39 protein-coding genes are annotated in these 48,528 nt (G+C 39.6%); 15 read left to right on the top strand and 24 right to left on the bottom strand.

Annotated elements, in window-relative coordinates; translation table 11 throughout:
- Positions 1-404 precede the first annotated feature (404 nt).
- The 3 genes from VRK28_RS08535 to VRK28_RS08525 form a co-directional block, all read right to left on the bottom strand.
- Entirely contained in the window at positions 405-2,948 is a 2,544-nt protein-coding gene (locus tag VRK28_RS08535; RefSeq protein ID WP_332393748.1) for a TonB-dependent receptor plug domain-containing protein, read from the bottom strand.
- 315 nt (positions 2,949-3,263) lie between these two features.
- Positions 3,264-3,914, bottom strand: a complete 651-nt coding sequence (locus tag VRK28_RS08530; protein WP_054563239.1) for a UPF0149 family protein — start codon at positions 3,912-3,914, stop codon at positions 3,264-3,266.
- Between the two features lie 82 nt (positions 3,915-3,996).
- Positions 3,997-4,956, bottom strand: coding sequence for a sensor histidine kinase (locus VRK28_RS08525; protein WP_332393747.1), 960 nt, complete (start codon positions 4,954-4,956; stop codon positions 3,997-3,999).
- 95 nt (positions 4,957-5,051) lie between these two features.
- On the opposite strand from VRK28_RS08525, the gene VRK28_RS08520 reads away from it, so the two are divergent.
- Both VRK28_RS08520 and hemH read left to right on the top strand, forming a co-directional pair.
- Entirely contained in the window at positions 5,052-6,359 is a 1,308-nt protein-coding gene (locus tag VRK28_RS08520) for an HD domain-containing phosphohydrolase (protein ID WP_332393746.1), read from the top strand.
- A 78-nt stretch (positions 6,360-6,437) separates the two neighbouring features.
- Positions 6,438-7,460: a ferrochelatase gene (gene hemH, locus VRK28_RS08515; RefSeq protein ID WP_054553442.1), complete on the top strand. Its 1,023-nt coding sequence runs from the start codon at positions 6,438-6,440 to the stop codon at positions 7,458-7,460.
- 60 nt (positions 7,461-7,520) lie between these two features.
- Here the strand turns inward: hemH and VRK28_RS08510 are convergent, their stop codons facing one another.
- Both VRK28_RS08510 and VRK28_RS08505 read right to left on the bottom strand, forming a co-directional pair.
- Entirely contained in the window at positions 7,521-8,669 is a 1,149-nt protein-coding gene (locus VRK28_RS08510; protein ID WP_175083103.1) for a benzoate/H(+) symporter BenE family transporter, read from the bottom strand.
- Between the two features lie 140 nt (positions 8,670-8,809).
- Positions 8,810-9,757: an ATP-grasp domain-containing protein gene (locus tag VRK28_RS08505; protein ID WP_062564751.1), complete on the bottom strand. Its 948-nt coding sequence runs from the start codon at positions 9,755-9,757 to the stop codon at positions 8,810-8,812.
- Positions 9,758-9,952: 195 nt separating this feature from the next.
- Between VRK28_RS08505 and VRK28_RS08500 the strand changes: the two genes are divergently transcribed.
- A complete protein-coding gene (locus VRK28_RS08500; RefSeq protein ID WP_058584454.1) occupies positions 9,953-10,489 on the top strand; it encodes a hypothetical protein in 537 nt (178 codons plus the stop codon).
- A gap of 1,002 nt (positions 10,490-11,491) precedes the next feature.
- Here VRK28_RS08500 and VRK28_RS08495 read toward each other — a convergent pair.
- Genes VRK28_RS08495 through VRK28_RS08480 form a run of 4 tightly spaced genes read right to left on the bottom strand, consistent with a single transcriptional unit; the run spans position 11,492 to position 18,208 of the window.
- On the bottom strand, positions 11,492-12,685 hold the full coding sequence (locus tag VRK28_RS08495; protein ID WP_332393745.1) for an alkaline phosphatase family protein: 1,194 nt from the start codon (positions 12,683-12,685) through the stop codon (positions 11,492-11,494).
- Between the two features lie 12 nt (positions 12,686-12,697).
- Entirely contained in the window at positions 12,698-14,455 is a 1,758-nt protein-coding gene (locus tag VRK28_RS08490; protein WP_332393744.1) for a hypothetical protein, read from the bottom strand.
- A 17-nt stretch (positions 14,456-14,472) separates the two neighbouring features.
- Positions 14,473-16,788, bottom strand: a complete 2,316-nt coding sequence (locus tag VRK28_RS08485; RefSeq protein WP_332393743.1) for a PEGA domain-containing protein — start codon at positions 16,786-16,788, stop codon at positions 14,473-14,475.
- 10 nt (positions 16,789-16,798) lie between these two features.
- The gene (locus VRK28_RS08480; protein ID WP_156426487.1) at positions 16,799-18,208 is read right to left on the bottom strand and encodes a glycerophosphodiester phosphodiesterase family protein; all 1,410 of its coding nucleotides are present in this window, start codon (positions 18,206-18,208) and stop codon (positions 16,799-16,801) included.
- A 221-nt stretch (positions 18,209-18,429) separates the two neighbouring features.
- On the opposite strand from VRK28_RS08480, the gene dgt reads away from it, so the two are divergent.
- Together dgt and VRK28_RS08470 are read left to right on the top strand one after the other, a co-directional pair.
- A complete protein-coding gene (gene dgt / locus VRK28_RS08475; RefSeq protein ID WP_054563229.1) occupies positions 18,430-19,887 on the top strand; it encodes a dGTPase in 1,458 nt (485 codons plus the stop codon).
- 109 nt (positions 19,888-19,996) lie between these two features.
- Positions 19,997-22,114, top strand: coding sequence for a hypothetical protein (locus tag VRK28_RS08470; RefSeq protein ID WP_332393741.1), 2,118 nt, complete (start codon positions 19,997-19,999; stop codon positions 22,112-22,114).
- Between the two features lie 402 nt (positions 22,115-22,516).
- On the opposite strand, the gene VRK28_RS08465 is transcribed toward VRK28_RS08470, so the two are convergent.
- The 3 genes from VRK28_RS08465 to VRK28_RS08455 all read right to left on the bottom strand — a co-directional run bounded on the left by VRK28_RS08465 (position 22,517) and on the right by VRK28_RS08455 (position 25,582).
- Positions 22,517-23,191, bottom strand: coding sequence for a hypothetical protein (locus tag VRK28_RS08465; RefSeq protein WP_332393740.1), 675 nt, complete (start codon positions 23,189-23,191; stop codon positions 22,517-22,519).
- Between the two features lie 96 nt (positions 23,192-23,287).
- Positions 23,288-24,598 (bottom strand): BamA/TamA family outer membrane protein, encoded by a 1,311-nt coding sequence (locus VRK28_RS08460; RefSeq protein WP_332393739.1) that lies wholly within the window; start codon positions 24,596-24,598, stop codon positions 23,288-23,290.
- Positions 24,599-24,673: 75 nt separating this feature from the next.
- The gene (locus tag VRK28_RS08455) at positions 24,674-25,582 is read right to left on the bottom strand and encodes a LysR substrate-binding domain-containing protein (protein ID WP_062565916.1); all 909 of its coding nucleotides are present in this window, start codon (positions 25,580-25,582) and stop codon (positions 24,674-24,676) included.
- 113 nt (positions 25,583-25,695) lie between these two features.
- On the opposite strand from VRK28_RS08455, the gene VRK28_RS08450 reads away from it, so the two are divergent.
- Complete coding sequence (locus VRK28_RS08450) at positions 25,696-26,001, top strand: hypothetical protein (RefSeq protein ID WP_062565386.1); 306 nt, start codon at positions 25,696-25,698, stop codon at positions 25,999-26,001.
- 261 nt (positions 26,002-26,262) lie between these two features.
- Here the strand turns inward: VRK28_RS08450 and VRK28_RS08445 are convergent, their stop codons facing one another.
- Both VRK28_RS08445 and VRK28_RS08440 read right to left on the bottom strand, forming a co-directional pair.
- The gene (locus tag VRK28_RS08445) at positions 26,263-26,544 is read right to left on the bottom strand and encodes a putative quinol monooxygenase (protein ID WP_062565387.1); all 282 of its coding nucleotides are present in this window, start codon (positions 26,542-26,544) and stop codon (positions 26,263-26,265) included.
- Positions 26,541-26,762, bottom strand: coding sequence for a DUF2798 domain-containing protein (locus tag VRK28_RS08440; RefSeq protein WP_054563225.1), 222 nt, complete (start codon positions 26,760-26,762; stop codon positions 26,541-26,543). Before VRK28_RS08440 ends, VRK28_RS08445 begins: the two co-directional genes overlap by 4 nt.
- Positions 26,763-26,843: 81 nt before the next feature.
- On the opposite strand from VRK28_RS08440, the gene VRK28_RS08435 reads away from it, so the two are divergent.
- Entirely contained in the window at positions 26,844-27,698 is an 855-nt protein-coding gene (locus VRK28_RS08435) for a LysR family transcriptional regulator (protein ID WP_332393738.1), read from the top strand.
- Positions 27,699-27,767: 69 nt separating this feature from the next.
- On the opposite strand, the gene VRK28_RS08430 is transcribed toward VRK28_RS08435, so the two are convergent.
- Together VRK28_RS08430 and VRK28_RS08425 are read right to left on the bottom strand one after the other, a co-directional pair.
- Positions 27,768-28,493, bottom strand: coding sequence for a hypothetical protein (locus tag VRK28_RS08430; RefSeq protein WP_332393737.1), 726 nt, complete (start codon positions 28,491-28,493; stop codon positions 27,768-27,770).
- Positions 28,494-28,552: 59 nt separating this feature from the next.
- Positions 28,553-28,909, bottom strand: a complete 357-nt coding sequence (locus VRK28_RS08425) for a hypothetical protein (protein WP_063528881.1) — start codon at positions 28,907-28,909, stop codon at positions 28,553-28,555.
- A gap of 89 nt (positions 28,910-28,998) precedes the next feature.
- On the opposite strand from VRK28_RS08425, the gene VRK28_RS08420 reads away from it, so the two are divergent.
- Complete coding sequence (locus VRK28_RS08420; protein ID WP_248526160.1) at positions 28,999-29,214, top strand: hypothetical protein; 216 nt, start codon at positions 28,999-29,001, stop codon at positions 29,212-29,214.
- Positions 29,215-29,243: 29 nt separating this feature from the next.
- Here the strand turns inward: VRK28_RS08420 and VRK28_RS08415 are convergent, their stop codons facing one another.
- Complete coding sequence (locus VRK28_RS08415; protein WP_332393736.1) at positions 29,244-29,696, bottom strand: hypothetical protein; 453 nt, start codon at positions 29,694-29,696, stop codon at positions 29,244-29,246.
- A 248-nt stretch (positions 29,697-29,944) separates the two neighbouring features.
- Here VRK28_RS08415 and VRK28_RS08410 point away from each other — a divergent pair, with 248 nt between their 5' ends.
- The 3 genes from VRK28_RS08410 to VRK28_RS08400 are packed head-to-tail and all read left to right on the top strand — an operon-like array spanning position 29,945 to position 32,989.
- Complete coding sequence (locus VRK28_RS08410) at positions 29,945-30,112, top strand: hypothetical protein (RefSeq protein WP_332393735.1); 168 nt, start codon at positions 29,945-29,947, stop codon at positions 30,110-30,112.
- Positions 30,113-30,949: a DUF6997 domain-containing protein gene (locus VRK28_RS08405; RefSeq protein WP_332393734.1), complete on the top strand. Its 837-nt coding sequence runs from the start codon at positions 30,113-30,115 to the stop codon at positions 30,947-30,949.
- Positions 30,950-30,952: 3 nt separating this feature from the next.
- Positions 30,953-32,989, top strand: coding sequence for a DNA phosphorothioation-associated putative methyltransferase (locus tag VRK28_RS08400; protein WP_332393733.1), 2,037 nt, complete (start codon positions 30,953-30,955; stop codon positions 32,987-32,989).
- A gap of 7 nt (positions 32,990-32,996) precedes the next feature.
- Here the strand turns inward: VRK28_RS08400 and VRK28_RS08395 are convergent, their stop codons facing one another.
- From VRK28_RS08395 to VRK28_RS08375, 5 genes are read right to left on the bottom strand one after another with little or no spacing between them, the layout of a single operon-like run.
- Complete coding sequence (locus tag VRK28_RS08395) at positions 32,997-33,476, bottom strand: hypothetical protein (RefSeq protein WP_332393732.1); 480 nt, start codon at positions 33,474-33,476, stop codon at positions 32,997-32,999.
- Positions 33,473-35,590 carry an AAA family ATPase gene (locus VRK28_RS08390; protein WP_332393731.1) on the bottom strand — a complete coding sequence of 706 codons (2,118 nt, stop codon included), beginning with the start codon at positions 35,588-35,590 and terminating at the stop codon, positions 33,473-33,475. The genes VRK28_RS08395 and VRK28_RS08390 overlap by 4 nt, the downstream gene beginning before the upstream one ends.
- Before the next feature lie 15 nt (positions 35,591-35,605).
- Positions 35,606-35,833: a hypothetical protein gene (locus VRK28_RS08385; RefSeq protein ID WP_332393730.1), complete on the bottom strand. Its 228-nt coding sequence runs from the start codon at positions 35,831-35,833 to the stop codon at positions 35,606-35,608.
- Positions 35,830-38,028 carry a DEAD/DEAH box helicase family protein gene (locus tag VRK28_RS08380; protein WP_332393729.1) on the bottom strand — a complete coding sequence of 733 codons (2,199 nt, stop codon included), beginning with the start codon at positions 38,026-38,028 and terminating at the stop codon, positions 35,830-35,832. The genes VRK28_RS08385 and VRK28_RS08380 overlap by 4 nt, the downstream gene beginning before the upstream one ends.
- Before the next feature lie 53 nt (positions 38,029-38,081).
- On the bottom strand, positions 38,082-40,370 hold the full coding sequence (locus tag VRK28_RS08375; RefSeq protein ID WP_332393728.1) for a DUF262 domain-containing protein: 2,289 nt from the start codon (positions 40,368-40,370) through the stop codon (positions 38,082-38,084).
- A gap of 296 nt (positions 40,371-40,666) precedes the next feature.
- Here VRK28_RS08375 and VRK28_RS08370 point away from each other — a divergent pair, with 296 nt between their 5' ends.
- The 3 genes from VRK28_RS08370 to VRK28_RS08360 are packed head-to-tail and all read left to right on the top strand — an operon-like array spanning position 40,667 to position 45,873.
- Entirely contained in the window at positions 40,667-41,602 is a 936-nt protein-coding gene (locus VRK28_RS08370; RefSeq protein ID WP_332393727.1) for a DUF4007 family protein, read from the top strand.
- Positions 41,595-44,984: a hypothetical protein gene (locus VRK28_RS08365; protein WP_332393726.1), complete on the top strand. Its 3,390-nt coding sequence runs from the start codon at positions 41,595-41,597 to the stop codon at positions 44,982-44,984. Before VRK28_RS08370 ends, VRK28_RS08365 begins: the two co-directional genes overlap by 8 nt.
- The gene (locus VRK28_RS08360) at positions 44,977-45,873 is read left to right on the top strand and encodes a phosphoadenosine phosphosulfate reductase family protein (protein WP_175078180.1); all 897 of its coding nucleotides are present in this window, start codon (positions 44,977-44,979) and stop codon (positions 45,871-45,873) included. The genes VRK28_RS08365 and VRK28_RS08360 overlap by 8 nt, the downstream gene beginning before the upstream one ends.
- Before the next feature lie 11 nt (positions 45,874-45,884).
- Here the strand turns inward: VRK28_RS08360 and VRK28_RS08355 are convergent, their stop codons facing one another.
- On the bottom strand, positions 45,885-47,006 hold the full coding sequence (locus tag VRK28_RS08355; protein WP_332393725.1) for a cysteine desulfurase family protein: 1,122 nt from the start codon (positions 47,004-47,006) through the stop codon (positions 45,885-45,887).
- A gap of 411 nt (positions 47,007-47,417) precedes the next feature.
- On the opposite strand from VRK28_RS08355, the gene VRK28_RS08350 reads away from it, so the two are divergent.
- Positions 47,418-47,678, top strand: coding sequence for a hypothetical protein (locus VRK28_RS08350; protein WP_332393724.1), 261 nt, complete (start codon positions 47,418-47,420; stop codon positions 47,676-47,678).
- 61 nt (positions 47,679-47,739) lie between these two features.
- Here VRK28_RS08350 and VRK28_RS08345 read toward each other — a convergent pair whose 3' ends face one another.
- Entirely contained in the window at positions 47,740-48,336 is a 597-nt protein-coding gene (locus tag VRK28_RS08345) for a class I SAM-dependent methyltransferase (protein ID WP_332393723.1), read from the bottom strand.
- Positions 48,337-48,528 lie beyond the last annotated feature (192 nt).

Here is a 48,528-nt window from a genome sequence, read left to right as displayed (position 1 = left end):
CTCTGTTTGAGTGGTAATAATACCACCTAAATTAGTGTCCGGTTTCATTGAAGCACAACACTCAAACACCACACAAATATAAGACTACTCGACGTAGGCGTGAAATTTATTTCGCGCGCCACGCAAGCATAACGCCTACATGGCTAGGTTCGAGAGAAACGCGATATAAAATCGCTGCTACAGACTCGTGTCTCGCATCTCATTTCTCGTATCTCGCACCTCGAAACTCGCTAACTTTCCCCTTTACTCTCGCTAACTTTCCCCTTTACTCTCGCTAACTTTCCCCTTGCAACTCTCTAATTAAAGACAGCTGTCATTAATTAGAGCGACAAATGTCGAATAATACAATTAAGCAAAAAAATAGCGCCGTTAGGCGCTATTTAAGTTTCATATCAACTTAGGAATTAAAAACTAAAACTTAATTTTGCATAGTAGGTCATACCATCAAAACCATAAGGTAGTGCTCGAACAGGGTATTTGAATGCTTTATTCGTAATAAAATCAAGCGCTTCATCTTCGCCTAGCTCGTCTGGCGTTACATCAAAGATATTATCAATACCCGCCGATAGCATGAGTTCGTCAGTTAGCTGATAGCCCACGTTAACATCCACTAATACCGCTGATTCTACCGTGCTTGTGTCTTTAAACTCACCGGTAGGTGATAACTCATCAGGTAAACCAATGTGGTCATTACCAAAGTATTTAACGTCTGTTTCACCATAGTAGTTAAAGCGTAGCATGCTGTTGAAATCACCACGATCGTATTCAAACGTTAGCGTTGCACGCTCACCAGGTTGACCGTCTGTTAAGAAACTACGTTGTAAATCATCAAGGGCGATTGACTCAGGAATCCCCTCAGGTGCATTTACATCATCAATTTCAGTTTCGTTAATGTTACCCGCAAAGGTTGCTGAGAAATTACCGTCATACAAATCGGTGCGGTACGAAGCAATAATATCAACCCCTTTGGTGGTTGAATCAACTGAGTTTGAGAAGTAGTTAGCTTGCTGTGCTCCTGTTGCATTAAGCGCGGCCACGGCCTCGGCACTAAATGAAACATCGTCCGCCGACATTAAGCTGCCAAGGGTAATTCTGTCTTTAATAGCAACATGGTAAAAATCAACGGTTAGCGATAAATCGCTAGTTACGTTGTAAACAAAACCTGCACTTAAGTTTTCTGAGCTTTCAAGGCCAAGGCTATCAACGCCAAGTGCTGACGGAAAATCAGAGCCCGCTGTTGCTGTGAATGATTGCAATAACACGCCACCAGCACCTAAATTGGTGGTGTAGGCTGTATAGGCACTTTGTTGCAGTGATGGTGCTCTAAAGCCAGAAGAAATCGCACCACGCACGGCAAAGTCATCGGTAATTTCATAGCGCGTTGCTAGCTTACCAATGATGTCATCACCTGCATCAGAGAAGTCTTCATAACGAAGCGCTGTGCTTACTTGCCATGCGTCCGTGATCAGCGTTTCGGCATTTACATAAAATGCATAGCTGTGACGGCTCTCTTTGTTTGACGCTTCAGGGCGTAAACCGTTATAAGCTTGGAAACCACACTCAGCGAATACGCTGCTGTCGTTTACCGCAGGGTATGAGGTATCTGAATTAGCTAAACCACATGCATAAGAGGCTTCTTCGCCCGGCACGATTTCATAATTTTCTTTACGGTACTCAGCACCCACAGATACATATAAAGGCTCGCTGCGACCAATATCTACAATACCATTAAGGTCTGCATTAACGGTTGTTTGATCAAATCTAAAGCCACCTGAGTATCCGCCTGAAGGGCCCGCATTAGCAGCAATATCAGCATCGCTTGCATCAGGGTTATTCGCTACATATTCAGCAGCATAAGAGGCGTTTAGGGTGTTTTTTGACGTAAAGTCATAGCTATTTTCACCATATACGGCAGATACGTCATAGCTCCAATCTGGATTTAACTCTCCGCGCAAACCAAGTGAAAACGAAATATCTTCGGCTTCGTTATCGATACGAGGTAAAAAGCCATCGCCATATACTTGCACAACGTTCTTCGCTGCTTGGTCAAAGTTACGGTAAAAACCATTACCTAGCGCAGTTCGGTTTGAGTATCCGCCAAATGAGTAAAGCTCGGTCTCACCAAATGGTAATGCCATGTTATAAAACACAGTGGTAAATTCGCTATCAGCATTACCCTGTCCCCAACGAACTTCGTCAGACAGCGTACCGGCTGGTACATCAACTGAGCCTCCAGTATCACGTTCAGCTCGGTTGGTGCCATCAGCATCACGGTATTCTAAAGAAAGGTTAATGAAGCCGCCTTCATCACCTAAATCAAAGCCACGGTTTAAACCCATTGAAATAGTGTCACCATCGCCTTCACCCGTGCTACCCGCTTGCACATAGCCCGTTGTTACACCCGTTGAATCGTTTAACGATAAGTTGATAACACCGGCTATCGCATCAGAACCATATTGCGCAGCAGCACCATCACGAAGTACTTCAACGCCTTTTAACGCAGTAAGCGGAATCGCATTCATATCGGTACCCGCAGCACCGGCACCTACAGTACCATTTAAACCAAAAATAGATTGGTTATGGCGGCGTTTACCATTTATAAGCACTAACGTTTGGTCTGGCTGTAAACCACGAAGAGTCGCAGGTCTAAATAAGTCAGAGCCATCTGACACTTGCGTACGAGAAAAGTTAAATGAAGGAGCCGTCGCTTGCAGACTTTGGCCCAGTTCAGTGAAACCACCTTTGTTTAAGTCGTCAGCATCAATCAAATCAACCGGCGATGTTGATTCGGTAGCCGTACGATTGGCAACCCGCGAGCCTAATACAGAGATTTGTTCGATGTTTTTATCTGCTTTTACAGCAGATGCTTGCTCTGCTGCCTGCACTGAAGTCGCAGAAACAGCCACACTAACCGCAACGGCCAGCATACTTAAAGAATGTGTTGTCATGTGTATCCTGTTGATATTCCGGCTTTCCTTAAAACAAAAAGACGCCCCTTTTGGAGAAATTAAGAAAAGCACTAAGCACGTGTTGTTGATTTTAGAAATCACGATTTTGAAAGCTAACTCAAGCCTGCGAATTAACTCTTGCAAAACATCCTATCAACAAATCCACAAAATGAAAGAAAAATCAGGTACGACTTAGGTATAAATATTTCCATTTGTAGTATTAATGGAGTTTTTAAGGTTGGGATTATTCATTTTTCAGTAGAAATAAGCAAAATAATGCAACTATCAGCTTATCTCCACTGAGGAGGGAAATGTTTACTGATCTTGCTCAAGCATCGCCAGTTTTTCATCTTCAAGCATTAACGCCATAGTGGCAATCTCAGATAAGCTCTCGTCTAGCGCATTAAAGAAGGTGACAAACCCTTCGCCTAGTTTTTCTGGTTCAGGATGATTTGCCAGCGCCTGATCCCACATTGCAAAAGTAGTAAGTAAATCGAGTGTTGCTTCAAAATTATCAATAAACAACTGGCCATCTTCGCTTTCGTTTTCTTGCTGCGAATCAGCCTTGAGTAAAAATTGTAAATCGCTGTGCCAAATATCTTGGTTCACAATGTACGCTGCAATATACCCGCTACAAAAGTCTTGTAGTGCTTGGCTTGGTTCATTGCTGTTAACTTCATTTGGGTATAATTCGGCTAAGATTTTCTTTTGTTCAACTTGTGCTTCGGTAACGTTGTCGAGCAGCTCAATCATTGCATCGCGCGGCTCTGAATCTGTCATTAAGGTGTTGAATACCGCTTCATCATTATCGGCAATATAATTTGCTAACTCTGACTCACCAAAAAACTCTGAGCAGGCTAACAAACCAGACATATAGCCAATCACTTGATCCAAGCTGACTTGATTAGTTTCGCTTTGACTAGCGAGGTAATTTTTAAATACATCCGAACTTTGTTGGTTAAGCATATTGAGCCTTTACATGTTGTTTTGGTAAGGGTGTATTCCTACCCTAGCGAATTCACAAATTTTTGCAACAACTGAAATACTGTCAGCTAGTTACAGTCTTCCTAACCTGACTTTGTACCGGGAACACGCAGCTAATTCGTGTGCCCATTCCTTCTGTACTTTGAATATCAATACATCCTTGATGTTCATGCACTATGGCATATACCATGGTCATCCCCATGCCGGTACCCTCTCCAACAGGTTTGGTGGAGTAAAAGGGATCGTATATTTTCGCAATGGTTTCTTCTGACATACCGGCGCCATTGTCTTCAACATCGATATAAATATGCTGATCAAGTTCATACACAGCAACGGATATTTCAGCTTTTGCGCTTAAATTATCACAAGCTTGTTTGGCATTAATTAAGATATTAACAATCACTTGGCTTATTGCGGGTAAGTTACACCAACTTTGCGATATAGGACTGTATTGGGTTTGTAAATTACAATCACGGAGTTGGTTTGCTAGTAGTTTAACGGCACTTTTTACCGCCTCGGTCATATCGGCAAATTGCTTGTCGTGACCTTTTGGCCGAGAAAAATCCAGTAAATTGGCAACAATTTTACTGATCCTTTGCAAGCCTTGTGAGGTGTCGCTTATTAGTTCAGGTAAGTCATCAGCCATAAAGCGAAACGAGTGCACTTTATTAAGCTCTGTTAACTGCTTACAAAACGTGGCTTTATCAGTATCGTTGCAGGCAAATTCATCACATACAGCAAGTAACTCGCTAAAGTAATTACAGTAATTTTTTAAACAATCGACATTACTAATGCTATAGGCAAGAGGGTTATTTATTTCATGGGCAACCCCAGCACAAAGAGTGCCTAAAGTGGCCATTTTTTCGGCTTGAATGAACATAGCTTGATGATGCTCTAAGTCAGCAATTTTTTGCTCAAGCTCACTGTTTAATGCCACTAGAATACGGCTTTTGTCTGCGAGCAATTGTTCAGCTTCTTCTCTGGCCGCTTTTTCTAACAAATAGGCTTGCTTAAAGTCATCCATATTCGTCTCAAACTCTGTTTGTCTCTTTTAAAACCTAGCACAAGGCTTGATTTAAGGCTATGTTATTGATTAACGATGACTCATAGTAAAACGGTATGGCAGAACAAGTTAGCAAGCAACATATTCAGGTTTTATGCATTGATGACGACGAAATCGTCTTGAGGACTCTTTTGCGCCTGTTATCAGCGAATAACATCACTGCAAAAGCCTGCTCAGATCCACTTGAAGGGCTAAAGGTTTTGGCTACTTATAGCTTTGATGTGATCATTTGCGACATGCGTATGCCAAACATGGATGGCGCCGACTTCTTTGCGCAAGCACTTAATATAGACCCAGAACCACACCGAATTTTGCTAACCGGTTACTCAGATATCGACAACACCATTGCTGCGGTCAATAAAGGTAAAATTCATGCTTATATTCAAAAGCCTTGGCAGAACGAGTTGCTGCTACGCAATATTAGTGATGGCATAGAAAAAACCTCATTAAAGCGCCAGAACAAGCAGTTAGAGAAAAAAATCAAAGCGCAAAACAGCCAGTTAAAAGAGCTCAACAACAACCTTGAGCAAATGGTAGAAAAGCGCACTCTACAAATTCGAAAAGTGCTCAAACAACTCGAAGAAGTCAACGAACGTGAAAAACACGAGCATCGCAGTACTTTTGAGATTTTATATAACTTTATAAACGCCAATCCGTACCTTGATGGTATGCAAGCGCAAAACATCGCCGCTACCAGCAAGCAAATTGCAGAGCAACTTGGTTTAGATAAACAACATATCGAAAGAGCTGAAATGGCAGGTTATCTTGCACAAATAGGCTTGCTCGCCATGGAGCCTGAGCTTTATAAAAAGCCAACAAGAGAACTAACCGAAAACCAAAAAAAAATCTTTTACACCCACCCAAGTACCGCTCAACTGATGCTCATGCCAGCGACCCATTTACATGATGTCTCTGAGGCTATTTATTACCAATTTGAACACTACAATGGCTCGGGCACACCGAAGGGCTTAAAGGGCAAAGAAATACCAATTACGGCAATGATTTTAGCGGTAGCCCGCGATTTCTGGCAGGCAATTGCGCACATCACTGTACAAGATAACAGCCGTTACGAAAGCGCACTTGATCAGCTACGGCTATACAGCGGCACTCACTATCACCCAAAAATTTTAGAAGTATTAGATAGCATTAAAATAACCTGTGCGAGCGATCAAAAAGTCGGCACCATGAACATTATCTCGGCTCAAGATCTTAAAAACGGCATGGTACTTGGGCACGCACTAAGAAGCTACGACGGTATTTTGTTATTACCTAAAGGGCATGTGTTTGGCGCAAAATCAATTGCAAAGCTGCAGCAGCTTGAAGCAAGAAAACCGAATCCTTTCAGGATCATGATCAAAAATTAGCGAATAAAGTGATCACATAATCAGCTTACTTCGTTACAATGTGATTTATATTACGATTACTTCATATAGGAGCACTCAGTGTCGCGATTTTCCGCCATTACCGATAAGCCTCATGACGGCCGATTCAACAAAAAAACGGGCATTTTACTGACCAACTTAGGGAGCCCAGACGCCCCTACTACCGCGGCACTTAGAACTTATTTACGCGAGTTTTTATCGGACCCTCGAATTGTCGAGATCCCACGTTTTATTTGGATGATCATCCTTTATTGCTTTGTACTTACGTTACGCCCAAAACGCTCAGCGGCACTTTATAAAAGCATCTGGACTGAAAACGGCTCACCGCTCACGCATATTACCCGAGAGCAAAGCAAAAAATTGGCAGCCCTTTTAAAAGACAAAGGACACCACGACACTGAAGTGGTCATGGCCATGCGCTACGGAAACCCTTCAATTGAAGCGGGCCTTGAAGAGCTGCGCGAAAAAGGCATCACTCGCGTGATTGTACTGCCAATGTACCCGCAATATTCAAGCACTACTATTGGCTCAACGTTTGATGCTGTATCGAATGTTCTTCGTAAGTGGCGCTGGGTGCCTGAGCTACACTTTATTAATGGCTATCACGACAACCCAACATACATTGATGCCCTAGCCGCTAGCATTAGCGAAGATCTAAATGCCCATGGCACGCCGCAAAAATTGGTGTTTTCGTACCACGGTACACCTAAACTGTTTTTAGAAAACGGCGACCCTTACTATTGCTTTTGTATGCAAACCACCCGTTTAGTAGCAGAGAAACTTGGCTTTGAGAAAGACTTTGCTGTAACAACTTTCCAAAGCCGTTTTGGTAAAGCTGAATGGTTGAAGCCATACACAGACGCAACCCTTGAAAGCTATCCTGCTGAAGGTATTAAAGACGTTGCAATTCTAAGCCCTGCATTTAGTGCTGACTGTTTAGAAACGTTAGAAGAACTCGAAGGCGAAAACCGCGAAAACTTTGAACACGCAGGCGGTGAAAAGTACCGCTACATTCCTGCATTGAATACCCGCGATGACCATATCAATGCGATGTTTGAAGTAATAAAACCATTACTTAAATAACAAAAGGCCCTAGCTATTATATACAGTAACTAGGGCCTTTTTTAATATTGAAGCGTGTCATTAATCTTTACGTGTCATAACCAAAGTCACCGTACCTGCAACAATCCCCCAAAATGCAGAACCAACAGAGAACAAAGTTAGGTTTGAAGCTGTAACTAAAAAGGTCACGATAGCAGCTTCGGTATAATAAGCCTCTGTTAAGGCTTGCTGTAAGCTGCTCGCAATGGTGGCAAATAGCGCAATACCTGCCAACGCCAAAATTAATGCCTGTGGCAAACTTGCTACCAAACCGACCAAGGTTGCCGCAAGGAGCGCCATAATAATGTAAAAAACACCACCAGCAATGCTTGCCCAATAACGTTTGCTTGGGTCTTTATCGGCCTCAGGGCTCATACAAATGGCAGCCGTTATAGCCGCCAGGTTAATGGCATAACCACCAAATGGTGCAATAAATACATTTAATAGTCCGGTTACATTTAGCGCTGCCGATACAGGGGCTTTGTATTGGTGCGCTTTTAAAACAGCAATACCCGGTAAGTTTTGCGACGTCATGGTCACAATAAACAGCGGCAAACCAACACTTATCATAGCGTTTAAGTCAAACTCAGGCGCAATGTAAGCAAACTCGCTCATTTTCCACTGCCAGCTAGAGGTATCAATTTGCCCTGTTACACCTGCCATTAAAAAGCCCGCCACAACCACAGCAAGCATAGCAAAGCGTGGGAAATAGCGCTTGCCACATAAATAAACAGCCACCATTAAACCAATGACTAAAGGTAGCTCATTCATAAAGTTGAACACATCAATACCAAAATTCACCAGCACGCCTGCAAGCATGGCACAGGCCAATTGGCTTGGAATTTTGTTCATCATTTTTTCGAACACGCCGGTAATTCCAGACAAAAACACCAGCGCAGCAGAGAACATAAACGCACCAACAGCTTGGTTTAAGCTATACCCTTGGGCACTTGAAATAAGGAGTGCCGCCCCAGTTGTTGACCACGCGATAAGAATGGGCACTTTGTAGTAATAAGACAACGCAATCGAGCTGACGCCCATCGCAAGACCAAGCATTAACACCCAGCTGGCAACTAAATCAGGTGTGCCACCTAACACCATAACAACCTGATAAATAAGCGCGATTGAACTGGTAAAGCCAATAATAACGGCCACTAACCCCGCGGTTGCTCGACTGATGAGCTGACTCATGTACACACTCCTTGGCAATTAAAAATCTACCATATCCTATGATTTGCCTGATGGCACTGTACACTTTTGTAGTATTTTAAGATTTATTTACTATACAGATGACACAAAAAAGGCGTGTTATAAACACGCCTTTTGAAAGTTTAAACGGCCTCTAAACAAGGCTCTTCGACAACTTTTGGCTTATCAAAAATACCTAAACGAATGCGAATGAAGTGCAAAATCTCTTTGGCTACATCAATACCCAACGCACCTTCTAAGCCTTCAAAGCCAGGGCTTGAGTTTGCTTCACAAATTTTAAAGTGCTGCTCATCAAACAATAAATCAATGCCAGCCACATCAAGGTTAAGTACGTTCGCAGTTTGGGTTGCAAGCCATTCGATTTCTGGCGTAATAGGAAATGACTTACCTGTACCACCAGCACTGACATTAGCTTTAAAGTTTTTACCCTGCGAGTTACGTTCCATACACGCAACAGCACGGCCACCAATAGTAAGTACTCGCAAATCACGACCATGACTCGACTTAACAAACTGCTGTAAAATGATGTTTGCTTGTGGGTTTGCCGCTTCAATCAGCTGCATTAAGTCATCAAACTCTTCTTTTGATTTTGATAAGAACACGCCACTGCCCTGCGAGCCCGATAACGTTTTAATAACCACAGGAAAGCCAATTTGCTTTTCAACCAAATCAATATTCACCGGAAACTTAACCAACATGGTATTCGGCGTAGGTAAATTACATTCAGCAAGAATTTGCTGTGCAAACAGTTTGTCTTTCACTGTTTCGATTGATTGCGAGCTATTGACACAATAAACGCCTAAACGCTCAAGGTGGCGAATAATCGCCAGCGCAAAATAGGTTGTACTTGCACCCATGCGAGGAATAACAAAGTCTGGTAATTCAACAGATTGACCATCAATTAAGATACTTTTACCGTCTTCACGGGTAATAGTTAGATCAAATTGATCTGGCGAGTAAACTTGTAAATCTATACCCTCTTCTTTGGCTGCAGCAAGTAAACGTTCTACTTCATAGGTTTCTTGCTTTAACAAGCCTTGGCTATCTTTATAAATGATCCACCCGCGCATGGTCGGTACCTCTAGTCTTGGAGTTTCGGTGACAAAAAAACGCGGATTATGCTCAGCATTCAGAGCCGAGTAAAACAAATTAATTTTATCGACACGATAATAAAAACCACTACTTAGTGATTAACTATTGATCAAGTTGTTAACTTGAGGTAAAAACTAACAATGAGTTAACATAAAACCCCGTAAGAGAAACATGTGAACAGGACGCTTGCATTAATCTTCATTCTGCCACTTACAGCATTTGCACTGAATGAATGGCACATTCAAAGTGATGGTTTTAAAACAAAACCAAGCACACAGCAGTTTGTTGCCTCTTACAAAGCAGAAGCCGATCAAATAGCCCCACAGCCTATTGTGAACTTAACTGCGCCACTTAATCAGCTATCTAATCATGCGCACGATTACCTATACAAACAAGGCCGTTTGCCTGACCAATTAGCAAACACCGCATTCAGCGAATTTGATTTAGACACCCTAAAAACCCTACAACCTGGCGATCACTTTATTTTAGTGATCGACGAATACCTTAGTTACACCGTAGAAATTAGTAACATTATTGAAGCCAGCAATGGCGATAGAAGTGTATTTGGCAAGGTCAATGATCAAACTAAAACAGGTCATCAAGCCGTGATGACCCTTACAGAAAACACCCTACAAGGCCAATTTGATGCCGGTAATCAAAGCTACAAGTTTCAAAGCCATGGTGAATACGGGTGGGTAACGAAGTTGTAGGTGAGGAGGTACGAGTTGCTAGCTACGAGTTGCTAGTTTCAAGGGGAAAGGGGAAAGTTAGCGAGTTTCGAGATACGAGGAACGAGATACGAGGAACGAGATACGAGTAACGAGATACGAGGAACGAGTCTGTAGCAGTGATTTTACATCGCATCCTAGAGTCTGAATCCTAGCACCAATTGTTTCCCCGTAGGCGTGAAACTTGTTTCACGCGTCTGAAAGCTGAAGGCTGACCGCTCTGATTTATATTTGATTCGGCACTAAAGTACCTCCTACAAGGCTTAAATCGCTGAGAAGAACACTCGACCTAACCAACCCCACTGATCGACTGACATCTAATATCTGACCTCTAACGACTAAAAGCCAGCGATTTTACATCGCGTCCTAGCGCCTAGAACCTAGCGCCCAGCTCCTAGAACCGAATGTCTTAATTCGTAGGCGTGAAACTTGTTTCACGCGTCTGAAAGCTGAAGTCTGAAGGCTGACCGCTCTCATTTATGTTTGATTCGGCACTAAAGTACCTCCTACAAGAGCTCCTAAAAGGTTAAAATCGCTGAGAAAAGCACACGACCTAACCAATCCCACAGTTCGGCTGATATCTAATACCTGACCTCTAACGACTAAAAGCTAGCCATTTTACATCGCGTCCTAGCGCCTTAATCCTAGCACCCAGCTCCTAGAACCGAATGTCTTAATTCGTAGGCGTGAAACTTGTTTCGCGCGTCTGAAAGCTGAAGGCTGAAGGCTGACCGCTCTCATTTATGTTTGATTCTATTCGGCACTAAAGTACCTCCTACAAGAGCTCCTAAAAGGTTAAAATCGCTGAGAAAAGCACACGACCTAACCAACCCCACAGTTCGGCTGATATCTAATATCTGACCTCTAACGACTAAAAGCCAGCGATTTTACATCGCGCCCTAACGCCTAGAGCCCAAAACCTAGAGCCTAGCGCCTAACTCCTAGCGCCTTTCCCCTAAAGCCTTTCCCCTCACCAACTCACACCTACTCCTCAATCGCGGGCCATAAACTTTCACCGTCGCTATCGATTGGGCTTAAAATCTCAAGGGCTAGAATTTTGGCGATCAGCGGGTACACATCTAAATTACTTACTTCGTCTAAACGAAGGCCTTGTTTAAAGGCGGGGCCGGTGGCGATAAAGGTTGCGGCCATATCTTCGCTATAAGCGTAACCATGAGTGCCTAAATAGCCAGCCATTTTACTGTCGGTAAACACTCGAGGAGCGTCGGTTTGTAAAATAATATCGCCAACGCGCGGACCTTTATCGTAGTGATAATCACGCTTTTGCTGCTCACTTAGCACGATATAACGACCATCTGCAGCTTTAGCGAGCTTTTTACTGAATCCGCTGATGTCTGCTTTACTATCTGGTTTTGCATAATATAAAACCCGAGGGCCGGTGTTTTGCACGATGAAGTTGTCGTCTTGCGGCAGGCTATCAATTTTAATACTAAGGCTTGGTTCTACAGACGCCATACCGTGATCAGACACAATCACTAAGTTAATGTTTTCATCAAGCGCTTTTAAACGGCTCGATAAATCAGCCATTAAACTATCTAGCTTTTGCACTGCGTCATAAGTTTCTTTAGCATCAGGGCCAAACTCGTGCCCCATGCTATCGACCAACGAAAAATAACTTATCACTAAACGTGGGCGCTGTGCTTTTGGCAAGCTCAACCACTGAATAATTTGATCAACACGCTTTTGGTAATCACTGTGTTTTGAATAATGATAAAAGTAATCAGGCAGCATGCCGTTAAAGCGCGCATCTGATTCAGGCCAAAAATAGGTGGCGGCTTTTAAGCCTTGCATTTGTGCAAGGTTCCAAAGCGGAATGCCATTTACCCAAGTGCTATCGTCTTTCCCTTTACCCATTTTGTAGCAGTCGTTACGCTCAGTATCACAAAAGCGGTTCTCGACAATGCCATGATTAACAGGCAATAAGCCGGTTATAATCGACAAATGATTCGGGAAGGTTTTGGTCGGGTAAACAGGGCGCATTTTGTTTGCTCTCACGCCCTGTTCACTGATTGCTTTTAAGTGCTTTGCATGGTGTTTTTCAATGTAATCCCAGCGAAATCCATCTATCGAAATAAGTACCACAGATTGCTCTTGCTCCGCTTTTACAAGAGAGCTGAACGCTAATAAACCCGCTAAAACTAATTGCCAAATACGCATGCGAAACCCTTTTTAGTTCAATTTGTTAATTTGCTCAGAAACTTTACCAAACTGTTTTGAAAATTTTGTGATCATGCTTTCAAGCTTTTTCACACTACGCTTTAAACGTGAGCCGTTTATTTGGCTATAAATAAAGCCCCAAACGCCTGTAACCACACTTAACACAATAAACACAGCAACGGGTAGGCCATCTAAGTGTTCAACCACTTGCGGGTAATTATTGAGTAAATCAATGCCAGCATCTGGTACAAGTCTATTAACTAGTGGGTAAAAATCACGGGCGTCAAAGTACCACGCTAGCCCTACTGACGTAAGACCAAGCAATACCATACGGTTAAATCCATGCACCATGCCAAAATTTCTGACTGAAGAATTGTTGTACTTAATGTCTTTACTCACATTAACCGCATACTCACGGTAATACTCAGAGTAACGCTTGGTATCAACACTGCTGAAGGCGTAATACACCCAATCACCAATATCGACAGAGCCCAGTAAATCTTCACCCGCTTTAAAAATAAACGGCTCACCCGATGCGGTTTCGAGCATGATTTCACCTTTTAAAGTGGTGCTACGATTACGATAAACCTCAACGCGCTCTTTTACATCGCTACCAACATACATGCCACCTCGATAGGTGGTTGTGGTTTCTGTGGTGGTCACGGTTTGGCGGGTTTCATTGGCATGTGCGCTTTGCTCTTTTTCTAATACTTTGCCAAGCACTGCACGGTGATGAATAGTGCCTTTTTCGTTACGTGCCCAAACATTTTTATGCACATAATCGTTTTCATAAGCAAGGCTATACTCATCCATAATGGCATGCTCAAGATCAGCAATACTGGTTGGTTTTGTTATGCTTGGCTCTAACGCTTTTTGAATGCTAATGGCTTGCTCATCATCTTTGGCAAGTGACTGTTCTTTTTCAGCAATCGCTTCAACGTGTTGCTTAGCGCCACAGCAATAACAATGTGCAGCATCTTGGCTAATACGCTGCTGGCACGAAATACAAATAACATCTGACTTACTTGGCGTTCTTGCCAGCATGTTATAACCCAATTGATTTAGGGTGGTCGATAGCATCACATCTGTTGCCGCTAAAATCGCATCATACTTTGCTTCTTGTTTGGCTTTGGCTTTTTTATGGTAGTTGTGCTCTGCCATAAACACCCCAATTGCCACAGGCAATGACGCAAGTAGCGCAGGCAAAAACTCAAGCTTTGCAGCAAACAACATGATTAAGAATGTAATAACACTTAGCACCAGCCACAATATCGTTCCGCCAGTGTAGTTTCGGCTAATGGTTTTGTCCCAGCTGCGATATTGTTGATCGGCAAAATGCACAATCACAACTGGCATAAAGCGGTCATTTTTAACTACCCGCCTAGCATTACCATCAGCAATGCGATAATTAAGCGTTAACGGTGTTTCCTGAAAAGCAGTGATCACATTGCCCTTTTGTAGGTTAGCAATTACATCTTTTTCTGCATCAACACTAAACTCATGAATAATGCCGTCTTTGTCTTCTACTTCTAGCCACCAATAACCATATAGCATGTTGTCGTTATTGGTTTTATAACGGCGCTTATAGTAATACATCGACTTCACAACACCTGTGATCGTACTCGCTTGTGGCGCATAATTTTTTACATCAACCAGCAAGTCAGGGCTGAGTTCTTCAACCGTGTGCATTTGTCTTTTTTGCTCAAGAGCTTCTCCACAATCACAACAGTGAAGATCGGTGGCATACACCGTATTTTGGCAATGTTGCATTTTCATTCCTTGCTTAATTAATTGCTTAAATCAATGGTTAATGTTTGTTCGCCAGCATCTACTTGATGCCAACGTCGATACGTTTTATACCCAGGCGCCGACACTTGAATATCATAAGCGCCAGTTTTTAATGTCATGCCGGGGCGATATTTAGGGCCGATATTCATAATACGAATAGTGGCGTTCGCCGGGTTTGTAGTAATGGTAAGTTTAGTTTTTTGCTCAACCAGATATTGTCTACGCTGTTGCTGCTCAGCACTTAAACTGGCATCGCCGTGGCGCAAAATATCAACCTTGGCTAAAGCATGGCTCAGCGGGCTAAAGCTCTCGTAAATATGCAATTTTTCTTCAAACTTTAAACCAAGCGGATGCAGTAAAGGCTGGGCATGCAAAGTCCAACGAATCGCATAACTAAACACCGGATTGCTCGACTCATCGACCTTGTCTAAAAAGTAGTTAACAGGGCTTTGGTCGTCTTCGGTAAAGGTGTTATGCACAAACATTACTGGCACTATCAAAATCAGCGCAGGCATAATCAGCTTTTGCAAAACAGATACAGCAGTGGTTGGTTGCTTTTCTTGCTTAGGTTTAATCAATTGCCACAGTTTTAACGGCAGCTTGCTAAAGGTTAAGCAAATCAAAAACAGTGACAACGACATCGAGATAGGCGGAATAATCACCGAACGCAATGCTTGTTTACCGTACTCGGCATACTCGCCACCATCAGCAAATTTACCTTCTGAGCTATTGAGCATGGCAAGGTATTTGTCGGTGCGCTTTGCAATGTTTGGATCAAGCACCTTGTCTTTAAAGTTCTTTTTATTCCAATCGGCGCGAATGTTTTTTACGTATAAGTCACCCATTCTATCTGCAATTTTTGCTTGAATTTGCGGGTGTAGCTGAAACGCAACCCAGCTTAAGTTTGGCTTTAAACTCATGCCGCGTTTGCGCATTTCGCTTTGCCATTGTGCATTAGCTTCACTTGTAACCTTATTGGCTACAGCATTAGCAAATGCTTGGCGTTGATTCACATTCCAGTTACTTTCAAGCTGTAACCCTTTGCTGGCAAAATGTCCTCTAAGCTTCTTTTGTGTTGTTTCGTGAGCACGAAACGCCATTAAGTTTTCAATCGTAAATGGGTAGCCCGTTTCACTCACAAACATCTTATGAAAATTTGGATGTTGTAAAAAACGCAGCTGGTAATGATCTGGGTCATCGGTGTATTTGTAGCGCTTGTCTTTAAAGCCGCCATCGCCACCGGTTGCTAAACTAGCAGCTTGTAGTGCGGTATAAACACCACCAGTAAGCACCCCCATTAAAATCGTGCCTGCGGCATTTTCAGCAACCGAAACATCTTCTTCAATAAGCCAGTAATCAGGCTCTATGTAGCCAATACCGGCTTTTAAAATATTGCTTCGGTAGTCTGCTGCTTCGCGTTCATAACAACGATTTCGGCGGTCTTTTTCACTGCTTTTATCATAACGCTCACGGCATTTTGCAATGCTGTGGTGGTAATCATAAATCTTCGGGCCATACTTTTGTGCGCGTGCTGACGCTTTTGCTATATGGGCTTTTTGTGCTTGTTGGTATTTGCTCCAGCCGCTATTGATCTCTTGTTCAACTTGCTGCCAATAACCTTGCTCGCGCTCACCGATACTTGCCAAAGTGCTGTTGTACTTTTTACTGCCATCAGCATAGGCTTTGTATTTAACCACCAGCTCATCATATAACTGGCTGTAGTTTTTATAATGTTTATCAAAATCTTGATACGCTTTTTTCTGTACAAACGCAGCAATAATCTTACGCTTATCTTGCTCTAGGTTGTCTGAAAGGGCGGCATCGCTATACAGTAAGCCACCAAACAGCGCCAAAAAGGTCAGGTTTTCTGAGCTATGTAATTGCTCAGGGTTGTAATCAAGGTCGTTCACTTTAATCGAGTTAATCGCCAGCGCGTCTCTAAGTGCAGCACTGTAGGTAGCAAACTGGCGCTGCTCTGCGGTTGAAGGCTCAATTAAGGTTTTTTCAATGGCATATTTTTGGCCAAAAAACACCACCGGCCAAACTAAACACAATAAAGCGATAAACGAGATAATCCCACGGCCTACTTTGGCAACCATAGCTTTTGGTAAAAAGTCAGCTAACAGCAGTGCAACACCCACCCCAGAGACAGCTCGGCCATAAATTTCAAGGTGTTCAAGATCTTCTGCCGAAGGGGTACCTAAACCGACTAAAGAGACTAACTGGGCATTAAAAATTGCCTCGGGTAATAAATATAAAGTAGCTAAAACAAGTAGCAAACAGCGCCACCAAAACGGCTTTATTAAATCAGTCATAATTTTATTCTTATTGTTTTTTACGCAGTTCTAGTTCAACAGCAGGATCTGTTTCTAGGCTAAAATCTTCATCGGCTTGGCGAGTCCCAATTTCTAAATTAGGTGCTGAAGGAGTCGATGTTACTTTTGGAATATAAGTTTTTTCTTGAGTTGATTTGAGCGTGCCGCCCACCGCAGGGTAAAGCTGATTCCCTTTATAAGCATACAGCTCATCAAGGCGCTCTAAATCAAGGTCAGCAGGCATGCTGGCAATCAACTTAGCGCCTGCTTCATCGCTAAAATACGGCTGCATTTTTGGTAATTCAAACACAGAACAAAAGCCATAAACGGTATCGTCCATAATTACAGAGTCAGGGCGAAGAGAACGCGACTGCGCTAATAGGCTACGCTCATGATAGTCGTGGCCGTTAATAGAATAAGTGGCAATCATAATACCGCGCGCTTTAGCAACCGGCTTTAAGCGTGCTGCACTTTGCTTGTAATGACGAATATCAAGTACATAACCAAAGTTACGTTTTAGCTGTTTTGCTAATTTATCGAGCTTAACTGGGCTGTCGTAACGTTTTTCACGATGATAGCGATTACCAAGTGCTTGTAAGCTCTCAAGCTCTTCTTTGTTGCGCTCGTAAATTGGGTCGCTACCAGCGCCGCGTTTTAGGTCACTTGCTAACTTATTCATTGAGGCTTTTGCCGGCGACTGAATAAATGCCAAGTAAATATCTGGGTTAATATCGCGCATACGAGTCAGGTTGCGCATTTCTAAACTGCTAAAAAAGTAGTTACCACCGCCAACAAACTCATACGCTAAATAATCAAGCATTTTTAAATCGTTAACTGAGGCATTTGATTTTATCTCAATATTCAATTTTTGATGAGGCTTACGATAGCGCGCAAATGTGGCAGCAAGCTCTCTAAATGAAGGTGGCATATCATCAGTAAGTAACCCGGTATCTTGGTTACGATGACGTAAATAGCCCCACTCTTTTTTATAGCTCATCGACTCAATTTTGCGGCGCTTATTGTCAACTGTGCCTGTTTCGCGACCTGTACGGGCATCATGATGCACAACCCACACATCGTCACGGGTAATTCGCACATCAATCTCAACAACGTCAAAATTGTTGTCGATGGCATCAATTACCGCGTTAAGCGAGTTTTCTGCATAACGAATTGAGCCACGGTGGCTCTGCAAATTAAAGTTACTGCATTGCCTAGCAGAGGCGTAGTTGATATTACCAAGTTGGCTTTCATAAAACCCTCGTGCATATAGTGCACCCTGCTTGGCCTTGATGGCATTTTTTTCGGCCACCGTTAAGGTGCTTTCAGCGCTTGGCTCTGGGGTGCTCTTACAAGCCGTTAAACCAATACAACACAGAAGAATACTGGCTAGTAGCCATGGTTTTTGAGACAAAGTTTGCATCATTGCTATACAGCCAAAAGGCTTTCCTTTCTAATACAAGATAATGAAGAAGTGCGTAAAACTGAATAATATATGAATAAAGGCCACGATTTAAAGTAATAACTTTAATAAAAATGAATATTTTAATTTAAGATACAAGCTGTTAGATTTAATTTAATAAATGGCAAAATGTTGCTAACAAAACGCAAAAGCCCGATTTTACCGCTTTGTGGGAATATAAAATGATCGATTTTGGTAAAAAAATAACGCCTGCGCGCGAAATGCGCTCTACCAATAATTTACACACTGCGCTTGAAAGTGATCGGGGCCGCATTATTAACAGTGCTGCAATTCGCCGTTTGCAACAAAAAACCCAAGTTTTTCCACTCGAACGTAATGCTGCAGTGCGCTCAAGGCTTACCCACTCGCTTGAAGTACAACAAGTGGGCCGGTTTATTGTGCAAACCATTTTTAATAAGCTTAGTGATGCAAAACAAAAAGAATATGGCCTTGCTGGGCTTGAGCGCCCGCTAGAAAGCCTAGTAGAAATGGCGTGCCTAATGCACGACATAGGCAACCCACCGTTTGGTCACTTTGGCGAAGCAGCCATCAACCAATGGTTTGATAAACACTTAGACGCACTGACTCCTGAGCGCTGTAAAGGCATTGGTATTAGTGTGATCTTTAAACACCTAGCCCAAGACATAAAAAGTTTTGAAGGTAATGCCCAAGGTATTCGCATAATTCATTCATTACTTTCTCTAAACTTAACCTACAGCCAAAGTGCCGGAATTTTAAAATATACACGCCCGGCCAGCATGGCGAAAATAGACAGCCCGCAAGATAAAAACTACTTGATGAAAAAAGTGGGTTATTACTTCAGCGAAAAGCCGTTTATTGAAGCGCTGCAAACTGAACTCGAAATTGAGCAATACTGCCGTCATCCTGCTAGCTACATTATGGAGGCCGCTGACGATATATCGTATTGTTTGGCCGATATTGAAGATGCGGTAGAAAAAGGCATTATTAGTGTTGAGTCGCTTTGCGAAAAGCTAAAAGAGCAATACACCCGCACACTCACAAACCTAACCATAGACGATACCAAACACAGCGACTTTGCCGAAAAAGCCATTGATTATGCGTTAAGTAAAGCGCAAGAGCAGCCGTACAATTTTAACAGCGAATTTTTTATCTACCTGCGCGTGACCTTGCTACACCCATTAGTAAGCTACGCAGCAGAGCGGTTTATTAATAATATTGAAGCCATTTACCACGGTGATTTTAATCAGGCTTTATTAGAAGATCGCAGTCACTTGCACGCCGTCACGCTCACCTTAAAACAAGTGGCATTAAAGCATGTATTTTGCCACAAAGAAGTAGAGCGATTAGAGCTACAGGGTTATCGAATAATTAGCGGTTTACTTGACTGCTATAAACCTTTACTAGCCCTTGATGCTGATGCTTTTAAACGCGTGTTAAAAGGCGATCAAAACTATTTAATTGAAACTCGTCTGGTTAAAAAACTATCTAATAAACATTTAAATAGCTACCAAAAAGCCATTGATGCCCTAAAAGCCGAACCGGATCATTTTGCCGCTTACGAGTTCTATTATCGCTGCCGCTTAATTCAAGATTACATAAGCGGAATGACTGACCAATTTGCTTACGACGAATACCGTGCGCTCATGGTAATTGATTAACCACTACGAATACGCTTAATTTGTTAACCAAATGTGGATAAATTACTCGTCTCAGCTTAGAATTAATTAACTGTTAGGTCATCGACTAAACCTTACTGGTCCGGAACTTATGCCAATTATAAAAACAACTTTTCTCTTATTACTCCTAAGCTTAAGCTTTACGAGTAAAGCGCAGTACAACGAAGCCATGTGTATTTTGTTAAAACAGCAAATGCATGAATACCGCTTTAACACCAGCAATAAAAACTATCGCTCAGCTGCCAGAAACTATGAGAAAAACTGCAAAAATCCAACGCCAGTAAACAATGCAGCTGCTTTCGAAAAACTAGAACAACAAACGAAAGAAACAGCCCCAGTTAATTCAACTGCAGCGGCTAACCCTAGGGTGCACTCAGGCGCTATTCAAGCAGAACCTGAAGAAACTACGGCACCAATTGCAGAGCAAACCGTTGAGCCTATCGAACAGCAAATGCCAGCAATTGAGCCAGAAGTTCAAGAACCAGAGCTTGCCGAACAAACAAGTGCCTCTGCAGAACAAACCGAAATACCAGCAAAAGTTGACCGTATTACGATTTCTGATGCTCCTGAAGAACCTGTAGTAGAATCAACTACTAGCTCTGCTATTCAAGATCAAGCCACTGAAATTAAAACCCAAAGTGCTGAGACTGCAACTGCTGAAAATCCAGCTGAACCTGAAGTAAAAGCAGAACCCGCACCAAAACCTGCGCCAACACCCGCACCTATGCCAGAACCTATTCCTGCAAGCAGCGATAGCTCTTCAAGCTCATTATTAATGCCAAGCTTAATTGTGTTGTTGGTATTACTTGTTGCAGGTTTAGTGATTGTGCGTATTCGTCAAAGCAAAAAAGCAGACGCCGATTCAGAACTTGAACAAAGCCTAATGCAAGCTAAAGCCCTTAAAGCAGCTGCAGAAGCACAAGCTGCCGCAGAAAAAGAAGCTGAGGAACTCAAAGAAGCAACAGCCGCAGTGCTGGCTGAAGAACAAGAGCACCCTCATGAAGACAGCTACCCGCTTGCCAACGATACATTTACTGCAACCGAAACAGATAATAATGACGAGCTTTCTGAGCTTATGCACTTTAGTGCTCAGCGTGATAAAGAAGAACAAGAGTCTGAAACTTCACCTGAACAACCACCAGCAGAAGACTTTGCTGATGCCCATCAATTTGAAGATCTTGAACTTGGTTACGACGAGAAAAATACAAACGACGCTGATGACGACTTTTTGGATGAGCAGCGCGGCCTAGAACAAGAGCTAAAATTAGCAAACCTTGATTCAACGTATAGCATCAACGAGGAAGCTGAGCCGCAAGCTGATGACGTTCAGCAAGACGAGCCTGAAACACAGCCGGAATCAGAAGAACCGAGTTATACTGCTTCGTCATCATTTGGCTTTGACGAGTACACAACCAAAGAGCCTATTGAAGACGAGCCTCTTACAACTGAGCCATTTGCAGATACTGATAACAATGAACCAGAGAAGCCAGAATTAGAAGAGCCAAGCTTTACGAGTTCGTCATCGTTTGGCTTTGATGAATACTCAACTAAAGAACCGATTGCCGACGATGAGCCAGTATTAGCTGAGATAGAAGAACTCGAAAAGCCGGAAATCGATGAGTTTGAGAAACCAGAATTTGAAGAGCCAAGCTTTACGAGTTCGTCATCGTTTGGTTTTGATGAATACTCAACTAAAGAGCCGATTACCGACGAAGAACCGTCTAAAGATGAAGTGCCTGAATATGACTTATCGTCACTGATGGGTGATGATTTATCGTTTGCAGATCATTTTAATGAAGATGAGCACACAGTCACTGCGCCAAACCCAGCAGAAGAACACGACGACATTAACGATGATGATTTAGCTAAAGCCTTACAAGCGTTAGAACAAGAACTACAAGATGAACCAGCTTCCGTTAACGTAGAAGAGCCGTCACAGCCAGCGGTAGAAACTGTTGATTTGTCTGACGAACTGAGTAACGACGATAAGCTTGAAGAAACGCCTGAAGAAAAAAGTGAAGAAGCCGACAAAGAGCCAGAGCAACAAGATGATAAGCCGTATAATCCATTTGCGAACTTATCGCTTGATCCAACCTGGGACCCAAATTCAGACGAAAAGCCTGTGATAGAAAGCAAAACCAAACAGCCAAAATCACAAGCCTTAATTGACGCAGAAGAGCGCGCCAAACAGTTTAAAACGGGTGAGTGATTAAGTTACAAGAAACGAGTTTCGAGGTGAAAGGTGCGAGATTCGAGATGCGAGGTTCGAGATGCGAGGTTCGAGGTGCGAGATTCGAGGTGCGAGTGTGTAGCAGCGATTCTACATCGCGTCCTAACGCCTAAATCCCAGCGCCTATGTTTCACCGTAGGCGTGAAACTTGTTTCGCGCGTCTGAGAGCTGAAGGCTGAAGGCTGAAGGCTGAAAGCTGACAGCTCTGATTTATGTTTGATTCGGCACTAAAGTACCTCCTACAATACCTCCTACAAGTGAAATCAAACTCGTAGCAGCGATTTTACATCGCGACCTAGCGCCTAGAGCCTAGAGCCTAGAGCCTAATACCTAGCGCCTAATACCCAGCTCCTAGCTCCTTTCCCCTCGCTAACTAAACACTCACTTAACCACTGACCGTGGGCGCATTAACCAATGGAAAATAAATATCAAACCAAAAAACACCGACACGGCTAAAACACACAATACAATAATATTGGTTGGTAAAAATGAATCGGTGCTGTAGCTATAGCGTTTTAGCTCTTGCTCAGCGCTTAACTTAGCTCGTTCGGCTTTGCTAGGTAAAACAAACTCATGAAACGAATCTGTTGGTTTTGCTTCTGTACGGGCAAGTTGCGCACTTTTTTGCTGCCATAACATATCAAATTGCTGAAACTGAATTTGCTTATTTTCAAGACACGATTCAAGGTTTTGCAGCTGTAATGAACGAGCTGTACAACGTGGCGGCATCACATAAAAGCGGTCCCATGCAGCTTGTTTGCTTATGTAGGCTTGCTCAGTTAATGGCTTTGCCAAGCTGTTTTCGAGCTCGGTAATATCAGGGTTATACAACGACGATTTAAGCTCAGCAATTTGCTCTTCACTAAAACAGGTTTCGGATATACGCGCCGATAAGCTTTGAATGCGCTGTTTATAGGCTTCAATTTTGTCGAGAAGATTGGTTTTACGCAGGGCTATTTGTAGCTCGATACGTTCGGCTTGCATGCTTTGACATGCTTCTGAAGGAGCACTTTGCTGCGCCCAAGCAAAAGCGGGCAACAACAAGACTGTTGTCATTAAAATCCGTTTAATCATTAATTTACGTCACTGTAAAAGTTAGAGGTACAGATTATCAGTTTCTAGTAAAACTGCAACAAATCTGAGCCAAATTCACTAAAAAGGCTGATCTATCATTACCCAAAAATTGGCCCCTTCTTTTGAATTAGCAAGCTCTGTTCGAACGACTAATCCCGACATCATAGCTCTTAACGAAACACCATAGTCATAATGGTAGTCTTGCCATAATGTATCCAAGGTTAAATGAGGTGCCACTCGACCCGCTTCTACAAAGCCAACTAACTGAAACCAATCCAACTTCAAAAACTTTAACCAATTTATATCTGCTATTGGGTTGTATTTAAGGGTATAGCGATATTCGAATGCCCCATAAATAGCGGCTTTGTCATGAAATCGATAAAAATCATAACCCCGTAAACGCTTAAATCCTCCTAATGTAGCGCCTTCGTTGTACGGTGCTGCATCAGAGATAAACTTAGTGCCATCAAGAGTGTGATTAACTTGCCAGCTAGGTGAATAAGCAGCCCAAAAATTAAATGCTAAAATACGCTGATGAGCAAATTCACTTGCCCCTAAAGAAATAAACTTACAGCCATTAAACTGCCACAAATCCCAATCATAAATATCGTCACTCCCTGGCATTGATTGGCTATAGGCAAGATACTGCCTGCTTCCGTAACTTGGGTTAGTTGCAAAATCGGTGTTGTCATAGAGCAGGCCAAATTCCATTGCTGAAATACTGCCATCTTGTGTACCCTCATTAAATTCAAAGCTTTGCGAGCGCCTAAAATAGCGTGCAGTTGCAACCATTACTCCCGATTCCAACGGGTTCCACTGTGCCCCGCCCGATGGGTCAGAAACCAACAAGCCGTTTTTAAGCTGGTAACGCACCATACCTGTTTGCGATGTTGCGCCAAACGGTAAAGCGTATTCGATGCGAGCATCAAACCAATTAGAGCTACCATCGGCTTCTAAATAAACCTCGTTTGAAGAGTCATTACTACCGGGGAACACGGCGTTGTCAGCAATGGGCACTTTATGGCCTCCGGTATAAGCTCGCTGATCAGGAAAATATGCAGCCATACCACTGGCACTAAAATACCAGCGTTCTGAATCTAACACCATATAGTTAAACAGGCCAGCCCACACCCCTTCGCTCACATCACCTTTAAATGCAGTAGCGCCAACGGTCATTTGTGGTTGATGATAACCTTTGATCATGCCACCCACACCAAAGTTAAGCCCCATGGTATCGGTGCTAAATAAGTAGGGAAGCACTAAAGACTCGTGCTTTTTATTCGCGCTCTCAACACGCTCAATACTTGCTTTTACACGGGAAATATCAGCATTGGCCGTTAGGCTTGCAGCCACACAAACGACACAAAAAATAACTTTAAAGTTAAGCATTACTAGCTCCTTTAGTAAGCGACTTAAATAAGCATAGCTGGTGCTTAAAAACTTTAAAATGATTTAACGCAAATGTTACTGATGAAGTTGATAAAATTGCTGATCATCTAAAGCAAACTGGGCAAGCAACCAATCTTTAAACAGCTGCACTTTTTGCCATTTAAAATGTTCGGGCGGCGCAGCAAGGTAGTACTTATATTGGCAGTGATACTCATAGTTTGGATAAATCTCAAGCTGACCAAGTTGCAGTTGAGTTTCGATTAAGCGCCGCCTTACCATTGCAATTCCTTGCCCTGCTAACGTGGCTTGAATAACCAGTGCAGCGTTATCAATTTCAAGTGCGGGGAGCGCATCTGGGCTTACAGCTAATTGCTGAGCCAAAGTTAACCAACCGCGCTCTGCGTCTGGGCACACATCTTTAATTAGTTTTTGTGCCAGAATCTGCGGTTTAAGGGGTTTATTAACATCAATGGCACCGGGTTTATAAGCCAAAAATAGGCTGTCGTCGCTGATAAGCTCACTGTGCAAACCTGGGTAATTTCCTTGACCAAATCGAATGCCTAAATCAACTTGCCCCGCTGAAAAGTCGGCAAGTTGATCGCTTGGCTCAATACGCACTTTGATATTGGGGTATTTGTTTTGAAAATCACTAATACGGCCCAGTAACCAACCACTGGCGAACGAAGGCAGCACAGTTAAGTTTAACGTATTCGGGTGGCTATCTTGGCTAACAGCCTGCACACCTGCCTGTAAATGACTAAAGCCCTTAAGTACATGGGGTAATAGCTGTTCGCCTTGGCGAGTCAGCTCAACATAACGGGTATGACGAGTAAACAAGCTGCAATCAAGCTGTTGTTCTAACAAGCGAATTTGTTGGCTAACCGCAGCTTGGCTAACAAACAACTGCTCTGCCGCAAGCTTAAAACTACCTAACTCTGCCGCGTGTTTAAAATACCAAAGGCTTTTTAATGGAGGTAACTGCATACGCATTTATAGTTAATAAAAACTTAAGCATAGGTAATTTTTAATCGTTTGTCAGTAGTAGCAACACGAGTAATACTCATATTGCCAACCGCGTTAAGACAAGGACAACCACCATGAAATACTTACTTATTTTATTACTTATATTTGCCTCAAGTTTTAGTTATGCCAACCAACCCGTAATTACTCAGCTTGATACCGATGAAGGCTACCCTTATAAAAACTTAATTAAAAAAGTAGAGCGAGTAGAAATTCGCTATGTAGAAAACAGCCATTCGGTGACCTGCAAAGTCAATGTACAAACACTGCATAACCAATACATGGGCAAAGAGCAAACAGTCTCAGCCAAGCTATTTGCAAAACGCCCAATGGCCGCATGTTTAACCCGCGAAAAAGCTAAGCAAATCCTGCATATGCTGTAACCATTTCAACCTTGTGAAACTAGGCTACGAATAGCTGTACTTCCCCAGTAGCCTAGTTTTTTTTAGCTGACGGCGTGACCTGTTTTGTCTGACGGCTGAACGCTCTTTTATGTTTGATTCGGCACTAAAGTACCTCCTACAATACCTCCTACAAGATTGTTATTGCAGAGAAGAACACACGACCTAACAACCCCACAGTTCGACTTTCCCCTCGCACCTCGTATCTCGCAACTTCCCCCTCGCATCTCGCAAACTTTTCTCTCAACACACCTCCACCTTCTCTACCTCAACTGGCTCCGCCAACGCATTTTCATAAAACGCGAACACCGCTTTGGTATAAGGCTGAGCATAATGTTCATCAAGGGCAGCTTGCGATTCAAACTGCTCAACTAAAAATAAACAACGCTGCTCTTTACTTGCAAACAGCTCAAAACGATTACAACCAGGCTCTGCGCGAGTGGCTGCTAAAATGCCCTGTAAACGCCCTTTACAGTCGTCAAATAATGCCGCCTTTGGGGTAATTTTTGCCACGATATTAATCATACTGACTCCTTACTATATAACTTTAAAACCAATGCCCTAATTGGCGGGGCAACCGTAAAAGCCACCACAAACGCAGCAGGCCATGCATTGGCAAATGCCTTCATCCAACTTAGAAAAAATGTATCGCTCAGCCCTAAGTTGACATAAGTGACCCATGCCGAAAGTAAAAACGACATTAAAAACGAAAATGCCGCAGTAAAAGTAAAATGAATTTTCATATGTCCTCCTTGGCGTTACTATATTTGCATTGGTCTAGTGGCAACAGTCACGAAAATGCAAACTAAGATTGAGGGAGTCGTATGCTGGATGATCTGCATTTATTTATTGAAATAGCGCGCCGAAAAAGCATGAGCCAAACAGCAAAAGATTTAGGACTGAATCTATCAACCTTATCAAGGCGCATTCAGGCGTTAGAAGAAAAACTCGCTGAGCCATTACTGCAACGTACAGCCCGAGGCATTGTGTTAACCGCCAAAGGCGAATCACTGTATAACGAGTTAGGCGAGCAAGTGCTTGCTCTTAACAGCCAGCTTGAGCAGTTAAATGACTCACCCGCCGCAAAAGAGTTTTACCTGTTGTGCCCACAAAACATCATTGCGGGCCCACTGATGGGGGCCGTTAATCAGTTTGCGATGGCAAACCCTACGCTAAACCTCCACATTTACCCAAGTAATGCCAATAGCCAGCTAAGCCAAAAACGTTTTGACTTAGCCATTCGCATTGGCGAACAACAAGACTCAAGCTACTTTCAAAAGCGCCTAGGCATGATCGCAATAAAGCTGATTAAAAAGAAAGATGCACCAACATCAAGGCTTATATTGCCCTATTCAGAGTCACAACTTCCCAGCGGCTTACTTAACAAATTAAAAACCGAGTATGAACACATAAGCTTTTGTTTTGATATTACAATCGCCAGAAAAATGGTTGAAGCAGGCTATGGCATTGGCTTACTACCCATGAGCGAAATTTGCTGTATAGACGACACCAGCGACTTTAGCTATATCGAATCAGCCCACAGTATTCCCGCAAGGCCAATTTACGCCCTATGGCCACATTCACGCACACCATCAGCGAATGCCCAGTTGTTGATAGAACAACTCCAAACCAGTATTGCAGACTCACCAAGCTTGCAAGGAGAGGTGTTGGTGCTTTAGTTGCGAGTTGCGAGTTGCGAGTTGCGAGTTGCGAGGCATTGTAAGTCGGGCTTTAGCCCGTCAAATAACTCAATCTTTAAACCAACGATAAAGGCCAAACACAAACAACATGGCCGCTATGCCAGCCAAGGCTAATTGCCAAATTTTAAGGTCATTCAACTTTGTTAATTGCGGACCAACACTCTCATTTAAAGGAGTTGAAGCTTGTTTAATGGGTGCTTCGATTATCGGGCTATTTATTGCAACTTGGCTTGTGACTTTGTTTGTATTTATTTCTGTAATGGTTGGCTTTACTGTAATAACAATATCTTTATAGTCTGCTTTAGCTTTACCACTCCAAGCAGATTCAAATAGCGCCTTTTGCTCAGCTTTATTTTCGCTACACCATACAAAATCAGCTTGCTGAATATTCTTCGCTCTACAGCGATCAGGTAATTGATAAAATTGCCCCCAAGCATGGCGCTTTTTATCGTCATTATATGAATTTGAATACACCGTAGAGTTATGTACTTTGGTGTTTAAAAGTGCGGTAGGGTTCGAGCGATACGTATAATTACCGCCATTGCCAGAGCTTCTCTTTGGGTGTTTGCAGTGTCTCGCCAGCAGCGTAAAAAGCTCATCTAAACGTTGATTCCACCGTTCACCTTGCCTAGCCGTGTAGCTACGATTCATTCTCTTACGAATGCCCTCGCGCTCAGCCTCAATGCTATCACAGCGATTCTTTGAATATTGCTCTTCAGCAACCGTGTTGAAACTCGCAAGCAAAGTAGCGAGCAATAAAATCCATTTATTCATAGCATTACATCTGTGTAATTTGGTTGTAATTACTCCCTATGTGTTAGCTAGGGAGGTATTTATTCAATGCTATCTTTTCTTAAGCGATCTTCAAACAACATCTTTTCTGAAATAGATTGCAGACCCCTTTGAATATCTGTCGGAATGAACCCTAAATTAAGAGCACTAGAGATTACTAAATCTGAATTTTTAAACTCCCTCAATTGAGCAATATTGCCCAAATAGCTTTCTAATAGCTCTGGTTTTGCCTGTCTATTTAGGTTTTTACGAAAAGTTTCTACAAACTTACGCTCTTCTTCTGTGTCGTCATCTTCAAACCTTTCACAATACACTCTCTTAGCTACCTCAGTGATACTCAACCCAAGCTTATTTATTATAAATTTTATTTCTTTTTGTAATTCTTCGTATTTTTCCATTTTTTGTCCCAAATTGTCCCAGAGTGCTCCGTAAGATGAACTTGCTCTCAAAGCGAAGAGCTATTTTTAAACTTAAAAAGGATATACTCATGAAAAACATGACTCAAAGTGCCGCTGCACGAATTCAATCAGCTGAAGCAAAAGCAAACAATGGTTTAGTTGAACAGGGCAGTTTTGCCGCAAGAGCTCAACGTGCAGCAGCAAACAACCAGCAATCATCACGCCCTGCGCCACCTAATGGACCAAGTAAAACAGGTAACCCATCAGGTCCAGGCAGAGGTAACAATCCTCCTAAATCTAAATAAACTTTTGCGCTATAGCGGCATGAATGCCGCTATTTACATTGCTGATAATTTTTCCAAAATACTTTCTGAAACTTACTAGCTTTGGAGCTTAACTCAGCCTCTGGCACTTCTTTCATTGTTTGATCTAAAGCACAAATGCAGTTTTTAGCTAAATACTTCCTTTCATAACGGCTTAAACTTGTACCAGGGTCTGAACAAAAACTAACTATTTCAACAATAGCTCCCGTTGAATAACGGCTTGGCTCAAGTAGCTCTTTATCAAGCTTATATGCACCTACAGCACCAATAAACAAAGCAAACTTTGCTGTAAAAAATGGCTTCTTAAACCTTTGATACGTATGACCCGCGAATGAATTTTCGCATTTGTGACATTTAATATGATTTCCGTACTCTAAAGTATTTTCTTCTTCACAGTCAGGACAAACAATATTGAGAGGGCGTGTGCTAGAAACAGCATTAGATGTATTTTTATCAGCTTCCATTACTTTCTTATTTTTTTGAAATCCATCTGTATAGATTATTGATACTAAATAAATTAATCAATAAAAACATTTGGTTTTACGGGTTTATTATTCTTTTATAGTTGCTTGCCATCGTAAGTCAGGCTTCAGCCCGTTTCTTGATCCAATTTCTGGTGTTAACACGGGAAAATCAGCAATCCAACCCAGGCTAAATTTGTCGATGTACAAAGAGTTATGTATATTAATTTTAACTTAGCTGAGAATTTAAAATGACAGAGCAAAATCCAAAAGGTGTTTGGCTTAGCAGTAAAGATGCGATGAAACACCTTAAAATAAATGCTTGTGAATTAATGCACCGCCGTGAGCGAGGTTTGCTTAAGTTTGAAAAACGCGGTCGCGCTTATTTTTATTATTTTGAATATCCAAAGGGAATTTAAGTGCTATTTAAAGACATACTCATTGAGATGCAAGAACAAGATATCAGCATATCTGAACCTCAAGGCTTTCAGGCCTATGCAAAAACTAATAACGTTTCAGCGAATACTGCAGCGAGCATTTCGATAGATTCATTTAAAAAGCTACCTAAGGCACTTAAACAATCAAACGCTATGGTACTCAGGTTAGGCTCTCGTCCAAACGATAACCAAACATACTTTTCATTAGTAAAAACTATTAATGTCCAAGATTTCTTTTTCGATGATGAGTCGCTATTCGGCAAACTGAAGCCAGAGTTATTTTTACCAAATGTTTCAATCCGCAGTCTGTATGCTTTTCAGTTGTTACCTAAGGTCACTGAAACCTCAGTTGTAAATTTAGCGATAGCATCTGGCTTAATGGCTGAAGCACTTAATCTAGAAGATGACAAAACTATAGTCGTTCCAGCAACAGGGCAAAGTACATTCACTTTTAATTTTAAGCCTCTAGCGAATGAAAGCATTGCTCTACAACATATCAATGGGCAAGTTGAAATCGATGCCGTATTTGTTGCAAAACGGGATGGTAAAGAGCATTTATTTGTTGTTGAAGCAAAGCATGGCGATAAATTTGATTCATTAGCAAAGCACAAATTGCTTTACCCCAGTTTAAGCTTGTTACAAAAGCTACCCTCTTCAATGCCAATTGTACCGGTATACCTGAGAAGTATGAAAACTGATAAGGGTATTAACTTCTTTGTGGCAGAATGCTCTCGCATTGTAAATCGACAAGATGAACTATATAGTTTAGATATGTTGAGACCCTGTAAAGTACAGGCACTGCATTTAGCAAATTATTAAGATATGAATTCAGAGCAATTTAAAGAGTTAGTTAAAAAAGTTAAAGTCGCCAAAAAACTGCCAGATGCAATATATTTTCATAAAGATGCATTCGAACACGCACCTCAAGAAATCGTAAAGTTCATAAAGATTGTTGCCCAAGCTTTAAAGATTGCTGAAGCTGATTACGACTTAGTAAAACTTTTTAAAAATGATTTTAGACTCTCTCTTTTAAGTTACCCTGATTTTTATACCGAATCGTATCCACCACTAAAACAAAGTGTAACGGTAGACCTTGCTAAACTAACTCATAAAGTTACAAGCTACGAAAACACAGACAACCCTCCTATTCTTCATAGAAAAGAAACCATGATCCCATCAGACAATAATCACTACACTTTATTCTGTGATATCACAGCTGAGGGGGAACAAGCGGGACTTTATGAAAACAGCCGAATGATTGGTTTCAAAAGCTCATGGGAAAGGCTAATTGCCAAAAAAGGCTATGAGCTAGTCGATGGTAGGCTTTTTAGACTCTCAGCAGTTACAAAAACTGACGAAGATAAATCTATCGACAGACATTTAACTGCAATAGTTAGACATGAACTATCAGCTCCTCTAAAAACATTAGCAAAGCATGGTTTTTTAGCTGGTCAGCTTTCTATATTTGATTACGGGTGTGGGCGTGGTGATGACCTCAGAGAACTCGAAGCACATGGTTTAGATGCGTTAGGTTGGGATCCTAATTACCGCCCTGATGCAGACAAAGTCAATTCTGACATTGTTAATATCGGCTTCGTTATTAACGTTATTGAAGATAGAGATGAAAGAATCGAGGCATTAATAGGTGCTTGGGAGCTTACCGATAAGCTTTTGGTTGTGTCGGCAATGCTTGGAAATGAATCACTAATCAGTCAATTTCAGCCATATAAAGATGGCATTATTACGAGCCGAAATACATTTCAAAAATACTATACTCAAGCTGAGCTAAAAGCCTTTATAGAGATGAGCGTAGACGAAAATGCTATAGCAGTTTCACCAGGTATTTATTACATATTCAAAGATAAAAAGCTTGAACAGCAGTTTTTACAAAATCGACACAAGCGTACATATAAGTGGCAACACTTAACAGCACCAGAGCCTTTAAATGAAGACCAAGCACGTATCTTGTTTACACAACATCACTCACTCTTTGAGTCATTTTGGTTAACTTGCTTAACTTTAGGGCGCTGCCCAGCAAATGATGAATTTGATAAAAGTGATAAGTTAAAGGAAGTAATAGGCTCAAATAAAAAAGCATTACAATTAGCTTTAAAATGGTTTGATAAAGAAGAGCTTAAAACTGCTGAAACAATGCGTAAAGAAGACTTGTTACTTTATTTTGCTTTAGCAATGTTTGAAAAAAGGAAACCTTACACCCAACAGCCAGAAGATTTAAAGCGAGACATAAAAGCTTTTTTTGACACTTACAAAATTGCTCAAACTCAAGCTACCGAACTTTTGTTTCAAATTTCAGATAGTGAATTAATTCAAGAGCTTTGTATCGAAGCCAATAAACTATTACCAGCAAGCAAAATTGACTTTGAGAATGACGAACCTCACGCACTAACCTTTCACAAAGACTTTATTGATTTATTACCGCTTGTATTACGTATCTACGTTGGCGCAGCCTTACAAATGTACGGTGAGCTTGATGACATACAACTTATAAAAATTCATATGCATTCAGGTAAGGTGACACTGCTCGGTTATGAAGGGTTTTATGACTCGCCTCTACCCCAGCTTAAAGAGCGCGTAAAAATAAAAATGGCAGAGCAAGATGTAGATTTCTTTGATTACATCATTGAGGAAAAGCGCCCATTACTTCTTAATAAAATTGACTATATTGATGATACTTTTGACGATTATAGAAAATTAAAAACATTTACTAATCGACTCAAAAAGGAATTAAAATTAAGTGACTTTAATTCAACTAACATAAATAAAAGTCACTTGAAATCTATTTTAGAACAAAAGGATTTAATCATTAATAGATACAAACTGTGTTCAGTATGTGATTAATGTTTAACTATTCCTCTGCGAGTAAACGAACGAAAAACAAATCATCCATTGCTGATTCTTCATCTTCGTCCAGTTCTTGCTGAATAGTAAGAAGACCCCCATTTGCATAGTCTTCAATGAGTCTAAGTACTTTAGATACTTCTGACTTTATTTGGGGTTCTTCCATGTGTTCAACTTCAACCATATCGAAGTCAGACTCTCCTATCGCGCATACAAATAACTGCTCTACTAGATCGACAGGCTTCCAGTTTTCTATTTCCCAAAATCCTTTTGCTTTGTCTGTTTCGGTAATTTCTAACTTTTTGTTTCGATTTAATCCCAAAAAAAAGCAATATAAATAAAATTCATACACATTTGAAAAAGCTTTGGCTTTGTAAAACTTATCCTCTACGCTACCACCTCCGAACTGTGCATACTTTTTAAGTAACGGTTCAAATGTGGTCAAATATCTAGGCTTTAATTTTCCAAATTTATGTTTCAGAATCATTTTGAAACCTCCTTAATTAAAACCTCTAGATCAGAGCGGTCGTCTCTATTCCCATTTGGAAAGTGAGACTCTATGAGATGTAATGAGCCTATTTTAAAAGCTTGGTTCCTGAGTAAGTTTTCTCTTTCTTTTGCTTCTATAAAGTCGTATGTCATTACTATAGATTGTTTAAAGTTTTGACTTAAAGCTTCATAAAACCCATCAGAGTAACCTTTAGCCATTTTTGCAGTTGGAGCATCTGAAATTAAAGAATAGTTTTCACTCCATTTTGCTTTTGAAGTGAGTATTGCAATTATTAATGAAAGCTTAACAAGGATAATATTTGAGTCGTTACTGCCTGACATATTATAACCATCGTTATCAACGATTTCGGGTATACAGGTATCATTTGGCATCATCTTTAATTTTATTTTACCTTTAATTGAATTATTACGACTAGCCATATTTTCAAAAATACTATTTGCAGTACTTTCAAGCTCATTCACTATAGATGCATAAACATCTTTTCTTGTCGACTTTGCAATATCTCTTAGCTGGCCAAATATTTTATCAGCGTTCTTAATTGCATTGTCTAAATTGCCAGTAACAAGGCTATCTAAATCATTTTGAATTTGGGATAGCTTCTGTTCTTGAAGTTTAAGCTCTGACTGTGACTTAGCTAGCCTAGACGAGAACAACTCTTTATTTTTTTCATGCTGCCTAAACTCATTAACTATAAACTCAGATCGATCATCTTCAAGTAGACTTTCAAAGTCATTTTTTATTTTGTCTATTTCAGATTTAGATTCGTTTATTTTGTTACGTAAAGAGTCTAATGACGCAAATTCCTCTGCTATTTTTTGGTCTGTTTGTTTGATAGGAAACTGTAACCTCAAACTAGACTCGTATAATTCTTGAAAATATTGAGAACAATCCGTAACAAATAATTCTTTTTCAGGTTCGCTATTTCTTTCAATTAAACTTTTTATGTGTTCCCAAGCCTCACTGTCTTTAGGAGCCTCTCTATCACATACGTAACATTTACAATCTTCTAGCATTTGTTGGACATGAACTGGCCCCGGAACATTCATAGGAAGTTTTACTTTTGTTGCTGCGTTTTGATTAATTCGTTCTTGGTGAGCAGCATGATAGGCTTTGTACTTTGCTGCAAATTTATCAATATGTTTGCCCGCATTTTTCAATATCCAAAAATCTTTAAATAATTTTGAATTAAATGAAGCATGTTTTTGGGTTAAGCTCCTTTCAAAATGTTCGCATTCAGTTTCAAGACTAGCCTTTCTTTCTTTTAAAGCTGATTTTTTTGTAGCATCATCAATCTTGCTAATAAGTTCCTCAACTCTAACCCTAGCTACTTCTAAATTTTCTTTATAAATTTCAATGTCATTTTTAGTATTAGCAATTTCTACAACTTGTTTATCATAATCAGCAGATAACTCTTCAGATTTATTTGCATCTTTACTCAGCTTGTTTTGCGCCTTACGTAAGTCAGCAGAAGCCTTTTGGCCCCCCTTTTCTGTCAAATTAACAATGCCATCATATTTGCTAATATCAGAAAGGATATTAATTATTTGAGTAAGAGCTGACTTATCTGTCAAATCCATCAAACCATCAACTTGTTCACCCTGAAACCACATGTAAGGCTTTAACTGAGGAGGAATTACTCTTCTTAAAACTGATTCTTCGGATTCAGAACATGGGAACCATCTAGTTGTCTTTTTATCTTCTATAATTAATCTACTCGGTTCACATACCCACTTATTGTCTTCAGACATTTTCGTAACATGGAATGCCCTAGTTAATCTGTACTCTTTTTCATTAGATCCAATAGCAGTTATAACCACTTCTGCAGAGGCTGTTTCACCGACTACAAGGTTCCTAGTAACTTTATCAGATACAAGCTTCTCTCCGTATTCTCGTGTTGGTGTAAAAGCTCTGGTATCCGAGTTAAAGATTTTGTCATACAAAACCCAGTAAAATGCGTCAAATAACTTTGATTTACCACCTCCGTTATTTCCTACAATTAAATTTAAACCTTCTTGAAATTTAAAGTTATTTCTCTCATGTCCCCCAACGTAGCATTGGAAATTTTTCATCGAAATTTGATTAATTATCATTATAAAATTTCCTTTTTATTCAGATAGTTCATTAATTTTTAAGTTAATTTGCCTTAGAGTAAGTGTATCGGTTTCACCATTACAAAAAGCTATTAGCAACGATTTTAATGATTCTACTAACAGGTCCCCAGAATCGTCAGAAAAGTTGACATCTTTTAATTCTTCTCTACTAAGTCTACTGTGTTGAATAAGCTCTTCATTGGCAAGAAACCTCCTCAACATCTCATTTCTGTCATATTTCATTGTTTATCCTCAATAGCTTCTTGAATACCATATAAGTCAATGTCATAAGATTCAGCTACATTTGTGAACTTGTTCATTGTGCTGTAGTAATTTCTCGCTAATGAAGCGAAATAAACCACTCTAATTAATTCATCTCTCAATAATTTTCTTTCAATCGCTTTAGTTTCATCATTTGGAGCAATAGATGGAATTACTACCATGTCATGAATTACGGCACGTGCTTTATTAGGGTGACTCCTGAGCACTCTACCTCTTCTTTGAATAAATTGTCTTGGGTTGCCAGTACTTGAGCAAAAAATTGCCAACTCTGTACGAGGGACATCGACACCTTCATCTAAACACTTCATAGAAAATAAAGTATCAACAAAACCCTTGTCGAATAACTCTAAAACTTTTTCTCTATTATCTGTTTCGCTTGTATATGCATAAGCTCGATTGTTAGGAAATAGGGCTTCATATTCGGTTAAAAATTTGTCCAAAATGTTTTGGTTTTCTCCATCATCTCCTTCTGGAACATAAACGAACGAGTTAGAAACTGATGAATACTCTTCAAAATGCGCTGTCAAAATTTTCTTAAAAACTGACAATTTACCTGATGCCTTATGAATAATTGTTTTTCTTTGAATTAATAACCTTTGCACCATATCCGTAGTTTTGAATGTACCTTTATCAAAATCAAAAAACTTGAGTAACTGCCTACTGATTTCTACATAAGCTTCAAGTTCATCTTCTTCAAGATATACAAAGTGCGGAAGATAGTCATATTGACAAAGCACACCTTCATCAATAGCTTTTTTCATTGAAAAGTTATAGGTGTACGGGTAGGTTGAATCGAATGTCTCTTCTATAATCCTGTTCCCTTCATCATCGAATTGTCTTGTTAAAGTTGCAGACAATGCAATTCTCTTTTCAATATGCAAGTTTTTTATTATTTTCTTTATTTGCGGGCTTCCTAAATTGTGAGCTTCATCTGCTATGAGGAGAGCCTGTTTTGGGAGTTTCTTAAACAACTTTTGAAATTTATCATTGGTAAAAGTCGCATAAGTAGTAATGAGCACAAAAGACTTTTGCTTATCAAAAAGCAGACTAGTTATAAGCTCATTTAATTGAACTTTCCACTTAGGAAAATCAGAAGACGCTGGGATGATATTTTTAAAATTGAAGGAATTTACTTCTTCAACCCACTGCTTAAGTAATGTTTTGCCTGGCACTAAAATAACTGCTTGATAACATCCGTGAACTTTATACATATTAAGTAAACAGTTTAACGACGTTATTGTTTTTCCTGTACCCGTAGCCATAGAAAAAACGCCTTTACAATTATTATCAATCCAGTTGCTATAGGCTTCTTGCTGATATTCTCTAGGATTTGAATTGTAAGGGAACTTGGGTTCGTTTTTTTCAATTTCAATTAATTTCTCAATCTCAAGCTTACACTTATTAATTACTTTTGAGTTTGTTTTATTCACATAACTATTAACTAGCTCTGCTTCACTCTTTAAAAGTTCATCAATTGACTTTTCTTTGCCTAACGATGCAATGGTGTCTAAAATTTCACTTCGATCCAAGTATTTATATTGAGAAGATTGTTTTTCACAAATACTTAAAACATCTTTAGTTTTATTTGTAACTTTTCGTTGCTCAAAGTCCTCTCCCCATGAGCGATAGACCGAAATATTTTCACCATTCTCTAAAAGTCCATTGGCCGTGAAATTACAGCTTCCATCCATAAATATACTGTTTTGTTCTTCATCAATAAAAACACCTTGCTTGTAGTGAGCCATTTTATTAGGCAAAAGCATAACAGGTATGATTTCCAATCTGTTATTATGAATTAGATACCTTACACAATTATAGAATTGCTCTGATTCACTTGTTAACGATTCTTTTAGGCGCCTTAAGCTTAATATAAACTCCTTATCTAGTTCATTAGTGCTTACATCACTCCCGTCTAACAACTTCTTATCTGAGCCATATAAAAAGTGATTTGTCACTATTTTCATGGCTCCACCATTGTAAATGAACTGCGCAAAACCATATGCTAATACTCTAATAGCAGATGAGCTAAAATAACCTAGCTTTAGATATATAGCTTTTGATTTTGGCAATACACTCAAGTAAAACTCTAACGGTAAATCGTTACTATCTGAACTATATTCATAGTTTTCAGGAAAAAGTATATCTTTGAAATTCAATATTTGGCTCCCTACAGTATTGGGATAGATAATTCAGCTAAATGTTTTTTATACTAACTTTTACTGTTAATGATCCAAGGCCATAAATTATCCCAAGCATGGCTTAACATATCTTCAGCACGCTGCAAGACCGTATCTTGTCGCCAAAGGCCTTTCACATTAGTCAGTGGCTCTAAAAAGTTCAGATAAGCTTTATCATTTATAGTTACACTTTTCTTAGTCAAATTTTTATAGAGCTCTAGCTTTGAATGCCAATCTTTATTTGAAGCCTCTGAATTATCCCCCCTAGGTAAAATGATTAGATTACCAATTGTATCTACTAGTTTGTTTTCGTCTAAAGATGAATCCCATTCACTATTAATAAATGTTTGCGGGGCTATGTGTTCAATTGTAAATTGGTTATTACCTTTAGTTTTAAAATCAGACCAACGATGATATGTCAATAACGGCGAAGTGTTTTCTTTACCTTTAATTGTTCTAGCAGGATCTTTTTCAGAAATAGTTACATCATGCATTGCACTCAAAAGTAACATTCTACAAATTCCAATTTGTTTTCCTGACTTGTAGATTGGAGTAGTTTTGGCTTTGGAAATCCATGCTTCTTTTAGCTTGCCTTCATTCGTATCTGTAGTAATGAACTTGGAGCTTAAATCAGCAATGATCATTGAAGCGATTTCTCTCTTTGCATCCAATGGAGAGAGTTGGCTTTGCAAAATTTGTGAGTAAATTCTTTTATAAACGCTATCTATACCATCAGTGCCATTAGTTGCACTACGTCTAATTACCCAAAAAGAAGCCAGCATTTTAATAACATCAACAAATAACTTTTGTAGCTCTATATTTTTTTGATCATTTCTCAGATAATGATAGAAGTAAATCAGAATTCCTCTGCTTATGTCATGCCCTGTATCAATTAAAAGCTCTAGGCAAGCATTAACTTGAAGATGCTCATCAAGTGGAAGGTTTATACTCTGAAAGTTTATATCACCTTTGCAAAGCCAAGTTTTAAAAAGGAAATCTGTAGTGCTAGATAACGTTTTTAAATAGCTTTCTTTTTCAATTTCGCTTTTTTGCTGTTTAAAAGAGCTTAGTAAAAACGTACGTTGGTTACTTATGTGATTACCACATGCAGAACCGCTTTGCACATAAGAAAATGCGTCTATAACTTTTTGTGTTAACTTTTGTTTTTGAGCAGAGTCAGTTATCGAATTTAAATAGTTATCTATTTCTTCTAAATCATCACATGTACTTTCGTTAATTGTTTTTTGTAAATGCTCTATAACCTTAGGTCTGAATGTTTCATACGCAGTTAGAGGCTCCCCAGTAGTATTAAGAGCTTCAAACATATCAAATGCGTAATTTTCACTTGTGACTGCTACAAATGTCACGCAAACTCTTTCTAATAGATAGCTAGAAAAGAGCTGAAGATACAAAGACTTCTTTACATCGGTATTTATTTCATTACCGAATAGTTGTATTAGGCTAGATGCTTGAAAATTTAATACTTTAGCGTACTTTTCTTCCTCTAAAGCCCTCAATCCAACTTCATTATCCTCGCTCCAGCAAAATCCTTTTTCAATAGTTATCAACTGTTTATCAATTTCCTTAATATTATCAAAGACTACTTTGTATTTTTCATCGGAAATTATTTCTAAATCAAAAGCTTCATAAGTTTTAGTTTTCTTGCTTTCAACAATATTTTGATGGAATTTAAATAAGTAACTGGCAACTGGAGATTCATATGTAGCAGCTTTCGGTTTCTTACCCCAACAATCTACTAGTCCTCTAATAATTTTTGGATAGTATCTGAAATCTTCATCAAATTCAGAATTAGTGTCATGCATAAAAAACTGTAAACGTGAGAGAGTTTGATTTAAACGATCTACCTGTTCTGATATTACATCACACTTAGCTTCAAGCTCTTCATTTTCTTCGTCTTTTAGAAATTCTTTTTCATACTTATTTTTTAACTTTTCTAACTTAACCTTCGCCAAAGCAGTTTTTTCATAAAGGCGTGTGCATAATAATAAAATAGTTGTTAAGCGTTGTTGACCATCTATAACTAAACGTACTGCATTGGGAAGATGACCGGCTTTTTTAGGTTCAACACTTTCACCATGCATATCCGTTACAGTTAATAATGCACCTAAAAAGGTAATTGCATCCTCTGCTTTGTAAAGTGACTCAATACCACTTTTTATATCTTGAACAAAGCGTTTTACGTTTTCTTTATTCCACGAATATGGTCTTTGGTAAGCAGGCATGTAATAGCAAACACCTGGATCTGAAATGACGCCGTAAACTGATTTTGGCATCGAGGAAAATACTTTATCTAATTCCATTTTATTACCTACGCTATATTAGAAACTACCCATTCTATGACTCTTATAGGCACTTCAAATAAAACTATGTATATCAATAACTAACAAACGTACATTAGGTTAAGAGACTATCCATAGTTCACAAATGTATTAGGTAAATATACATTATTATTAATGACAACTGAACCGTTGTTTGTAACAATTACATCTTAAAGTTGTATTATTCCTATATAGCTTCATTCTTAATTTTCACTTTCTTCTAATAATGTAAGCGTATACCATACGACTGGATAATTTCTCCAGGAGTACTATTAAGCATGAAAGCTAAATTTACAGGTCACGACACCTTCCCTCTGCGCTATGGATGGTTGTTCAAAGCAGTTAATCATTTGAATTCAAATGGTAATTTCTCTAGTTCCGACGAAGAAAGTATTCGTCATTCGATTGTAGAGCTTGGTGTTGGTAAAAACATGGTTAAAGCGATTCAGTATTGGGCTGAGTCGAGCGGTATTATAGAAAGCATTCGAAAAAATAATAAAACGCTACATAATGTGACTGTAAACAAAGGCCTTTACTTGTTTGATAAGGGCGGTAAAGACCCTTATTTAGAATTACCTGGCTCTATATGGCTATTGCACTTTTGGCTAAACTTTAATGATGAACACTTAACAGCTTATCGCTACTTTTTTAATTACTCTAATGTTCAGCATTTTGAAAAATCAAAACTTATAGATGACTGTTATGAAGATGCTAAACGCTTAGTCAAAAGCGAAATTGGTAACGTTACAACTATCAAAAAAGACATGGATTGTTTTTTAAATATGTATAGCAAAAAAGTTAAAACAACAACGAAAAAAGTCGATGAAGATCATTTCACCTCTCCTCTTGCTGAACTTAATTTAGTACAGGATAACGGCCGCTCTTTTTATGTTAGTAACTTAACTGAAAGGCCTGAACTACCTATTGAAATATTTGTTTATGCCCTACTAGAGTTTTTTAAAGTAGAAACAACTGAATCTAAAGTGAGCACTATCGATTTTGATTCGTTACTTACTAAACCGTGTTCGCCTGGACGAATATTCAGGTTATCAGAATCAGGTTTAGGGCAAAAGCTCGATGAAGCGCAAGAATACACAAATAAAAACATTTCATGGGTAGACTCTTTAGGACTTAGACAAGTAAACATCTCTGAATCAGAAAAGAATAATACTATTAATTACTTAAATGAATATTACGGCAAATACAATGTCTGAATCTCTTATTGCAATTAACCAACGATATAAAAGTTCCACTCGCATTGATGTTGATAGTGCTAATTTAAAACCCTTTATAGACGACTTTATTGTTCATGGTACAGCAATAAATGTACTCGATACTATTAGCCGTGAGTTCGAAGGTAGTACGCAAAGAGCGTATACAATTACCGGCCCATATGGTTCAGGTAAATCGACTGTAGCTTTGTTTTTATCATGCTTATTGTCGGTCGATTCAGAACAAAGAAGTTACGCACTAGACAAATTAAAAAATTCTCAAAAAGTTATAACTGAATTTGATGGTAGGTTTAAAATTACTAATGGCTGGAAGACCATTAAGCATGTTTGTGGCTTAGAGGCACCAGCAAATAGTATTTTAATAAGCTTATTGAGAGCGTTTAACGTTGAATTTGTTCTACAAGATATACAAGCTCTTGATGATGACCAATGTCTAGCACAGATAAAGTCACTTTTACAAAAACAAACTGAAAACGAAGACGGCGTTTTAATTTTACTCGATGAAATGGGTAAAGCCCTAGATTATCAATCACGAGCAAATAAAGACTTGCACTTATTTCAGTCTCTTGCTGATATTGTTCAACAAGCTAAGCGACCTGTATTACTGGTTGGCTTTTTACACCAAGCATTCTCTGATTACGCTAAAAATAAAGATGTAAAAACACAGAAAGAGTGGAGCAAGGTTCAAGGCCGTTACAGAGATTTAAGTTTTAATCCTTCTATTGATGAGTCATTAGTGCTTGTTGGCGACTCAATTTTTAGAGCAGCTAAAGTTGTTAATGCTCTCGAATCTAAATATGAAAGTTTAGTTGATATCGTAAGCTCTGTATTTACGAATCAAAACAAAAATGTTGATGCTTTAAGCAACACACTACCTTTAGATCCTATTGTTAGCTTATTACTAGGCCCTGTATCTCGTCGTCGCTTTTCACAAAATGAACGAAGTTTATTTGGCTTTTTAGCATCACACGAAAAATATGGTTTCAGAGAATTTTTAGAATCTGAATATAGTGAGCTTAATGAAGAGTTAAACTTATATCGTCCTGAAATGTATTGGGACTATTTGCATCATAACTTACATCATTTAATTGTTACTTCTCAAGATAGCAAGGCGTGGCTAGAGGGCTGTGACGCAATTTATAGAGCCGAACAAAAAGGCGGTGAACTACACACAGCTATTACTAAACTAATTGCTTTACTTACTATTTTTGGTTTTCATCACCAGTTACACGCCAAACGCGAGTTTATAAAAAAATATTTTGTTAGTCGCGGTTATGAAGCTGACGAAATAATGCAAGCTTTGAGTGAATTAGAAACCTGGACGGTTATAATTTACCGACAAAAACACGATGCTTTATTTGTGTTTCAAGGTAGTGATATTGACATAAATAATTTAATTCACGAACGTATTGAAGCAATAAGCTATGGTGTTGATTGGACAGAAATATGTGATATACCACAGAACATTTTAGCAACAGCCCATTACCACAAAACAGGGACTATGCGTTGGGCAACAACCAAGCTTATAAACAAATACGATGTTGCTTTTGTTAAACCATTTGTGACCCCTCCAAAAACAGGGGAAGCTTTTGCTACGTTTATTTTATGTGTGAATGACGATATTGCTAAAGAACTTAAAGCGCATGAGAAGACAATGCCTTTTAGTATTGTTGGTAAGTTTAAAGACTTTTCAAGTTTAAAAAATGCAGCTATTGAATTAATTGCTTTAAAACAAATACTCAAAGATGAAAAGAAAATATCTCATGACCTTATAGCTAAGAACGAACTTGAGAACAGAATTAAGTTTGCACAAGCAAACGTAGATCATGAGCTGCAATATGTTTATAAAAATGCTGATTGGTTTCATTGTGGTAAAAAATTACAAGCAGCACCTTTAACATCTATCGCTTCAAAAATTGCAAATGATTTGTTTAACAAGTCACCTGTCGTTATAAACGAGTTAGTTAATCGCTCTAAGCCCTCGGGTAGTGCGAATAGCGCTATTCGTAAGTTAATGAACGCCATGTTTGAACAAGGCGATGAAAAAGATCTTGGTTTTGATGAAAAGGCATTTCCACCTGAAAAAGGCCTTTATCTTTCTTGTCTAAAAAGTAAAGGTTGGCACTGTGAAACGTCAGAAGGCTTTTTATTTCCAGCTGAATGGAGTAAAGACTCTCAAAAAGCTAACCCTGAGATGTATGAGTTATTTAAAAGTGGCTTTAGCTTTATAAAAGAAAACTCAAAAAACAAACAAGTAACACTAGCTGAACTCTATGATTTTTGGATGCGTCCTCCTTTTGGTTTAACTGCAGGTTTATGCCGTATTTATGGTTTAGCTTTGTTAAAGTCTCTCGAAGGGCAAGTTGCTTTTTACGATTGGGATTCGACTAACCAGTTCATTTTTATTCCTGAACTTGATGAAGAGCTAGTAAACAAAATATACAAACATCCAAATGAAGCTGGGGTTCGTTATTTCGAGATATCTGAAATACAAAGTCACTTACTAGACAATTTAGCTCAGGCGACACTAGGTGAAGCTAAAAATGACGCTGCTATTTTAAACATTGCTAAGCATATTGTGGGGATTGTTCATAAGCTGCCTACATGGGTTAAAAAGACTAGTGGCGAGAGCTTTACTGGTGATAAAGGCAATGGTTTAACAAAGCAAGCTCGTGACTTTAGAAATAAAGTTATTGCAGCAAACGATCCTTACAAATTAATTTTAGATGATCTACCTGCTGTATTTGGGTTTAAGAAAGATGACCCTGCACTTGAAGACAAACTTGGAAATTATTTAAAAACAGCTATTGAAGATTTAAGTGCTCAGCACGATATTTTGCTCAGTGGTTTTAAGCAAGTAATAGTTCAAATGTTAGGTGAAGATTTTAATCAAACCCTAAAAGAGCGTTGTGATTTTGTTGAAAAGATTGCTAAGCGACCAAATGTAAAAGAGCTTGCAAAGCGTATTTCACAGCACATTGATGGTAAAACAAAATTTGAATTTATTATTAATTTAGCCGCAGGCACACCAGAACGAAATTGGACCGATAAGCATTTACGTAATGGCCTTGATGAATTACAAAATTTATGTGTTCAGTTTAGAAGAATTGAGTCATTTGGAAATATTCAAACTCAAGGAAATTCTAAACCATTAGCATTTATTACCACCGATAATGAAGGTAATCATCAAGAATTTGGTGGATTTATTAAGCACAATTTAGATCAAGATAAAGACGTAACAGCTGCTGTTGATAATATTCAAACTACTATTGCTAATATGTCGAAAGAGAAACAGCTTGCAGCATTAACGAGTTTGTTAACGAACTTGATGGAACAAAGTGAGTCAGAGGTAGCTGATGACTGAAAAAGTTAAACACGTACTAGGGCTTTCTGGCGGCAAAGATAGCAGTGCTTTGGCGCTGTTTGTAAAGGAAACATACCCTGAATTAGATGTAGAATACTTTTTTACAGATACAGGGTATGAATTGCCTGAAACCAATGAATTTATAGACCAACTAGAAGAGAAGTTAGGGTATATACATAGGTTAAATGCTCGTTCATTAAATAATATTGAAGGACGTGGTGAAAAAGATTTTGCCCACTTATTAAAAGAGCATGGTAACTACTTACCTTCACAAAGAGACCGCTGGTGTACCGTACAAATGAAACTAAAACCATTTGAACAATGGTTAGATGGTTTCATCAAAGATGGATACAAAATAAAGAATTATGTGGGTATTCGTGCTGATGAACCTGAACGTACGGGTTACATGACTATAGAGAAGCCTATAGAGTCAGTATTCCCATTTAGAGAGCATGGCATTGTTCGTAGTGATATCGAAAATATATTACAACGTAATGGTTTAGAACTACCTGAATATTACAAGTGGCGCTCTCGCTCAGGATGTACTTTTTGTTTTTATCAAAGGAAAATTGAATGGGTTAAGCTAATGGAAAAGCACCCTGATCTTTTTGAAGAAGCAAAAGCATTTGAAAAAGGTGATGATGAAAATACTACTGTTGGCGAGCGCTTTTATTGGATGGGCCAAGGTCAACCTTTAGAGACTCTAGAAGATCCTGCTGTTCAAAAGCGCATTATTGAAAATCATGAGAAAAAAGTAGCTCGTTTCAACAAAAAGAAGCGCCGAAATGCTTTGCTAGGTGATTTTGAAGGTTATTGCGAGTTTAATGAACTTGATGATATTTATGATGAAGCTGAAGGCGGTGGAGCTTGTGTAACTTGTTATAAATAAAAAGAAGCGGCTTAATAAGCCGCTTTTTTTATCGCAGTGATTAAGAAATCAATATTATTGGTTGTGATTTCATGAGTGAAACTGATTCTAAAGGTATGCTCAGCTTGCTCTCGAGTTAACCCTAATGCCGTTAAAACATGTGAAGCTTCTATCTCTTTTGAAGAGCATGCAGACCCTTGAGCAAGACAAACAGAATTCTCATTATCACGAACCAGTACACCTACATTAGTTTTCGGAAGAGATAATGAAAGTATGTGAGGTAAAATATTACCTTGCCCGTTTACGAGATATTCGATTTCATCTTCTTCTAATTTTTTTAAGAAGTAAGATTTAAGGGTATTATTTTCAAAATTGCTATACGCTTGTGGAAACACTTCGATTGCTTTACCAAAACCAATTATTAATGGTGCTGCAACAGTTCCACCTCTTAACCCATCCTCTTGACCTGCGCCATGTATAACAGGTAGAAGATTACGTTTTCTGAGGTCACGAATATAAACAGCACCAATCCCTTTAGGTCCACCAACCTTATGTGCAGAAAATGACATTACATCAATATTCATCTCATCAACGTCAATATCTGTTTTGCAGAAACTTTGAGCTGCATCTGAATGAAAGATGATACCTTTTGAAAAGCAAAGCTGACCAATTTCTGCAATAGGATTAATTGTGCCAAGTTCATTATTCACATGCATTATAGAGACAAGAGCTGTGTCTTCTTTTATTGCTGCTCTAACACTTTCAGCTGTAATCACGCCATTAATATCTGGTTTTACAAGTGAAATCTCATAACCTAGTTTTTGAAAGTAGTCACAGATTGCAAAAATGCATTTGTGCTCAATTGATGAAATCACAATGTGTTTTTTAGTTTTTAGGTCTTCATCACCAAGCAATATACTTTTAAAAGCTATATTGTTTGATTCTGTTGCGCCACTGGTGAAAACTATTTCACTTGGAAAAGCCCCTATTTCATCAGCTAATAGCTCTCTTACCTCATTGATCTTACCTAACGCAGACTCACCTAAAATATGACTAGATGCAGAGTTTGCATAACAACTCTCAAATGCGCCTATCAATGTTGATTGTACTTCAGGTAATATTGGATAAGATGCTGCTGAGTCAAGATATATCATAAACAAGTCCCTAATATTTAGTATTTTAAGGTTATCACAAGCGAGCCTAGGTCACAGACACTTTTTATGCTAAAACTTTAAAAGGTTATTTAGTGTAAAACTGAACTTTATGGCTCAAAGTAAGATGAATAACCATGAAAAATATAGGTTTTTCCGATAAATAAAATAATAACTCTAATTTATTGAAGAGGATTTTAGTGCAGAAATGCACTGCAACGGGGTACAATCAGTTTTCAAGTTTTGTTTTATCAGACTAAAGAACTATCTAAAACTTGAACTCTTTTTTATGATAACCACGTGTTATTGAGCTTTAAAGGATATCAAGCTCTATGCAAATAGCTAATATTGAATTTCATCTCCCGATTAGGCGGTTACTGGAAGCAGTAGCCACTTCCAACGTGGAGATAAAATATGAAAAAATCGCGCTCATTAAGGCGTCATCATTACGCTAGATTAAAAAGTAAAATTGTAAACCACTCTTACTTTGGTCACAGCAGAAACGATTGGCGTTGTGCACTTGAAAGCAAAATTGGTTTCTATGCTAACACTGCAAAGTGTATTACTTCGGCACTTAGCTCAAACCCAAGAAACAATAAATGGAATTCAAAAAAACATCAATTAACGCTGCAAGAACGCAGAAGTGAACTTGATACAAAAGAGTTTAATTACTAAAGCTAAAAGGTCGGCAATTGCCGACCTTTTTTGTTATTTGCGCTAGAGTTAAGCAGCCAAACTACTTCATCGTTCTTCTATGCAAAATAGCGTTTAGCCATGTTTCTGTAGCGCGCTCTGGGCGTTGGTCGGCGCTTTGCCATGACTTGAGGATAAATAGGTCTGTGCCTTTAATAATGCTCTCAAGGGCTTGTTCGTTTAGGTCGGTAAATTCGCGACCATTGTGTTCGCGCTCGCCGTCGCCGTATTTAAACGATACATACACGATGCCTTGTGGCTTTAATGCTCGGGCAAGGTTATTGAATGCTTCTGTTAAGTCGTTTTTTGCTACGTGAATAAGGCTTGCGCAGCACCAAATGCCGTCGTATTTGGCAACGTCGTTTAGCTCTAGAAAGCTGCTTACTGCTACGTCTTGGTTTAAGTATTCTGACGCCAGCTTTGCCATAGCTGGGCTGATATCGAATGCATCTACGCTATAACCACGCTCTTTAAAGATGAAAGCATCGCGGCCAGAGCCACAACCGGCATCAAGTAAAGCGCCTTTTTTTGGGATCAGCGGTAAGAATTCGTCGTAAAGTTCATTGAGGTCTACATCGAGTGTGGCATCGACAAATGCTTGCGCATTTTGGTTGTAGTATTCGACGGTTTTGGATGCCATTTTACTTCCTTTATATTGGCAAGATTGCTTGGCGCTAAAATACCATTAAAGCTAGATAACGCAAAGGATGAAATGTGATTTTAGATGCTAAGAATCAACGATTTTAGAATGGATATTAGAAGTTAGTTGGAGGAAGGAAGAAGGTAGTAATTACGAGGTGCGAGGGACGAGGTGCGAGGGACGAGGTGCGAG

The sequence above is a fragment of the Pseudoalteromonas sp. P80D2 genome (assembly GCF_036680945.1).
Classification (GTDB): domain Bacteria; phylum Pseudomonadota; class Gammaproteobacteria; order Enterobacterales; family Alteromonadaceae; genus Pseudoalteromonas; species Pseudoalteromonas shioyasakiensis.
This window is presented reverse-complemented; position numbering and strand designations above follow the sequence as displayed.

Bases quoted from the DNA above. Each gene is read 5' to 3' on its own strand.
- VRK28_RS08435 (WP_332393738.1), top strand. From the start codon at position 26,844: ATGCTGGATGATCTGCATTTATTTATTGAAATAGCGCGCCGAAAAAGC.
- VRK28_RS08355 (WP_332393725.1), bottom strand. From the start codon at position 47,006: ATGATATATCTTGACTCAGCAGCATCTTATCCAATATTACCTGAAGTA.
- VRK28_RS08430 (WP_332393737.1), bottom strand. From the start codon at position 28,493: ATGAATAAATGGATTTTATTGCTCGCTACTTTGCTTGCGAGTTTCAAC.
- VRK28_RS08410 (WP_332393735.1), top strand. From the start codon at position 29,945: ATGACAGAGCAAAATCCAAAAGGTGTTTGGCTTAGCAGTAAAGATGCG.
- VRK28_RS08445 (WP_062565387.1), bottom strand. From the start codon at position 26,544: ATGATTAATATCGTGGCAAAAATTACCCCAAAGGCGGCATTATTTGAC.
- VRK28_RS08495 (WP_332393745.1), bottom strand. From the start codon at position 12,685: ATGCGTATTTGGCAATTAGTTTTAGCGGGTTTATTAGCGTTCAGCTCT.
- VRK28_RS08470 (WP_332393741.1), top strand. From the start codon at position 19,997: ATGCCAATTATAAAAACAACTTTTCTCTTATTACTCCTAAGCTTAAGC.
- VRK28_RS08420 (WP_248526160.1), top strand. From the start codon at position 28,999: ATGAAAAACATGACTCAAAGTGCCGCTGCACGAATTCAATCAGCTGAA.
- VRK28_RS08535 (WP_332393748.1), bottom strand. From the start codon at position 2,948: ATGACAACACATTCTTTAAGTATGCTGGCCGTTGCGGTTAGTGTGGCT.
- VRK28_RS08520 (WP_332393746.1), top strand. From the start codon at position 5,052: ATGGCAGAACAAGTTAGCAAGCAACATATTCAGGTTTTATGCATTGAT.
- VRK28_RS08490 (WP_332393744.1), bottom strand. From the start codon at position 14,455: ATGCAACATTGCCAAAATACGGTGTATGCCACCGATCTTCACTGTTGT.
- VRK28_RS08450 (WP_062565386.1), top strand. From the start codon at position 25,696: ATGAAATACTTACTTATTTTATTACTTATATTTGCCTCAAGTTTTAGT.
- dgt (WP_054563229.1), top strand. From the start codon at position 18,430: ATGATCGATTTTGGTAAAAAAATAACGCCTGCGCGCGAAATGCGCTCT.
- VRK28_RS08440 (WP_054563225.1), bottom strand. From the start codon at position 26,762: ATGAAAATTCATTTTACTTTTACTGCGGCATTTTCGTTTTTAATGTCG.
- VRK28_RS08455 (WP_062565916.1), bottom strand. From the start codon at position 25,582: ATGCAGTTACCTCCATTAAAAAGCCTTTGGTATTTTAAACACGCGGCA.
- VRK28_RS08370 (WP_332393727.1), top strand. From the start codon at position 40,667: ATGAAAGCTAAATTTACAGGTCACGACACCTTCCCTCTGCGCTATGGA.
- VRK28_RS08525 (WP_332393747.1), bottom strand. From the start codon at position 4,956: ATGGATGACTTTAAGCAAGCCTATTTGTTAGAAAAAGCGGCCAGAGAA.
- VRK28_RS08360 (WP_175078180.1), top strand. From the start codon at position 44,977: ATGACTGAAAAAGTTAAACACGTACTAGGGCTTTCTGGCGGCAAAGAT.
- VRK28_RS08505 (WP_062564751.1), bottom strand. From the start codon at position 9,757: ATGCGCGGGTGGATCATTTATAAAGATAGCCAAGGCTTGTTAAAGCAA.
- VRK28_RS08395 (WP_332393732.1), bottom strand. From the start codon at position 33,476: ATGATTCTGAAACATAAATTTGGAAAATTAAAGCCTAGATATTTGACC.
- VRK28_RS08345 (WP_332393723.1), bottom strand. From the start codon at position 48,336: ATGGCATCCAAAACCGTCGAATACTACAACCAAAATGCGCAAGCATTT.
- VRK28_RS08530 (WP_054563239.1), bottom strand. From the start codon at position 3,914: ATGCTTAACCAACAAAGTTCGGATGTATTTAAAAATTACCTCGCTAGT.
- VRK28_RS08460 (WP_332393739.1), bottom strand. From the start codon at position 24,598: ATGCTTAACTTTAAAGTTATTTTTTGTGTCGTTTGTGTGGCTGCAAGC.
- VRK28_RS08375 (WP_332393728.1), bottom strand. From the start codon at position 40,370: ATGGAATTAGATAAAGTATTTTCCTCGATGCCAAAATCAGTTTACGGC.
- VRK28_RS08425 (WP_063528881.1), bottom strand. From the start codon at position 28,909: ATGGAAAAATACGAAGAATTACAAAAAGAAATAAAATTTATAATAAAT.
- VRK28_RS08365 (WP_332393726.1), top strand. From the start codon at position 41,595: ATGTCTGAATCTCTTATTGCAATTAACCAACGATATAAAAGTTCCACT.
- VRK28_RS08485 (WP_332393743.1), bottom strand. From the start codon at position 16,788: ATGACTGATTTAATAAAGCCGTTTTGGTGGCGCTGTTTGCTACTTGTT.
- VRK28_RS08415 (WP_332393736.1), bottom strand. From the start codon at position 29,696: ATGGAAGCTGATAAAAATACATCTAATGCTGTTTCTAGCACACGCCCT.
- VRK28_RS08400 (WP_332393733.1), top strand. From the start codon at position 30,953: ATGAATTCAGAGCAATTTAAAGAGTTAGTTAAAAAAGTTAAAGTCGCC.
- VRK28_RS08390 (WP_332393731.1), bottom strand. From the start codon at position 35,590: ATGATAATTAATCAAATTTCGATGAAAAATTTCCAATGCTACGTTGGG.
- VRK28_RS08350 (WP_332393724.1), top strand. From the start codon at position 47,418: ATGAAAAAATCGCGCTCATTAAGGCGTCATCATTACGCTAGATTAAAA.
- VRK28_RS08480 (WP_156426487.1), bottom strand. From the start codon at position 18,208: ATGCAAACTTTGTCTCAAAAACCATGGCTACTAGCCAGTATTCTTCTG.
- VRK28_RS08465 (WP_332393740.1), bottom strand. From the start codon at position 23,191: ATGACAACAGTCTTGTTGTTGCCCGCTTTTGCTTGGGCGCAGCAAAGT.
- VRK28_RS08510 (WP_175083103.1), bottom strand. From the start codon at position 8,669: ATGAGTCAGCTCATCAGTCGAGCAACCGCGGGGTTAGTGGCCGTTATT.
- VRK28_RS08385 (WP_332393730.1), bottom strand. From the start codon at position 35,833: ATGAAATATGACAGAAATGAGATGTTGAGGAGGTTTCTTGCCAATGAA.